Raw genomic sequence first — 54825 nt, 5'->3', positions numbered from 1 at the left:
TGTGGTTCTCGCGCAAACGCGAGTACCGCGCCGACGACGCCGGCGCCCGCCTGGCCGGTACCGGTGCGATGATCAGCGCGCTGCAACGCCTGCGTTCGGAACAGGGCGTACCGGTACATATGCCGAGCACGCTGAACGCCTTCGGCATCAACGGCGGTCTCAAGCAGGGCCTGGCAGGCCTACTGATGAGCCACCCGCCGCTGGAAGAACGCATCGAAGCGCTGCGCCGTCGCGGCTAAGCTGTACCGCCCATGAAAAAGCCCGCTTCGGCGGGCTTTTTCATGCTTGAGAATCCGTGTCGCACTTTCGCTTGTCGTTCAGCCCCGCAGGGTGTAGGCCCGCTCCACCAGACTCTCGACGCCGGCCTGCACGAACTTCCAGCTCTCGTCGAGGATGTCCTGCTGCGCTTCCTCGCTCACCTGCCAGCGCTGCCCGAACAGCGCCCGCACCTCGTCATCCGCCACCGAGAACGGCGGACCATCCAGTTGCGCCTGGTCATAGTCCATGGTCACCAGCACGCCCCGGCAACCTTGTGGCAGCAAGGCATTCAACTGCGCGGCATAGCGCTGGCGCATCGGCGGCGGCAGCGCGATCAGTGCGGCGCGGTCGTACAGCCCCACGCAATCGGCCAGGTCCTCGGCGCGCAACTGGAAGAAGTCACCACACCAGATGTCCACGCCCTCGCTGCGATAACAGGTGAACACACCCTGCTGGTAGCGCTCCGGCTGCAATTGCTGCTCGGCGAAGAAGTCCTCCACCGCCCGCTGCGACAACTCCACACCCAGCACCCGCAGGCCCTGCCCCGCCAGCCAGGCCAGGTCCAGGCTCTTGCCGCACAGCGGCACCAGCACCCGACTGCCGGGCTCGATGCGCAACGTCGGCCAGTACCTTGCCAGGTACGGGTTGACCTGATTCTGGTGGAAACCGATCTGGTTGCACTCCCAGCGCTTGAGCCAAAAATCCGCCTGCATGCCAACCTCGAAAATTTCGATCAAATACTGCGAAAACTTATATTGGAATTAGATCAATGATCTGCCTGAAGATGGTGGCCATCATAACCTTCAGGACTTCCAAGATGCTCCCCAGCCTGTTCATTTCCCATGGATCACCGATGCTGGCCCTGGAACCGGGCGCAAGCGGTCCGGCCCTGGCCCGCCTGGCGGCCAGCCTGCCGCGGCCGAAGGCGATCGTCGTGGTTTCGGCGCACTGGGAAAGCCATGACCTGTGGGTGGCCAGCGCACCACGCCCGGCCACCTGGCACGACTTCGGCGGCTTCCCCCCGGCGCTGTTCGCCGTGCAGTACCCGGCGCCCGGTGAACCGGCGCTGGCCGAGCGGGTGGCCAGCCTGCTCGAGGATGCCGGAATGCGCGCCGGCCTGGACCCGAAACGACCCTTCGACCACGGTGCCTGGGTGCCGCTGTCGCTGATGTATCCACAGGCCGATATCCCGGTGGTGCAGGTCTCCCTGCCGAGCCTGCCTGGCCCGGCGTTCCAGGAGCGGGTGGGGCGTGCGCTGGCGCCGCTGCGCGGGGAAGACATCCTGTTGATCGGCTCGGGCAGCATCACCCACAACCTCGGTGAGCTGGACTGGCGCGCCACGGGCGATGACGCCGCACCCTGGGCCCTGGCCTTCCGTGACTGGGTGGTGGAAAAGCTCGCCGCCAACGATAGCACCGCACTGCTCGACTATCGCCGCCAGGCACCGTTCGCGGTGCGCAACCATCCGAGTGATGAGCACTTGCTGCCGCTGTATTTCGCCCGAGGGGCGGGGGAGCGATTCGGGATCGAGCACCAGGGGTTTACCCTGGGGGCTTTGGGAATGGATATCTACCGCTTCGATTGAGGGTGTTACCCGAACAGGCAAAAAAAATCCCCGAACCAGTCGGGGATTTTTTCATCGCTCGCGGATCAATCTTCGCGGTAGCGGCGCAGCTTCAGCTGCTTGCCGGCAACGCGGGTGTCCTTGAGCTTGGCCAGCAGACGGTCCAGACCTTCTTCCGGCAGCTCGACCAGGCTGAAGCTGTCACGCACCTGGATGCGGCCGATCGCTTCGCGGGCCAGGCCGCCTTCGTTGAGGATGGCACCCAGCAGGTTCTTCGCCGCGATACCGTCACGCGCGCCCAGCGCGGTACGGCAACGGGCCCGGCCTTCGCCCAGCGGCATTGGCGCACGACGCTCGCGCTCGCCACCGCTACGCTCGGAACGCTCACCGGTACGCTCGCGTGGGGTGTAGGTCGGCACCAGCGGCTGCTCTTTCTCCACGGCTTCCAGGGTCAGGGCCTGACCGTTGGTGGCCTTGCGCAGCAGAGCCGCGGCCAGGGCGCGCGGGCTGCAACCGATGTCGGCAGTCAGGCGATCCAGCAGGTCGCCATGGCTCGCTTCGGCATCGGCAACCAGCGGCGCGAGGCTGTTGGTCAGCTTCTTGATGCGCGCATCGAGAACGGCCTGAGCGTTCGGCAGACGAACTTCGGCAACCTTCTGCCCGGTAACGCGCTCGATCACCTGCAGCATGCGGCGCTCGCGCGGGGTGACCAGCAGCAGCGCACGGCCTTCACGACCAGCACGGCCGGTACGACCGATACGGTGTACGTAGGACTCCGGATCGTACGGCATGTCGACGTTGAACACATGGGTGATGCGCGGTACGTCCAGACCACGGGCAGCGACGTCAGTGGCGACGACGATGTCCAGGCGACCGTCCTTGAGCGAGTCGATCACGCGCTCACGCTGGTTCTGGGCGATGTCGCCGTTCAGCGCGGCAGCCTTGTAGCCCTTGGCTTCCAGGGCGCTGGCCAGGTCCAGGGTGGCCTGCTTGGTACGCACGAAGGCGATCAGCGCGTCGAATTCCTCGACTTCCAGCAGACGCAGGACGGCGGAAACCTTCTGGTCGGCGTGGACCATCAGGTGGGCCTGCTCGATGGCGGTCACGGTCTGGGTCTTGCTCTGGATCTTGACGTGCTTCGGCTCGCGCAGGTGGCGCTCGGCGATGGCACGGATGGAAGCAGGCAGGGTGGCCGAGAACAGCACGGTCTGACGGCTTTCCGGCATGGCCTTGAAGATCACTTCCAGGTCATCCATGAAGCCCAGCTTGAGCATTTCGTCGGCTTCGTCGAGCACCAGGTGGTTGACGGTAGCCAGGACTTTCTCGTCGCGACGCAGGTGGTCGCAGAGACGGCCAGGGGTCGCGACGACGATCTGCGCGCCGTTGCGGATGGCTTTCAGTTGTGGGCCCATCGGGGCACCACCGTATACGGCCACCACGGTCACGCCAGGCATCTGCTTGGCGTAGGTTTCGAATGCGGTAGCTACTTGCAACGCCAACTCACGGGTTGGCGCCAGGATCAGGGCTTGCGGCTCGCGCTTGCTCGGGTCGATGCGGTGCAGGATAGGCAGGGCGAACGCGGCAGTCTTGCCGGTACCGGTCTGCGCCTGACCGATCATGTCATGACCGGCGAGAATGATCGGGATCGATTGTTGCTGAATGGCGGACGGCTCTTCGTAGCCGGTAGCCAGAACGGCAGCAACAATACTTGGATGAAGATCGAGAGCGGCGAAGCCGGCGGTTTCCTGGGTCATGGGTCTGCCTCTAAGTGCATCCGCAAAGACCCATGCTCCAAAGCTGCGCATGCCTTGTAAGACCCGAGGGTCACCCTGGCAGCTTTGTCGGCGGGGATTTGCGAAAACGATTGAAGATAAAAAAGAACGTCAAGGAGAGTCCGCGATGCGGACGCGCAGCCGAAGCTGGCTTCGGGAAATTGCACTACCTAAACGAGGTCCGTTGAAAGACCGGCGCGCATCATACCTGAATTCGCCATTCCCGTGAGAGCTTTTTTTCGGAAAACGACGACCGCAAGCCTTGGAACGACACGCTTCGTCGATCTCCAAGGCCCCTGTGGTGCCGAAAACCGGGGCTGAATGGCTGAAACGATTTACTCAGGATGCCGGACGAATCACCTCGATCAGCGAGTTCAGGGAGTAGCCCAGGCGCGGCGCCAGGGCCTCGGCACGGGCGCGCAGCCCGGTTTCGTCGAGGCTCTGGTCGAGGTCGGCGGGCACCAGCAGGATCACGTTGCCCTCCTTCACCGGCAGCTCCCAGTAGTGTCGGGAATACAGGCCGCGCAACAGCGCCGCGCCCAGCGGCCGGCCATCGTCGCCGGCCCACTGGTTGATCACCAGCCAGCCACCGGGATTGAGGCGCTTCTGGCAGTTTTCCAGAAAGCCCCAGGCCAGGTGGCCGACACCGGGACCGTGGTCGGTGTACAGGTCGACGAAGATCAGGTCGGCGGGCTCTGCCGTCGGCAGCAGCTCCAGGGCGTCGCCAACGCGGATGTACAGGCGCGGATCGTCGTCCAGGCCGAGGTACTCGATGGCCAGGCGCGGCACGTCCGGACGCAGCTCGATGGCCTCGACATCGTCCAGGGGCAGGAACTTCAGGCAGGCCTGGGTCAAAGTGCCGGCGCCGAGGCCGAGAAACAGCGCGCTTTCCGGCTGCTCGTGGCACAGCGCGCCGACCAGCATGGCGCGGGTGTAGTCGTACTCCAGCCAGCTGGGATCGGCCGTGAACACGCAGCTCTGCTCGATCGCCTCGCCGAATTCGAGAAAGCGGTAGTCCTCGACCTCGTACACGCTGATGGTGCCGAACTGGTCGTGCACCTGCGCCAGCAGCCGCTCTTCCCGCTCTGTCATGCTGTCTCCCGGCAACCCTGTCTGCCCAAGCAAAAGCCGGCATTGTCCGTCAATGCGCGCAGTGCAACAAGGCGTGTGGCTGGTGATAGCATGGCGGGCATGCATTTCGCCTTTAGCCGATGACCAAAACAGAGCCTGTGATGAGCCAACCCTGGAGTCCCGATAGCTGGCGCGCCCTGCCGATCCAGCAACAACCCGTCTACCCCGACGCCGCGCACCTGCTGAAGGTCGAACAGACCCTGGCCAGTTATCCACCGCTGGTCTTCGCCGGGGAGGCCCGCGAGCTGCGCCGGCAATTCGCCGAAGTGACCCAGGGCCGCGCGTTCCTCCTGCAGGGCGGTGATTGCGCGGAAAGCTTCGCCGAGTTCTCCGCGGCGAAGATTCGCGACACCTTCAAAGTCCTGCTGCAGATGGCGATCGTCATGACCTTCGCCGCCGGCTGCCCGGTGGTGAAAGTCGGGCGCATGGCCGGGCAATTCGCCAAACCGCGCTCGGCCAATGACGAAACCATCGACGGCGTGACCCTGCCGGCCTACCGCGGCGATATCGTCAACGGCATCGGTTTCGACCCGCAGAGCCGCGTGCCGGACCCGGAACGCCTGCTGCAGTCCTACCACCAGGCCACCGCCACCCTCAACCTGCTGCGGGCGTTCGCCCAGGGCGGTTTCGCCGACCTGCACCAGGTGCACAAGTGGAACCTGGACTTCATCGCCAACTCGGCCCTGGCCGAGAAATACAGCCAGCTGGCCGATCGCATCGACGAAACCCTGGCGTTCATGCGCGCCTGTGGCCTCGACACCGCACCGCAACTGCGCGAGACCAGCTTCTTCACCGCCCACGAAGCGCTGCTGCTCAACTACGAAGAGGCGTTCGTGCGCAAGGACAGCCTGACGGGCGACTACTACGACTGCTCGGCGCACATGCTGTGGATCGGCGATCGCACGCGCCAGCTCGATGGCGCCCATGTCGAATTCCTGCGCGGGGTGAACAACCCGATCGGGGTCAAGGTCGGCCCGAGCATGAACACGGATGAGTTGATCCGCCTGATCGACATCCTCAACCCGTCCAACGACCCGGGCCGTCTCAACCTGATCGTGCGCATGGGCGCGGAGAAGGTCGGCGCGCACCTGCCCAACCTGATCCGCAGCGTCGAGCGCGAAGGTCGCCAGGTGCTGTGGAGCTCGGACCCGATGCACGGCAACACGATCAAGGCCAGCAGCGGCTACAAGACCCGCGACTTCGCGCAGATCCTCAGCGAGGTGAAGCAGTTCTTCCAGGTCCACCAGGCCGAAGGCACCCACGCCGGCGGCATCCACATCGAGATGACCGGGCAAAACGTCACCGAATGCATCGGCGGCGCCCGGCCGATCACCGAGGACGCCCTGTCCGACCGCTACCACACCCACTGCGACCCGCGGATGAACGCCGATCAGTCGCTGGAGCTGGCCTTCCTCATCGCCGAAACCCTCAAGCAGGTTCGCCGCTGATTGCCAGCCGGGCCAGCGCCTCGCGCAAGCGCGGGGTGCCGGCCCGTCGGCAATTGACCTGTACCGCCTGCAGCCCCAGCCACCCGGCCAGTCGCCCCAGACTGGCGGCCAGGGCCTGAATCCCCGCCTCGTCCAGCCCCGGCTCTTCCTCATGCAAGGCATGCACCGCCAGGCATTGCCGCGCGCGCTCGGCACGCAGGTCGACCCGTGCGGCGATCCGCCCATGGTGCAGGAACGGCAGAACGTAGTAGCCGTAGACGCGCTTGTGCGCGGGCGTGTAGATCTCCAGGCGATAGCGGAAATCGAACAGGCGCTCGGTGCGCTCACGCTCCCAGACCAGCGAGTCGAAGGGCGACAGCAGTGCGCTGGCGATGGCCTTGCGCGGAATCCGCGGCGCCGCCAGGCAATAGGCGGGCACAGCCCAGCCCTGAACCTCGCAGCGCTGCAGCAAGCCCTCCTCCAGCAGCTCGGCGACACGGGCGCGGCTGTCCGCCGGGGTCAGGCGGAAGTAGTCGCGCAGATCCCTCTCGGTGGCGACCCCCAGGGCCGTTGCCGCATGCAGCACCAGCGCGCGCTGGGCATCGGCTTCAGCGGGCTCCGGCTGGGCCAGCAGGGCTGACGGCAGCACACGTTGCGGCAGATCGTAGAGCCGCTCGAAACCACGGCGCCCGGCCACCGCCACCTCGCCCGCGGCGAACAGCCATTCCAGCGCATGCTTTTCCGCGCTCCAGTCCCACCAGGGGCCGGCGCGCTCCTGGCGGGTCGACAGGCTGCCAGCGCCCAGCGCGCCCTGCTCGGTCACCGCGGCCAAGACCCGGGCGATGGTGGCCTGCTGCTCGCGGCCGAAGTCCGCCAGCTGTCGATAGATGCCCTGCCCCTGGCGCGCCCGGCGCATGCGCCAGCTCAGCAATGGATACAACTCCAGCGGCAGCAGCGAGGCTTCATGTCCCCAGTACTCGAAGAGCTTGCGCTGACGACCGCGGCCCCAGGCCAACTGGTCGAGCAGTTCAGGCGCGTAATGACCAAGACGGGAAAACAGCGGCAGGTAATGGGAGCGCACCAGGGCGTTGACCGAATCGATCTGCACCACGCCAAGCCGGCGCAGCATTCGCGCCAGTTGCGGGGTGCCGACGCTGCCCTCGCCAGCGAGCGCGGCAAAGCCCTGGGCAGCCAGGGCCAGGCGACGCGCCTGGGCCGGTGAAAACGATTGAGTGGTCATGGCGAACTCCCTGCACGCAAGACCCACTACAGTAGCCCCGCCGACGCGGGGCCGCGACTGCTTTCAAACCTTGAACGCCAGCATCAGCGCACAGACCACCAGGAACGCGCAGAACAGCGAGCGCAATGCCTTTTCCGGCATGGCATGGGCCAGCTTCACGCCCCAGCTGATACTGAGCAGGCCACCCACGGCCAGGGGAATGCCCATCATCCAGTCGACGTGCTGGTGCGCGGCGTAGGTCAGCAGGGTCACCGAGGTACTCGGCAACGCCAGCGCCAGCGACAGCCCCTGGGCCACCACCTGGGTGGTACCGAACACGCTGGTCAGCACCGGCGTGGCAACCACCGCGCCACCGACACCGAACAGCCCGCCCATGACCCCGGCGAAGCTGCCCAGCACGCCCAGCCACGGCCAGGGATGCCGCAGTTCGCTGGACGGCGGCGTACTGCGCAGGAACATGCGCAGCAGGTTCCACGCCGCCAGAGCGACCAGGAACGCGACGAAGCCGATACGCATGCTGCGCGCATCCAGCCCCACCGCCCAGATCGAGCCGAGCCAGGCGAAGACGAAACTGGCCCCCGCCAGCGGTACCGCATAGCGCAGCTCGATCCGGTTGCGCTGGTGATAACGCCACAGCGCCAGCATCACGTTCGGCACCACCATCACCAGCGCGGTGCCCTGGGCCAGTTGCTGGTCCAGGCCGAACAACACGCCGAGCGCCGGAATCGCGATCAGGCCACCACCGATGCCGAACAAGCCCCCTACCGTGCCCAGGGCTGCGCCCAAGGCGATATACATCAACCACTCGATCATGCCGGCCTCGTCAATCAAATCATTGGCGGCATGCTACCGAGGCCGGGCTAGCGGGGAAACGCACAGCAACGCACAATGGCTTTGCCCATTTCGCATAAGCGAGCCCCTGATGAATCCCGATGCCCTGACCGAACAGCTCGGCCTGTTTCTCGATGTGCTGGAGACTGCCAGTTTTTCCGCCGCCTCCCGGCGCCACCCGCTGACGCCCTCGGCGGTGGCGCGGCGTATCGACAGCCTGGAAAGCGCTGTGGGCAGCCGGCTGTTCGTGCGCAGCACCCACGCGGTGCGCCCTACCCCGGCGGGTATCGCCTTCGCCGAACGGGCCCGGCGTATCGTCGAGGAACTGCGCCTGGCCCGTGCCGAAGCGGTGTCCCTGAGCAATGCGCCGGAGGGCCTGATCCGCATGGATGCGCCCGCGGCGTTCGGGCGTCGGCACCTGGCCCCGGCCATCGCCGACTTCCTTGTCGCCTACCCCGGCCTCGACGTGCAACTGCGCCTGATCGACAGCTTCGTCGACCTGCACGGTGCGCACCTTGGCGAGGTGGACCTGGTCTTGCGCGCCGGCCCGCTGGCCGATACCCGGCTGGTGGCGACGCCGCTGGCCTACATGGTGCGCATCGCCTGCGCCAGCCCGGCCTACCTGCGCCAGCGCGGTGTCCCGACCAGCCCCGCGCAACTGCCGGAACACGACGGCCTGGACTGGGACGGCCTCGCCCCACCGTTCGCCTGGCGCTTCGACATGGATGGGCAGATGCGGGTGTGGCGCCCTTCCCGCATGCGCATGACGGCCAACAATGCCGAGACCCTGCTGTTCGGCGCCCTGGCCGGCCTCGGCATCGCCCACCTGCCGACCTGGCTGATCAGCGAATACCTGCTGCGCGGTGAACTGCTACCGCTGTTCTGCGACAACGGCCTGCCACCCACGGAGTCCACGGGCATCTATGCACTGCGCCTGGAACATGAAACGAACTCTCGGAGTCGTTTGCTGCTCGAATTCCTCAAGAGCCGGTTCAGTCCGGTGCCGCCCTGGGACCTGGCACTGCAGAGCGAACTGAGCTGGCGATAGCGCTAAATACTTGCGTGCTAAAATTCAAAGATCCAACCAAGAAAAGGATTGGCATGAACGCTGACACCGAAGCTCCCGACCGCTGCGACGAGTTGCTGCTCGACAACCAGGTGTGCTTTGCCCTGCATTCCACCTCGCTGTTGATGACCAAGGTCTACAAACCGCTGCTGCAAGCGCTGGGCCTGACTTATCCACAGTACCTGGCGATGCTCGTGCTGTGGGAACAGGACGCGCTGACCGTCGGCGAGATCAGCCAGCGCCTGCTCACCGATCCGGGCTCGCTCACGCCGCTGCTCAAGCGCCTGGAGGCCGAAGGACTGCTCAAGCGCACCCGCAGCCGCGAGGACGAGCGGGTGGTGATCGTCGAGCTCACCGATGCCGGCCGCCAGTTGCAGCAGAAAGCGCGCACAGTGCCCCACTGCATTCTCGGCGCCAGCGGGCAGTCGGTTGAGCGCCTGCAGCAACTGCAAGCGCAATTGCTGGAGCTGCGCGAGCAATTGCAGAAAAGCCTGTAACCGCTCTGCCACGGGGTTTGAGGCACGACAGCCAGCCCCGTCGCAGTACCGTTTGGCGGACAGCTCGAAAATTTATCTTGCGCACTAAATAATTGAACGCTAATTTTATCCCCGTACCCAGACAGCGCCACCGGCGCACAACGTTCACCAGACAACGTTCACAAGGTTCGAGGAACTCCCCATGAAAACGCTCTACACCGCAACCGTAACCTCCACTGGTGGCCGCGATGGCCGTGCCGTTTCCAGCGACGGCATCCTCGACGTGAAACTGGCCACGCCGAAGGAACTCGGCGGCGCCGGTGGTGCGGCGACCAACCCCGAGCAACTGTTCGCCGCCGGCTACTCGGCCTGCTTCATCGGCGCCCTGAAGTTCGTCGCCGGCCAGGGCAAGCGCCAACTGCCCGCCGAGACCTCGATCACCGCCGAAGTCGGGATCGGCCAGATCGAAGGCGGCTTCGGCCTGGACATCGACCTGCGCATCAGCCTGCCGGGTCTCGAGCAGGGCGACGCCCAGGCGCTGGTAGACGCGGCGCACAATGTCTGCCCGTACTCCAACGCCACCCGCGGCAACGTCGACGTGCGCCTGCACGTCAGCGTCTGAGTTTTCCACAGGCACAAAAAAACCCGGCCAAGGCCGGGTTTTTCGTGGACGCCAGGAAGATTACTTCTTGGAGCGGCCCTTGAAGCTGTTGTCGCGAGTGTCGATGTCGATCCACTCGTCGATCTGGATGAAGTCGGCAACCTGGATCTCGGTACCGTTCTTCAGCTTGGCAGGCTTCATGACCTTGCCGGAGGTGTCGCCACGGGCAGCGTTCTCGGTGTAGACGACCTGACGGCTGATGGTGGTCGGCAGTTCCACGGAGACCAGGCGGCCTTCGAAGAAGACGGCTTCGCAGATGTCTTCCATGCCTTCTTCGATGTACGGCAGAACGGCGTCGATGTCTTCGGCGTTCAGTTCGTACATGGTGTAGTCGGAAGTGTCCATGAAGGTGTACGAGTCACCGCTGATGAACGACAGGGTCGCTTCTTTGCGATCCAGGATCACGTCGTCCAGCTTGTCGTCCGCACCGTAGACGGTTTCGGTCTTGTAGCCGGTCAGCAGGTTCTTCAGCTTGGTCTTCATGATCGCGCTGTTACGGCCCGATTTGGTGAACTCAGCTTTCTGAACCAGCCACGGGTCGTTGTCGATCCGCAGTACGGTACCGGGTTTCAGCTCTTTACCAGTTTTCATTACGAAGTATCCGAATCTGGATGGATTTATAAAAATCGAGGCCGCGTATCATATCCAATTTCGGTAAAACTGCACCAGCGCCGTGGCAAGGTCCGGCCGAGCGGCCTGTTCCGCGCACCACTGGCGCGCGTGAGCGGCCAGCTCATCCCAGTGCGGCAACAACTGTTTCCATGCCGCGCCCATGTCGCGATCCATGTTCCAGGCCCGCCACAGTTCCACCAGGGCCGCCGCGGTGACGGGCGACAGGCCCTGGGTGTAACGGTCGAGAAAGGCTTCGAGCTTTTCCCAGTGGGCATACTCCTCCTGCACATAGATGTGCCAGAGCAGCGGCTTGCCCGCCCACTGCGCGCGCACGAAGGAATCCTCGCCGCGCACCGCGTTGAAATCGCAGCTCCACAGCAGCCGGTCGTAGTCGTCCTGGCGCACGAACGGCAGGATCTGCACGGTCAGCGCGCCCCGGCGATGCACTGCACCGACGCCCATCCCCTCCTCGCCCAGCCAGGCCTGTACATCGCCGAGAATGCGCCCTTCCGGCACCAGCAGGTGACTGGGCCGGGCATCCTCGGCCAGGGCATCGAGCCAGCTGGCCAGCCCGGAATTCTCGTAGGCGAACAGCGACAGCAGGCGGCTGCCGGGCTGTAACTCCACGCCCAGGGTGCGCAGGAAGGCATCGCGGTCGAAGGCATCGCGCTGCGCCAGCAGCCCGCTTTCACGCAGCAGACCGCCCGTGCCCGGGGTGAAGCCCGGGAAGAAAAACACCTTGCGCAAGCCATTGGCCTGGGGCGACGGCAGGCCGTGGCAGCCTTCGACCCAGTCCTCGGCGCTGAGGTATTCGAGGTTCAGCCACAGGGCCGGCGCCGGGCGCCGGGTCATGGCCTCGATGTACTGCGCGGGAATCTGGCAACCGAAGGCACCGATCACCACATCGGCCACCGCCACCGGCGTCCAGTCGCCCCCCCAGTGCCTGACCTCGACGCCCGCCTGCAGCTGGTGCGGCGCCTGCGCATCGGCCTCCGGGCAGATCCGCGCGAACGCCTGCAGTTCGTCGACCCACAGGCGCACCGCCAGGTCGTGCTCGGCCACCAGTTGCCGGGCCAGCCGCCAGGTCACCCCGATATCGCCGTAGTTGTCGACCACGCGGCAGAAGATATCCCAGGTCGGTTTCATAACAGGCACCTCTTGCGCCGCAGACAAATGTTCGCCAATTGTCCGGATTATCGCGTGCCGACAAAAGTGCTGCCTGCGATCGCTCGTGCGACAATCCCGGCCCTGTCCTGACCAGGAGGTCGCCATGTCCTACCGAGCCCGTCGTCGCGAACTGAAGGTTTCCCCGAAAATGCTGCCGCTGATCGTCGCTGTCGCCCTGGGCCTGTGGCTCGGCTTCGTCGCCATCGGCCTGACCCTCTGGGGCGCCTGGCAACTGCTGCCCTCGCTGCACGAGCCGGTGACCGCGGCGCTCAACCAGCCGCTCGCCCCGCCCCCCGCGCAGCAGCCGCCAGCAGCACGGCAACCGGGCGCGGCGCAGCAGTCGCCGGAGCAGAACCGCATGTTCGAGCAGTACCAGCAGGCACTGCAGACCCGGCAGATCGAGGATGCGCAAAACCGCGCCGAGGAAAACCCGCGCAACCTGTCCAACCCCAAGTGCCAGTTCTGGCTGCAACAGAACCGCACCGCCCCGACCGAGAAGAGCCGGGCCAATGTCCTTGAGTTCTGCCACTGAGATGAACAAGACCGAACTGCTGCAAGCCATCATCGAACGCCTGGGCGTCGACCTGGACATCCTTCAGCGCGCCGCGCAGACCGCCTACGAGACGGCGACCGCGGAGGAGAACATCGCCGAGAACAAGTACGACACCCTCAGCCTGGAAGCGTCCTACCTGGCGACCGGCCAGGCCCGGCGCATGGAGGAGATTCGTCAGGCGCGGGCGGCTTACCTGCAGCTCAGCCTGCGGGATTTCGACCCGGGGCTGGGGATCCAGGTGAGCAATCTGGTGTTGCTGGAGGATGAGGCGGGGAATCGGCAGCGGGTGTTCATCGGCCCGGAAGCCGCCGGGCTGAAGATTGGCGAGGGGACGGGACTGGTGACAGTGATCACTCCGCGTTCGCCACTGGGGCAGCAGTTGCTGGGCAAGGCCGAGGGGGATGAGGTGGACCTGGGTGGGGGGCGGCAGGTGCTTGAGGTGATATCCATCGAATGAGTGGTTGTGCCTCCGGGCCTCATCGCGGGCAACGCCCGCTCCTACAAGGTCCGTGGCGCACGTGGTCTCTGTGGGATCAGGCCCTGAAGAGCCCCCCGGCAGTCAGGCCAGAGCATCGAATTGCCTGTCCAGCCCCTGCTCCCTGAACTGCTCCAGCACGAAATCGACGAACGCCCGGGTCTTCCCCGGCAGCAGCTTGTGCTGTGCGTAGTACAGCGAAATGTTCCCGTCCTCCACATACCAGTCCGGCAACACCCGCAGCAGACTGCCCTTGCGCAGATACGGCACGGCGAACGGCATGCTCACCAGCGCCACGCCCAGCCCCTGCTCCGCCGCCGCGCAGGCGGCCTCGGAATCGGTCATGGTCATGCGCTGGCGCAGGTTCAGCGGGCTCTGCTCACCGGCGCGACTGGTCAGTGGCCAGGAGCGCACACGTCCGGTCTGCGGGGATCGGATCAGGATCCCGTCCGCCTCGGCCAGATCCTCCGGCTGGCGCAGCGGCCCGCAGCCGTCCAGGTACTGCGCGGACGCCACCAGAATCCGGTGCGCCGGCGTCAGCTTGCGCGCCACCACCCCGGGCGGCAGGTCGAAACCACCGCCAATGGCCGCATCGAAACCCTGGGCAATCAGATCGACCTGACGGTTATCGAAGTGCCAATCCGGCGTGATCGCCGGAAAACGCCGCAGGAACTCGCCCAGCAGGGGCAGGATGTACAACCGCCCGAACACCGTGCCCATGCTGACCTTCAACGTGCCCGCCGGCTGGCCCTCGATGCTGGCGATATTGGCCACGGCATGCTGGATCGTCTGGAAGCTGTCACGCACTTCGCCGAGAAAGCACTGCCCCGCCTCGGTCAGGGTCAGGCTGCGGGTACTGCGCTGGAACAGGCGCACGCCGAGGCGCGCTTCCAGGCCGGCGACATTCTTGCCCACCGCCGCCGGGGTCAGGCTCAGGCGCCGGGCGGCCTCGGCGAAGCTGCCCACTTCGGCGCTGCGCAGAAAGCACTCTATGCTGCTGAAGGTTTCCATCAGGAGATTCCAAACCAGGGGTTTATTCAGACTATAGCGATTAGTGGATTATCAGTAGTCAATCTCCCCCCGATACTGGGCCCATCCACAAGGCACCCAGCCTTGTCTTTTCAGGAGCACCCGCAATGTCGATTCAACAGAACCTCAGCGGCAAAGTGGCACTGGTCCAGGGCGGCTCGCGCGGTATCGGCGCGGCCATCGTCAAACGCCTGGCCGAACAGGGCGCCGCCGTCGCCTTCACCTACGTCAGCTCGCAAGCCGGCGCCGAGCAGTTGCAGAACGAAATTCGCCAGGACGGCGGCAAGGCCCTGGCGCTGAAGGCTGACAGCGCCGACGCCGCGGCGGTGCAACAGGCCGTCGAGCTGACCGTCGAACACTTCGGCGGCCTCGATATCCTGGTGAACAACGCCGGTGTGCTGGCGATCGGCGATATCGCCGAGTTCAGCCTGGAGGACTTCGACCGCACGGTGGCGGTCAACGTGCGCAGCGTGTTCGTCGCGACCCAGGCCGCCGTGCGGCATATGGGCCAGGGTGGCCGCATCATCAATATCGGCAGTACCAATGCCGAACGCATGCCCTTCGCCGGCGGCGCCACCTACGCCATGAGCAAATCGGCGCTGGTCGGCCTGACCCGTGGCCTGGCCCGCGACCTCGGCCCGCGCGGGATCACCATCAACAACGTGCAGCCCGGCCCGGTGGACACCGACATGAACCCGGCCCATGGCGAATTCGCCGACAGCCTGATCGGCTTGATGGCGGTAGGTCGCTACGGACATGTCGAGGAAATCGCCAGTTTCGTCGCCTACCTGGCCGGTCCCGAAGCCGCCTATATCACCGGTGCCAGCCTGACCATCGACGGTGGCTTCGCCGCCTGATGGCCTAGCGCGCCGCCAGATGCCCTTCCAGCAACTGGATAAAGGCACTGGCGGCCGGGGTCGGTGTTTTCGACCAGATGGCGTACAGATGCCGCACCGGCGCATCGCTCACCGGCAGCACCGCGACCCGCTCGAAGCCGGTGGCGATCCGCTCCGCCACCAGGCCGAGGGCCAGACCGCGCTGAACGAACTTCTCGATCAGGCCAGTGGTGCCCACTTCGAATTGCACCCGGTGACGCAAGCCGGCGGCGGCGAACGCCTCGTCGGTCTGGCGCCGGGCCCCGGTGCCGGCCTGGAAGTCCACCAGCGGCTGGTCCTCCAGGTCCGCCAGGGCCAGGCGCTTGTGGATAACCAGCGGATGCTCCGGCGGCAGCACCGCCACCAGTTCCTCCTTGGCCAGCAGGCGCCATTCGACCCCGTCCAGCGACTCGCCCGGCCACACGCCGATGAACGCCACGTCCAGGCGACGCTCGCGGACATCGCCGATCATCACTTCGCTCTTGCCCATCAGCCAGCGGATATCCACACGCGGATACTGGTGATGAAAACCCGCCAGCAGGTCGACCAGGTCCAGCTCGGTGAGCGAACTGATCTCGCCGATGGACAGGCGCCCGCGCACCTCACCACAGGCCGCGGCCACTTCGTCGGCGATACGCCGCGCCGCCTCCAGCGCGGTGCGCGCGCTGGGCACGAAGGCCTCGCCCGCCGCGGTCAGGCGCACCCAGCGCGAACTGCGTTCGAACAACGCTACGCCAAGCTGCTCTTCAAGACGAGCGACCTGGTGGCTGAGCGCCGACTGCACCACATGGCAGCGCTCGGCGGCACGGGTGAAACTGCCGGTCTCGGCGACCGCCAGGGCGTATTCGATCTGTTTCAGGTTCATTCATTCATCTTCTTTCGAGATTGATTCAATGAAAACGATGCATTGGCGTCATCCTAGCTCATTTCACATACTGCCCTCCTCATCCCTCGAATGGAGACGGCCATGACCGCCACGCCGCCGCTAAGCCGCGCCCTGATCCTGCTGATGGCCACCGCCGTGGGTCTCGCGGTGGCCAGCAACTATTACGCGCAACCGCTGCTGCACAGCATCGCCGAGCATTTCGGCCTGAGTACCGCCAGCGCTGGCGGCATCGTCATCGCCGCGCAGCTGAGCTATGGCGCCGGCCTGCTGTTGCTGGCCCCGCTGGGCGACCTGTTCGAACAGCGCCGGCTGATCGTCAGCATGATCGCCATCGCCACCATCGGCCTGTTGATAAGTGCCCTCGCCCCAAGCCTGCCGTGGCTTTTGCTGGGCACCACGCTGACCGGTCTGTTCTCCGTGGTGGCCCAGGTGCTGGTGCCCATGGCCGCCGGCCTCAGCGATCCCGCCGAACGCGGGCGCGTGGTCGGCACCCTCATGGGCGGACTGCTGCTGGGCATCCTGCTGGCGCGCACCGCCGCCGGCTTCATGGCCAACCTCGGCGACTGGCGCAGCATCTATCTGCTCGCCGCCGGGCTCATGGCCCTCAGCGCCGTTGCGCTGTTCCGCGCGCTGCCGCAGCGCCGGCAACATGCCGGACTGGCCTATCCGGCGCTGATCGGTTCGGTATTCCGTCTGTTCGCCGAGGAGCCGCTGCTGCGCCTGCGCTCGCTGCTCGGGGCATTTTCCTTCTGCCTGTTCGCGCTGTTCTGGACGCCCCTGGCGTTTCTGCTGAAGGCCGAGCCCTACGACTATTCAGACGGAACGATCGGCCTGTTCGGCCTGGCCGGTGCCGCCGGAGCGCTGGCGGCGAACTGGGGCGGACGCTTGGCCGACCGTGGCAAGGGCGCCCAGGGCACCACCTTCGGCCTGCTCGCACAGATGCTCGCCTGGGTGCCACTGGCCTTCGCCCCGACCTCACTGGCGGCTTTGCTGATCGGCGTGCTGCTGCTCGACCTGGCGGTGCAACTGGTCCACGTCAGCAACCAGAACGCGGTCATCGCCCTGCGCCCGGAAGCGCGCAACCGCCTCAACGCCGGCTATATCACCTGCTACTTCATCGGCGGCGCGACCGGCTCGCTGCTGGGTACCCAGTTGTTCCAGCACTGGGGCTGGGAGGCGATCGTCCTCGCCGGCCTGGTCCTGGGCGCACTGGCGCTGGTGATCTGGCGGCTGGCCGGAAGAAAGGTGATGGAAGTCAGAACTGTCTGACAGACGTCATACCCTCCGTCGCCTGACGATTGACTTGGGGGTATCCGGAGCGCTCAGTAGGGATTGGTCAAAAAGCCCTCTCAACCTGGATTACCCCTATGACAAGACTCACCGTTCAGTCCGGCGATTTCTTGCAAGGTGAAGGCGAGTACCGCAATGGATCGCTCACACTCAAGACCGCTACGAGCCCCTCACCGGGCGAAAAGATCGCACTCTCCCGCATCAAGGACATGAAAGTCGCCAACCAGGAAACCAGTCGCAACCTCAGCAGTGCCCTCGGCTGGGGCGTGGCCGGCTGCCTGATGGCCGGTCCGCTGGGCTTGCTCGCCGGGCTCTGGCTCGGCAGCAAGGACGAGGAAATCACCTTCCTCGCCACCTTCAAGGATGGCCGCAAGCTGCTGGCGGTCACTGACGGCAAGACCTGGTCGAAACTGGACGGCAACTGGCGCCGCCGTACCCAGCAGCAGCCAGCGAAAACCTGAATTCCAGCGTCACCCGCTCGTTCCTGCAGATACGAATGCATTGCAATTGGGGCACCGCAACGCGGTCGCCCCTGTTAAGATTGCGCCCGCGCTGCGGCGCCACTGGCGCAATGCCAGTAGCCTTTCGCACTTGCGCGCCCTTTTTGCGCCTTCCTGTCGCCGTACCGGGCTTTCAGCTTCGGGGTAGCTGCCGACTCATAACGGCGCGCCCGCTGCGGGCCCTCAAGGAGTTTTGCCGCATGTCCCTGCAATGCCCTCGCCTGCCCCTCAGCCTGCTCACGGTCGGCCTGGCCCTGAGCGCCCCGCACGCTTTCGCCGACGGCAGCGTCACCCTGGCCCCGGTCACGGTTTCCGATAGCTGGAGCGATGGCTACCAGCCGCGCCAGGCCCAGGTCGCCGGCTTCACCTCGGCGCCGCTGCTGGACACCCCGGCCTCGGTCTCGGTGTTCACCGAACAGCTGCTGCAGGACCGCCAGGTGCGCCTGCTCAGCGAAGTGCTGCAGAGCGATGCCTCGGTGGGCGAGTCCTACGCGCCGATCGGCTACTACGAGAATTTCAACGTGCGCGGCTTCAGCCTCGACGCGGCGCACAGCTACAAGATCAACGGCCAGACCATCACCGGCGAACAGAACGTGGCGCTGGAGAACAAGCAGCAGGTGGAGTTGCTCAAGGGCTTGTCCGGCCTGCAGAGCGGTGTGTCCGAGCCCGGCGGGATGATCAACTACGTGACCAAGCGCCCGGAGGACGTGCGTTCGCTGACCGTTTCCGGCAGCGCCGAGGGCGAACGCTATATCGCCACCGACCTCGGCGGCTGGTTCGGCAGCGAGCGCCAGTTCGGCCTGCGCGCCAACCTGGCCCATGAGGACATCCGCAGCTACGTCGATCATGCCGACGGCAAGCGCGACTTCGCCTCCCTGGCCTTCGACTGGCAGATGAACCCGGATGCCCTGCTGCAGCTGGATGTCGAGTACCAGAGCCGCGAGCAGTATTCGGTGCCGGGTTACCAGTTGCTCGGCGGCAGCAGCCTGCCCCATGGCATCGATCCCAAGGATCGCCTGGCCTGGCAGGACTGGGCCAGGCCGGTGAAATCCGACTCGCTGAATCTGGGCGGGCGTTTCGAGTACCGCTTCAACGAGGCCTGGACCGGGGCGCTGAGCGCGTCGCGCAGTCGGGTGGTGATCGATGATTACAGTTCGTTTGCCTGGGGCTGCTATTACACGAGCGCTTGCCCAGGCCTGGGCAACAGCTTCAGTCCCAACGGCGATTACGACATCTATGACTTCCGCAGCCCGGACGACACCCGGCGCACCGATGAGGCGCAGGCAACGCTGAGCGGGCGCTTCGATGCGCTGGGCGTGAGTCACGAACTGACCGTCGGGACCAGTGCGCAACGACGCACTGTCGATCAGCGTTCCCTGTTCAACGAACATGCCGAACCGATCGCCGGGCAACCGAACATCTATCAGGACACGCCAGCGGTCACGCCGTCCGACAAAACCCTCGGCCACACCGAACGCCGCCTCGACAGTCGCCAGTACGGCCTGTTCTTCAGCGACCGGATCAGCTTCACCGAGCAATGGCAAAGCGTGATCGGCGCCCGCGTGGTACGCCTGGACGAGGAAGCGTTCAACCAGGACGGCGATTCACTGCGTCACACCCACCAGTACGAACTGCTGCCCAATGCCGCGCTGATGTACAAGCCACGGCCGGACATCTCCGTGTACACCAGCTACAGCAAGGGCCTCTCTTCCGGCGGCGTGGCACCCTGGTTCGTCCTCAACAACCAGGACATCCTCGCCCCGACCACCTCGCACCAGATCGAACTGGGCATCAAGCGCGACTGGCAGCGCATGAGCTTCAGCGCCGCGCTGTTCCAGCTGCGCCAGGCCTACCAGTACGCGCAGCCGGACGGTGCCGGCAACTTCACCTATATGCAGCAAGGCCAGCAGAAGAACATCGGCCTGGAGCTGGGCGTCAGCGGCTGGCTGACCTCGGACCTGCAGATCAACGCCAGCGCCGCGGCGATCCGTGCCCGGGTCGAAGACAGCGGCACCGATGCCTACGACGACCATCAGGCCCTCAATGTCCCGCGCCTGCGCGCGGCGTTGCAGGCCGACTACAGCATCCCCGGCGTTCCCGGCCTGGCCCTGCTCGGCGGCCTGCGCTACAGCGCCAGCAAGTACGCCAACCAGGAAGGCACGGTGGCGGTCGGCGGCTACAGCGTCTTCGACGTGGGCAGTCGCTACCGCACGCGAATCGCCAGGCACGACACAGTGCTGCGCCTGACGGTGGACAACATCTTCGACAAGCGCTACTGGAAGGATGTGGGCGACTACCTGGGCGACAACTACCTGTTCCAGGGCGCGCCGCGCACGGCGCGGGTGTCGGCTTCGGTCAGTTTCTGAAACGTCGACCCAATGCAAAACACACACAGCTCCAGACAGGTGGTACTGCTGCTGGAGCTGTCGAAGCCGATAACCTGCCCATCATTGTCGATATGACTCCGACACCCACGAAAAAGCGGTATGCCGAAGGCATTAAATACCTACGCCTCGCCTGGGATTACCTGTCTTGAGCGGCTCAGGGGGGGACAGCCGCCTAGAACCTGTCGGAATAATTGTGTAATATCTGCGGACCACATAGGTCCGCGTAAGTTTCAATGCGACCCTGGATATACGCCAATATTTAGACGAAAGGCATCCGCAGATGTTTGTAAACTTCTGGAAGCATGGAAGTCCGGCATTGACAAAGACAATTACAACATCAATGCCTACGGCTGTTTATTTAATTTCCTATGCAATCACCACACTATTGGCAGCAACCATCTATTTGTTGCCAGGTGGCGCCGAATATATCACCAACCGCGGCACCGCGTTGGCAGGCAAAGCCTTTGAAATGATAGGCTCGCCGACCTATCTGGCCCTCCTCTACCTGCCGGTCGTGATCGTTCCACTGGCCGCCTGGCTGACGGTGAAACTGCTGAAACGCCCGGCCAAAGTGCTGAACAAAGTCGCGGCTGCCGAACTGCAGATACTGACGCCGGTACTCTGGGTGATCGCACTGATCAGCATTGTCTACTGCACAATGACCCTGCATGCCGCCGGTGCGCTGGACACCGGCCTGCTGTCGGGCGGCGACTATATTTCGAAAACGACGCGCCGGCTGAATCTTCTGGAGAACCTGGGCTTCACGTTCTTCGCCTTTGCCTATGGCATCAACCTGATCATTCCTATCCTGGCATTCATCGCTTATGTCATGCAGGGCGGAAAAATCAGCGATCTGATCCTGTTTATCGTGTCCTTTGTGTTCTTCCTGTTCACCATCACCGCCACTTATTCCAAGGCGCAGATTCTCATCTATCTGATCATGATGGGCGCAGCGTTCGTATTGACCAGAGCCAAGATCAAGTACGTTGCAATCGTCAGCGCTGTTTCGGTATCAGCGTTCATTCTGACCGGCTATGCCATGACCGCACCGCCTGCTGCGCAGGACACCGAAACGACACAGGAAACTGCCACTGCGGCCACGGAAACCACGGAAATAAAGATCACCACCAAGCCGGCGATTCCCTCGATAACACCTGCCGCCTCCGAAACAACGAATCACGCAAAGGGCACTCACCCGAAAGATTCCCACGCGAAGGACGCTCACTCCAAGGACACCGCCGCCAAAAACTCCGTCTCGGCGACGACCACCGCCCCAACCATCACAGCCCCCGTGCCGGTTCCACAGCTCGAGGCAAGTGTTGAGGTCAGCGAACCCAAGCCTGAGACGACCCTGGTGAAGCTGGACGGTGGCCTGATCATGTCCTACATAAAACGGCTTTCAGGGGACGCCTTGCACCGAATGGCGGCAGCAATGCCGTTCTACGTTGCAATGTTCGAAGACGAGTCGGAGCGCTGCGGCATTCAGGGCAATCTGGTACGCAAAGTCTTCGGCATGCCGGAACCGCAGTGCGTACTGCCAATCAAGGTATTCAATGCCATGTATCCGGAAGTCGACTGGGCCCAAGGACAACAACCGGCACCCGCCACCCTGTCCGCTTATGGTGAAATCGGTCTGCCCTGGGCGATTTGCGTGATGATCCTTTGCGGGGTCTTCCTCGGCATCCTCGGGACTATCGGCAGTGCCAGCGCCAGCCCGCTGTTCATCGGTTTCACCGTGGCAGCCTGCTCGTTTGCCTACTACCTGACCCAGGTCTCCATTGTCGCAAGCTTCACTTACCCGCACGGCATCTTCGCTTTCATGATCCCCATCGCAGCCCTTCTCGTCGCTGCGCTGAAAAAACCACGGGCAAGGATACAAAGCGCTGTGGCCTGATCGATAGATCGCTGAGCCCCCATGCCAGTCAGTCACCCTGACTGGCATTTTTGTTTGCGAAGACCCCGCTGCGCGTTCCGATACCCGAAAAACACGAACAAAACAAAAAGCCCCCGGAAACTCATCGTTTCCAGGGGCTTTTCGGTATTGCGAAAGTGGCGGTGAAGAAGGGATTCGAACCCTTGATACAGTTTCCTGTATACACACTTTCCAGGCGTGCTCCTTCAACCGCTCGGACACTTCACCGGATCTCTTCAAGCAGTTCAGCCTGTCGAGGCGCGCTAATTTAGTCGAAAGCCTTTCACTTGGCAAAGGTTTTTTTCAGAATTTTCAAATATTTATGCCGAGGCCCGAAAAAGCGCGGCGAGCCAAGGCATTTTGGCCAATCCATGGTGCGCTTTGCCGTTCCTTTCCCCCCTGCTCCCGCCAGACAAGGGCACAGGGGGAAACAGTGACCAGCCAGTCAGTCATCGTGCTTTACCTGACCCCGGCGGCTGGGTAACGTCTTGCCACTTTTCTCGCCACTTCTCCCGCAAGGACTTCCGTCATGAGTGAGCTGATTACCTACCACCTCGAAGATGGCATCGCGACCCTGACCCTGAACAACGGCAAGGTCAACGCCATTTCCCCCGACGTCATCGCCGCCTTCAACGCGGCACTGGACCGCGCCAGCGAGGACCGTGCCGTGGTCATCGTCACCGGCCAGCCGGGCATCCTTTCCGGCGGCTACGACCTCAAAGTGATGACCTCCAGCCCGCAAGCCGCGGTAGCGCTGGTCACCGCCGGCTCGACCCTGGCCCGCCGCCTGCTCTCCCACCCCTTCCCGGTGATCGTCGCCTGCCCCGGCCATGCCGTGGCCAAGGGTGCCTTCCTGCTGCTCTCGGCGGATTACCGCATCGGCGTCGAGGGTCCGTTCAGCATCGGCCTGAACGAGGTGCAGATCGGCATGACCATGCACCACGCCGGCATCGAGCTGGCCCGCGATCGCCTGCGCCGTTCGGCGTTCCACCGTTCGGTGATCAACGGTGAGATGTTCGACCCGGTCAGCGCCGTGGATGCCGGCTTCCTCGACAAGGTGGTGCCTGCCGAACAGCTGCTGGAAACCGCCCTGGCCGCGGCCCGCCAACTGAAGAAGATCAACATGAACGCGCACCGCAACACCAAGCTGAAAGTGCGCAAGGCGCTGCTCGAGATCCTCGACGACGCGATCATCCGCGATCAGGAACACCTGGCCTGATCGTCCGCCCCGGGCCATCCGACGCCTGGCCCGGGGCGCACATTTCGACAAACAGGAGGTTTGCCGCCGTCGGTGCACATCCGTACACTCCCTCGCGTTTTGTCGAACGAGTCGCACAATGCTCTTCCTTCCTCGCATGCTCCTGCTGGGCGCGCATTTCATCCTGGTGGGCCTGATCGGCCTGTTCATCGGCCTGTGCCGTCCGTTCAACCCCGACAACAGCCGCCTCTATGCGCGCCTGTACGCCTGGCCCTCGAGCTGGCTGCTGCGGCTCAAGGTCGACACCGAGGTCGGCCCGCTGTTCGACCAGCCGCCAGGCTGCGTGATCATCGCCAACCACCAGTCCAACTACGATCTGTTCGTGCTTGGCCACGTCGTGCCACCGCGCACCGTGTGCATCGGCAAGAAAAGCCTCGGCTGGATTCCGCTGTTCGGCCAGTTGTTCTGGCTCGGCGGCAATGTCCTGATCGATCGCGGCAATGCCTACCAGGCGCGCCGCGCGCTGCAGACCACCACCCGTACGCTGCGGGAAAACGACACCTCGATCTGGATCTTCCCGGAAGGCACGCGCAACCCCGGCGAGACGTTGCTGGCGTTCAAGAAAGGCGCTTTCCACATGGCCATCGACGCCGGCGTGCCGATCGTCCCGGTCTGCGTCAGCCGCTACGCCAGGCGCCTCAACCTCAACGGCTGGCGCAAGGAGCGGGTGCTGATCCGTTCGCTGCCGCCCATTGCCACCGCGGGCATGACCCAGCAGGACATCCCGGCGCTGATCGAACAATGTCGCACGCAGATGCAGGCCTGCATCGACCTGATGGAACGTGAACGCCAGCGCGGCTGAGCAGTTGCCGTTTCACCGGGGTCAGACCAAGCTGTCTGTCACGTCAACGCGGAGATACGCACAACCATGGGTCGAGTCGTAGCAGCGGCGGTGTACAGCGCCGGCAGGAAGGTCACCAACATCAGCCTCGACGAGGGCGCCGAATGGGCGAAGAAGCCCGGGCATTTCGTCTGGATCGGCCTGGAAGAACCCAACGCCCAGGAACTGGCCAATCTGCAACGCCAGTTCAACCTGCACGAACTGGCCATCGAAGACGCCCTGGAAAAGCACAGCCGGCCGAAGCTGGAAACCTTCGGCGACGCACTGTTCATCGTCACCTACTCGCCGGTGCGCCAGGACGGCAAGCTGGAATTCATCGAAACCCATATCTTCGCCGGCAACGGCTACATCATCACCTGCCGCAACGGGCACTCGAAATCCTACGCCCTGGTCCGTCAGCGCTGCGAAGCACGCCCGCTGTTGCTGGAACATGGCGAGGATTTCGTCCTGTACGCCCTGCTCGACTTCGTCACCGAGAACTACCAGCCCGTCAGCGAAGCCATTCACGGCGAGATCGAGGAGCTGGAGCAGAGCGTGCTCAGCGCCTCGCTGGTGGAGGACGACATCCGCCGCATCCACAACCTGCGCCGCGACATCCTGCGGCTGCGCCGCTATGTCGCGCCGATGGTGGAAATCAGCGAGGAACTGCAGCGCCTGACCTTCCCCTTCATCGACAAGAACATGCGCCCGTACTTTCGCGACGTGCAGATCCACGTGACGCGGCAGATGGAAGACCTGGCGGGGATCCGCGACCTGGCCAGCCAGACCATCGAGATCGGCATGCTGCTGGAGTCGTCACGGCAAAGCATCGTGCAACGCAAGTTCGCCGCCTGGGCGGCGATCCTGGCGTTTCCCACCGCGGTGGCGGGAATCTACGGCATGAACTTCCAGAACATGCCGGAGCTGAGCTGGCACTACGGCTACTTCGCCGTGCTGGGCGGCATCGTGCTGGGTTGCACCGCGCTGTACGGCAGCTTCAAGCGTTCGGGGTGGCTTTAGGCTGGGCGACGAAACGCATCATCCATTCGGCGACAGTCTGCCCGTGGTGCTCCACGCCGAGGCTGTCGATGCCCTTGCGGTAGACCTCGGCACCGAGGTTCTCCTGGCGCAGGTCGAGCAGCGCGCGGGAATAGTCGTGGATGAACTCCGGGTGGCCCTGGAAGCACAGCACCTGATCGCCGATGTGATACGCCGCATACGGGCAGAAATCGCTGGACGCGATCACGGTGGCGTTTTCCGGTAGCGCGGTGACCTGATCCTGGTGACTGATCAGCAGGGTCAGTTCTTCCACCTGCGGGCTCATCCACGGCGCGCGCGCAGCCATCACGTAGCGGTGGGTGCCGACACCCCAGCCCTGGCTGGCACGCTCGGTCCTGCCGCCCAGTAGCAGGGCCAGCAACTGATGACCGAAACACACGCCCAGCAGCTTGTCGCCGCGCTGGTAGCGATCCAGCAGGAACGCCTTGAGCGTGCCGATCCACGGATCGTCACCGAACGAATCGGCCTTGCTGCCGGTCACCAGATAAGCATCGAAGACCGCATCATCGGGCGGATAGTGGCCGTTCATCACGTTGTACACGGTGAATTCGGCAGCGATCGGTTGCTGGGAGAACAGTTGCTCGAACATCCGTCCATAGCCCTGATACTGCTCGACCAGCTCGGGTCGCAGGACGTCGGTTTCCAGGATGCAGATGCGTAACGACATAGACTTGGCCCTGAACGACAGTGGTGAAAAAACACCGGTGAAGCCTGCCGCGAATATCGGCAGCAGGCAAGCATTCCCTCGGACGAACGGTCATTTCCGTGCAGCCCGTGTGTGTATCCCGTGCATGTGTCTAGTCAGGCATGTCGTGCACGGATGGCATATAGCCTCATGAAAAAAAGGTCTTTCGCGACCAAAGTACAGACGAAAGCGTTCTAAAACAGCGGTAACGTTACGGCAATCCAGGTTGTATACCCATTAACAGCAGGTCCGAAAACAGTGTCCGCAGAGACACCGCCGGACCCGGGACAAGGATGCCAACCGGCTCTCAGGAATAACAACAAAAAGGCAGACAGCCATGCTCAAACAACACAAGGTACGTCAGGCGGGACTCATTCTGTTCGCCACCACACTGCTGCTGATCCTGCCGAACATGACTCGTCTGTTCGGCTGAGCGATCGTCTTTCAGTGTCATTTCAGCGCTGGTGTATGCTGCCGACCTTCACTGGCTGGAGACTCGCCCATGCGCCGCTGCCTCATCCTCCTGCTCGCCCTGCTGGGCCTGCCGTCGTACGCCGCACAGTTGACCCTGGAGCTTGGCGCCACTAGCCGCCAGTGGGACAGCGACGCCCTGCTCAAGCATCCGCAGGCGCGGGACATCCGCATTGACCAGGACGTTTCCTACAAAAAGACCATGCACTACCGCGCCGTGCCGCTGGCCGCGCTGCTGACCGGTATCAAGCCGGACGATCACCTGCAGGCCGTGGCCCTCGATGGCTTCGCCGCGGAAATGCCGGCCGGCCCCCTGCTCCAGTCCGCCCCCGCGCAAGCCTGGCTGGCGGTGGAGGACCCGAAGCAGCCCTGGCCCCCACTGGGCCAGGACAAACCCAGCGCCGGTCCCTTCTACCTGGTCTGGACCAATCCGCGGGCCGGGGGTATCAGCCCGGAACAATGGCCTTACCAGGTCGCCAGCATCCGCCGCCTGCAGCCGGTCGCCGAGCGCTTTCCCGCCCTGCTTCCGGCAGCCGGACTGCGCGCCGACGACCCGATCAGCCGCGGCTTCGCCCTGTTCCAGAAAAACTGCCTGGCCTGTCATCGCCTCAACGGCGCTGGCGATGCCCAGTTCGGTCCGGACCTGAACCTGCCGCACAACCCTACGGAATATTTTCGCCCGGAATTCCTGCGCCGTTATATCCGCAATCCGCAGGATCTGCGCCAGTGGCCACAGGCGCGCATGCCCGGCTTCAGCCCCGATGTGCTGCCGGACGCCGACCTCGACGCCCTGCTCGCTTACCTGAGCCACATGGCCAAGCGCAAATCCTGAGACCTACTGGTTGAACCCGGAGCTCACCAGCACATTGGCGTGCATCTGCTCGTACCCACCACCGCGACGCATGCCGCGCACCGGGCAGGCATCCAGGTAATCCAGGCCCACCGCCAGCTTCAGGTGGCGTTCCGGCACGGCCAGCTGGTTGGTCACGTCGAAGCTGTACCAGGCGTCGTCCAGCCAGGCCTCGGCCCAGGCGTGGCTGGCCATGTGCTGGTTGGCGTTATCGAACAGGTAGCCCGAAACGTAGCGCGCCGGCACCTGGAGACTACGGGCGCAGGCGATGAAGGCATGGGCGTGGTCCTGGCACACCCCGGCGCCACCGGCGAAGGCCTGCGCGGCACTGGTGTCGACCGCGGTGGCACCGGGGCGGTAGGCCATGTGCTCATGCAAGGCGCCCATCAGACCGATCAGCGCGGCACGGTCGCGGTGCTCGCCACAGTGCCGGCCGGCAAACGCACGCAGGGCCTGGTCGGCCTCGGTCAGGCGGGTGAAACGCAGGAATGGCAGGGGCGACTGGCTGTCCTGTTCCGCCTCCAGGTGCGGGTCGATCTCGACTTCTCCGTGCGCGGCGATCAGCAGGTCGGCATGGGGTTCCTCGAGGCTCAGGACGTGCAGGATGTTGCCGAACGGATCACGCCGGGCCTGAACCGGGCGCGGCAGCTCCAGGTGCCATTGCAGCACCTGCTGGCGCTGGTTGTCCGGCGGTGTCAGGCGCAGGTACTGGATGCTGGTGCGCACCTGGTCTTCGTAGTGGTAGGCGGTTTCGTGGCTGATGGTCAGTCTCATACGAGCTCCAGATAAGCGCTGTGAATGGCATTGCCCAGTTCGCGCACCAGCGGAATGTACTGGTTCAACCAGGGATGCAGCCCATGGGCGAGGACTTCGTCGATGCCGGTGTAGCGCAGGCGCGCATCCACCTCCGCCGCCAGCCGCTGCGCCGGTCGGCCATTGCTGCCGGGCAGGCTGGCGAGGATCTGGTCGATTTCCTCGGTGCAGGCGCGCAGGGAACGGGGCACATCGGCACGCAGGAGCAGCAGTTCGGCCACCTGCTGCGCGGTGGGGGCGTCGCGGTAGATCTCGGTATACGCCTCGAACGAGGACAGGGCGCGGAGCAATGCACTCCACTGGTAATAACCGCGGGCGGAACTGTCGCTGACGGTCTCCGCCGCCTCGCCGAACATCTCGTAGCGCGCATCGAGCAGGCGCAGGGTGTTGTCGGCCCGTTCGATGAAGATGCCCAGGCGGATGAAGCGGAACGCATCGTTGCGCATGATGGTGCCGTAGGTGGCGCCGCGAAACAGGTGCGAACGCTCCTTGATCCATTCGCAGAAGCGGCTCATGCCATAGCGACCGAGGCCCTGCTCGGCGATGCCGCGGATCTCCAGCCAGGTGGCGTTGATGTTCTCCCACATGTCGGCGGTGATCTTGCCGCGCACCGCATGGGCACAGGCCCGCGCCGCGCCGAGGCAACTGTAGATGCTCGCCGGGTTGTCCGGGTCGAGCGCGAAGAAGTGCAGCAGGCGCTCGGCATGCAACTGGCCATGACGGGCCAGGTAGTCGTCCAGGGTGCCGGTGATGCGCAGGGCCAGGGTCATCTCGTCGAGGCCATCGCCCTGCCCGTCCTGGGGCATCAGCGACAGCGAATAGCTGACGTCGAGCATCCGCGCGAGGTTTTCCGCGCGCTCCAGATAGCGCGACATCCAGTACAGGTCGGAAGCGGTTCTGCTGAGCATGGTTCAGTCCTCCACCACCCAGGTGTCCTTGGTACCGCCCCCCTGGGACGAGTTCACCACCAGCGAGCCCTCGCGCAGCGCCACCCGGGTCAGGCCGCCAGGCACCACGCGGGTTTCGCGACCGGAAAGGACGAACGGGCGCAAGTCGATATGCCGCGGCGCAATGCCGTTCTCGACGAAGGTCGGGCAGGTCGACAGCGACAGCGTCGGCTGGGCGATATAGGCCGCCGGACGGGCCTTGATGCGCTCGGCGAAGGCGGCGATCTCGGCCTGGGTCGAAGCGGGTCCGACCAGCATGCCGTAGCCACCGGAGCCCTGGGTTTCCTTGACCACCAGCTGCGGCAGGTTGGCCAGCACATGGGACAGTTCGGCGGGATTGCGGCATTGCCAGGTCGGCACGTTCTTCAGGATCGGCTCCTCGTCGAGGTAGAAGCGGATCATGTCGGTGACATAGGGATAGACCGACTTGTCATCGGCCACGCCGGTGCCGATGGCGTTGGCCAGCACCACGTTGCCGCAGCGGTAGGCGGACAGCAGGCCCGGCACGCCCAGCATGGATTCCGGGTTGAACGCCAACGGATCGAGGTAGGCGTCGTCGAGGCGGCGGTAGATCACGTCCACCGGCTTCGGTCCGCCGGTGGTGCGCATGAACACCCGTTCGTCGCGCACGAACAGGTCGGCGCCTTCCACCAGTTCCACGCCCATCTCCCGGGCGAGGAAGGCATGTTCGAAGAAGGCGCTGTTGAAACGTCCCGGCGTCAGCACCACGACACTGGGATCGTCCAGCGGACTGGCGCTCTTCAGGGTGTCGAGGAGCAGGTTCGGGTAGTGATCGATGGGCGCGATGCGCTGCGCGGCGAACAGCTCCGGGAACAGGCGCATCATCATCTTGCGGTCTTCGAGCATGTAGCTGACACCGCTGGGGGTGCGCAGGTTGTCTTCGAGGACGTAGTAGGTACCGTCGCCATCGCGCACCAGATCGACGCCGGAAATGTGTGCATAGAGATCGCGGTGCAGGCTCAGGCCCTGCATCGCCAGCTGGTACTGGTCATTGGCCAGGACCTGCTCGGCGGGAATGATCCCGGCGCGGATGATCCGCTGGTCGTGATACAGGTCGGCGAGAAACAGATTCAGGGCCTTGACCCGCTGGATACAGCCGCGCTCCACCACCCGCCACTCGCTGGCGGGAATGGCCCGGGGAATGGTGTCGAAGGGAATCAGGCGCTCGGTGCCCTGTTCGTCGCCGTACAGGGTGAAGGTGATACCGGCGCGGTGGAACAGCAGGTCGGCCTCGCGGCGGCGCTGCGCCAGCAGTTCGGGCGGCGTCTGCGCCAGCCAGCGGGCGAATTCCCGGTAATGCGGACGGAGCTGACCGTCGGCGGCGTACATCTCATCATAGAATCTGCGAATCATGCCGAACTCCTTGTCACCCGTGCCCAGGCAGCGTCGCAAAGCCCGTGCCAGCGGCATAAAACCTTTTCAATCAAGGAGTTGGAATAGTCTTGGAAAGATGCCGCACCAGAGTTGTGCAGCCACGCCCCTCGCCTTGGAGCACACGCTTCATTGCGAAGCGCCGATGGGCCCGGGGCGGCGTCGGCCGCAACCCCGGACAATGGTTCAGGCCAGGGGACGCTCCTGCTTGACTCCCCAGCCCTGGGCCTCGCCCCCCAATGGTCGGATGACCGCTTCGAAATCCTGTTCGAATTCACCGATCCCGCCATGGGTGGCGTACATGATCTTGCTCAGTTCCAGTTGCCAGCCTTCGTCGCTTTCATGCACCAGGGCGCACAGCGACTCGCCACGAAACTTGCCCGCAGCCCTGCGCGCCCGCTCCTCGTCCGGGAATACCGCGTAAAACTCGATGGGGTGGATTTGCGTGAAGTCGAAGCCGCCTTCTTTCATGCGGCGCAGTACGGTGCTGCTGATGTCTTCGTACAGGTTGCTCATGAATCGTCCTCCTCATGCGATGGATAGACTTTCGGTGCATTCGCACCAACCCCTTGCGCCGTTGGCGGGCGGGGTTCTCGAGCGGGTGTAACGACGGCAAAGGCCGGCGCCGAAAAGCGCGACCCTGTTTGCAGCGTAGCGTCAGGCTTGGCACATCGCCAGCTGAGACGATTCAGGTTCGTTCGGTGATCGCGGTGATTTCCACACCGCTCTGCTCCTTCAGCCACTTGGCGGTGGGGCAGTCGGCGCGGTCCTGGAAGTCATTGAGGTCGAGTTCATCCATGACCGGGAACAGGTGACCGCGTACTCGCCGCGCGGCCTCTTCGATGCTCGGGCGGTTGGCACAGGCGAAGAACAGCGAGGTGCGCTCGCCTTTCTGGTCCACGAAGGTGATTTCCCACTCTTTCATCTGGCGTAGTCCTCGAACGGAAATACGGGGTATGTCCAGCCTACTTCCCGTTGACCCCTGGCAGAGGACATCGTTCCAGCCGCATGGACGGCGCCGCGGGAAAAAAAGACCCCGGCAAGCCGGGGTCCGAGGGGTCTGCAACAGCGTCAGCCGGTCACTCCGGAATGCCGTGGACCACACCGGCGGTGTTGTCCATCAGGCTCTTGGTCGCGGTCTGGATGAACGACTCGAGTTTCTTCACCATCAGCGCCTTCTCGGCGTCATCGACGCGCTCGGCGCTGAACTCGCGACCGAGTTTGTAGCGATACACGATCGGCGCGGCTTCCTTGGACTCGATGAGAATGTGGTCGCCCTGGATCAGGAACACGTTCTGGTCGCTGCCCGACGGCTTGACCATGCCGATGCCCTGGTCGCCTTCCGGCAGGTTGAGCAGGTCGCGGCCCCAGCACTGGTGACGGGTTTCACCGCCCAGGCGGCCCATGATGGTCGGCACGATGTCGATCTGGGTACCGACGACATCGCTGCGCTTGCCGAATTTCTCCTGGATGCCCGGAGCGATCAGCAGCATCGGCACGTTGAAACGGCCGAGGTCCATCTCGGTGACCTGCTGGTTGTTGCCGAAACCGTGGTCGCCGACGATGACGAACAGGGTTTCCTTGAAGTACGGCTCCTTGCGCGCCTTCTCGAAGAACTGGCCCAGGGCCCAGTCGGAGTAGCGCATCGCGGTCAGGTGCTCGTCCAGACGACCGTGGCCGGTCACCGGCTCCACCGGCAGGTTCTTCGGCAATGCGTATGGCGTGTGGTTGGACAGGGTCTGCAGCAGGGCATAGAACGGTTTCTTGCCGTAATTGTGCGCCAGCTCCTGGGCACCGCGGTCGAACATGTCCTGGTCGGACACGCCCCAGGTCGGGTCGGAGAACACCGGATTGACGAAGTCGTTGCGGCCGATGAAGGTGGTCATGCCCTGGTTGCCGAAGAAGCCGGACTGGTTGTCCCAGGCGAAATCACCGTTGTAGACGTAGACGTCGTCATAGTCGCGGGCACTGAGCAGCGCCGGCAGGCCGGACAGCTTGTGACCGCCTTCCGGGGTCTGCATCAGGTATTCGAAGCCCGGCAGGTTGGGGAAGCAGGCCATGGTGGCGAACATGCCCTGGTGGGTATGGGTGCCGTTGGAGAAGAAGCGCTCGAACAGCAGGCCTTCTTCGGCCAGCTTGTCGAAGTACGGGGTGATGTTGCCCTCGGCACCCAGCGCGCCCACGGAGTGGCCAGCGAAGCTTTCCATGAGGATCACCACCACGTTCTTGATCGGCAGGGTGTTCTGCGCCGGCGGGTTGAAGTCACGGCGCACGGCGGCGCTGTCGGCATCGACCAGCGTGTCGTGCGGGGTCAGCAGCATGTCGCGCACGGTCTGCTGCGCCACCTGCGGATCGAGGGTCGACTTCCAGATATTGTCGCGGTCCTCGGACATGCGGCTCTTGGCGGCGTCGATCAGGGTCAGGGTGCCGTTCAGGCCGAGCTGGTTGACGAAGTTGGAATCGGTGGTGAAGGCATCCCCCCAGCGCATCGGCGGGCCCTGGCGCAGGGTGCCGCGGGCGGCGACCACGGCCACCAGCAGGATCATGAAGAACACCACGCCACGCACATACCACGGCGCCACGCTGCGCACGCCAGCCAGGTTGCTCTGGTACTGGCTGCGAGGGCGGGTGAGACGATCGATACCCTTGAAGGCCAGGCTCATGACCACGGTGCCGATGGCCCAGGCCAGCAGGTAGCGGACCACCGGGAAGCCGTACCAGATCATGCTCGAGACGGTCTTCGGATCTTCCTTGATGTACTGGAAGACCAAGCCGTTGAGGCGCTGGTGGAACTCGCGATAGAAGTCCATTTCCACCAGGCCGAGGAACAGCACGACACTGGAGGCCACGCTCAGCCACAGGCGGAACAGCCCGCGCGCGGCCATGGCCCGGGCGCTGAGGATCGCCAGCAGCAGCGGAATGCTCAGGTACACCACCACGCGCAGGTCGAAGCGCAAGCCGTTGAGGAAGCCTTCGGCGACGGTCGAGTACGGCGTCTCGCCGATCATTTCGCTGTTGTAGACCAGCAGCGCGAAGCGCACCAGGCTGAGCATCAGCATGATCACCAGGCCGCACAGCAGGGTGTAGAGCAGGTGTGATTTGACCGTCGGTTGCAGGCGCGAGGCGTCCGTTTTAGCCATGAAGTGGAAGATCCCTGAAAATCTGGTTATGGGAGGCACATTGACGCGAAGCGGCGGCACCCGGGTGGATTTCCCGAGCGGCCGAACCATTAGGCGAATGGATAATTGCGCGCGCGATTGTCTTCAATCGATTGTGAAAATTTCGTTGAGGCGCGGACGAGACCTATAAACGCACATTTCCGCGTGGTCCGGCAATGGCCCAGATGATCAGGCCGAGTACCGGCAGGAGGATGATCAGGAGAATCCACAGGACCTTGGCGCCGCCCCCCGCGCTGCTTTTGATCACATTGAGGATGGCCCAGATATCCAGGGCGAGAATGACCAGACCGGCGAGGCCGTTGAACGTCGAACCCATTTTGTTGCTCCCAATTCAAGCGCTTCCGAGAGGATAGCTGGCTATTGGCCCTATAGACGTCCTTGCCTGGAGGTCGTTCCGGCCCCCCGCCTAAACTTGTTTCATCGTTTTTCCGGAGAGATGCCCATGCCCCCAGCCCAGACCCACAGCCCCTCCGCGCCCACGCCGATGCTCAATGCCTGGCTGCAGCAGGTGCAATCGACCCCCTGGCTCAGTGCCGGCCTTGGTTTGAGCCTGCTCGCGGTGCTCTGGCTGATGGGCGCCAGCGCCTGGAACGCGGTTCACGGCGATCACCAGGAAAACCTGCACATGGCCATGCTCGGCGGCCTCGCCGGCTTCGCCGCCACGGCGCTGGGCGCTGTGCTTGCCGTGGTCCTGCGCGAAGTCAGCGCGCGCACCCAGGACGTCATGCTCGGCTTCGCGGCCGGGATGATGCTCGCCGCCAGTTCCTTTTCCCTGATCCTGCCAGGCCTCGACGCCGCCCGCGAAATCACCGGCAACGGCCCGTTCGCCGCGCTGACCGTGGTGGTCGGCATGGGCCTGGGGGTACTGCTGATGCTCGGCCTCGACCGTTTCACCCCACACGAACACGAAAGCACTGGCCCCTGCGGCCCGCAGGCCGAACGGATCAACCGGGTGTGGCTGTTCGTCCTGGCGATCACCCTGCACAACCTGCCGGAGGGCATGGCCATCGGTGTGAGCTTCACCACCGGCGACCTGAATGTCGGCCTGCCGCTGACCAGCGCCATCGCCATCCAGGACATCCCCGAAGGCCTGGCAGTGGCCCTGGCCCTGCGCGCCACCGGCCTGTCGAACCTGAAGGCCGCCTTGGTGGCGATCGGCTCGGGCCTGATGGAACCGCTGGGCGCGGTGATCGGCCTGGGGATTTCCAGCGGTTTCGCCCTCGCCTACCCGATCAGCATGGGCCTGGCGGCCGGCGCGATGATTTTCGTGGTGTCCCACGAAGTGATCCCGGAAACCCACCGCAACGGCCACCAGACCTCGGCAACCCTCGGCCTGATGGGCGGCTTCGCCGTGATGATGTTCCTCGATACCGCCCTCGGTTAAACGTGGACCGCGACCCGCAGCGCCTCCAGCGCAGGCGCCGCGGCGATGTTCAGTTCGGCGCACAGCTGCAGAACCCGCGGCAGGTCGTTGCCACACACCAGGACCATCTGCAGCTCGTCATCGAGCAACTGACTGAAGTTCATCAACACGTAGCCGCCGGCTTCCTTGTTCATGCTGCCCATCTGGATCTGGATGCGGTTGAGCGCGGTGAGTGGCTCGACCTTGGCCAGTTGCTTGGGCTTGATGTTGAACGGCACGCTCTTGTCGAACGAATCGCTGATCTGCGCGAGCAGGTCCGGATAGGTGTCCGCCTGGAACAGCACGGTGTCCGGCAGGCTGCCGACCACCACCCACTCGCCCAGCGGGATCGGGAAGCTGTCGTCGTAGTTGATGTCGGGGTTGGCGGCGAGGAAGCCCTCGGGGTCGGCATAGGCCTGCGCCGCTTCGTCGGCGATCCGCTCGATATCCTGCTCGGCCAGGCAGCCGGAGCTGATTTTGCCGATGAGTTCGACCAGTTGGTTTTTCATGGGGAGGCCCTGTGCCGCTGGAAAAAAGGCGCCAAGGATAGCCGCAAACGCCTGCCGGGGGTTAGCCGGCCAGCGCCCGCAGGCGCGCGGCGGTGTCGGCCGCGCCCATGGCCTGGGCCGAAGCCAGGGCATCGGCGCCGCGCACATCGCGACGGTGGGGATCAGCGCCCTGCTCAAGCAGGTAGTCGACGATGGCGACGCGGTTGAACATCGCCGCCATCATCAGCGCGGTACGCCCGTCGCCCGCGCTGGCATCCGGGTCGCCGCCGCCCTCCAGCAGCAGGCGGACCATCGGAAGGTCGCCCTTGAACGCCGCGCCGGCCAGGGGCATCTGCTGGTTGTCGTTGGCGATCGCGGGATCCGCGCCGTGCTCCAGCAGCACCCGCGCGGCATCGAGGTGGCCGTGGTAGCTGGCCAGCATCAGCAGGGTATCGCCCTTGTGGTTGCGCAGATTGGCCGGCACCCCGCTGTCCAGCAAGCGCGCGAGCATGGCGGCATCACCCTGGCGGGCGCGCTCGAAAACCTCGGCGGCGAAGGCGGCAGCCTCCTCGGCAGTCATGGTCACCGGCTCACGTCGATCGGACACAAGGAACCTCCGCGGCATGACAAAGCCCAATGCCTTGTCAGCGCCTTGTCTGTGGATATGTGGATAAGTCCCTTGCAGCGGGCGAAAAGTTCGATCGGCCAGAAGCATTGCAAATTGCACTGTGCAAATTGCACGACCATGCAGTCTGCACGAAAGCTGTTTTGACGAAACAGATTAAACTATTGATTTAAAAAGGTTTTTTAATAAATAAAAGCTGGCACGCTCACTGCACCCTTCAGTTCATGTCTGTCACCCACAGCCAGGAGCTGATATGGACCTCATTCAGGAAAAATTCGCCTCGGTGTTCTCCGCCTACCAGGTCACCACTCAAGCGCGCCCGGACGGCGGCATCCTGCTGACCCTGCGCGCCGCTGACGGCAAGCAGACCCGGCGTTCGATTTCCTATGCCCAGTTGCACAGTGCCGAGCAGCTGTCCTGGGCGATCAGCGCGATTCGCCGCGACCTGGCCGAGCAGGCCAGTGAATTGCCGGTGATTTCGATGCTGCAGAGTCAGCAGCGGTTCGCGCTGCCGACCTATCGTTGAGCACTGCACGAGCTGGCTTGCCGCGGTCCTTCGCTGGCAAGCCAGCGCCTGCGAGGATCGGCGAACCTAGAAGGTCTCGTCCAACCCCGGAAATGCCCGCGAACGCTCGTCCCCGGTCAACTCGACCTTGCGTCCCGCCTCGCTCTCGAACTCCCGCACCAGCAGCAGATTCGGCTGCTCGCCGATATCGAACCACTGCGCCGTCCCCGCCGGCAGGCTGATCACATCGCCCCGCTCGCCCACCAGGGCATAGACATACTCGCCGACACGCAGATTCAGCAGTCCGCGCCCGCTGACGAAGAACCGCAGGTCCTTGCCGGCGTGACGACGCTCGTCGATCAGGCCTGCGCGAATTTCATCCTTCTGCGCATGTTCCGGGTGCACGCTCAACACCTCCAGCACCCCGCTACCCAGCTCTTCGAGCTGGCCGCGCAAGGCCGCGATCACTTCATCGGCGCCGGTGCCCGGACGAATCCGCGCGGCCGGCTCGCGCTGCTCGAAGTGCACGCCCTGCTCCGCCAGGGTCGCGGCGATGTCGTCAGCGTGGGTGAGGACCTTGTTCGGCGTGTCGGGGGTGGACTGGTGATAAACGCTGAGGATGCTCAAGGGGCAACTCCTGATCTTTCGAAAACGTGATGAGGACGCTACGCGGCGTCCTCTTTCAAGCGGGTCGCAATGATAACGGCTGCGGCCAGCGCCGCGACGCTGGCAATACTAAAGGTGATGCCCGGGCCCAGGGTCTTCCAGCTGTACCCCGCGTACAACGCGCCCAGCGCACCGCCGGTACCGGACAACGCAGCGTAGAACGCCTGGCCCTGGCCCTGCTGGCGCGCGCCGAAACTGCGCTGGACGAAGGCGATGCAGGACGCATGGAAGGCACCGAAGGTCGCCGCGTGCAGCAACTGGGCGAGCAGCAGCACGCCAAGGTGCTCGGCAAAGCTGCCCAGCAGCACCCAGCGCAACGCCGCCAGCAGGAAGCTCGCCAGCAGCACCCGGCGCAGGGAAACCCGCGCCAGGATTGCGCTCATCACCACGAACAACAGCACTTCCGCCAGCACGCCCAGGGCCCAGAGCATGCCGATGGTGCCGCGGGCGTAGCCGAGTTGCTCCAGGTGCAGGGTCAGAAAGGTGTAGTACGGCCCATGGCTGAGCTGCATCAGCGCCACACAGATATAGAACGCCAGCACCCCGGGGCGGCTCAGTTGGCGCAGAAAGCCGCCGCTCGCCGCTCGCTCGGCCTGCTCCACCGGCTGCGCATTGGGCACCCACAGGCTGGCCAGGACGATCCCGGCCATGATGCACACCAGCGCCACCGGGTAGATATCCAGGCTCAGCCATTCGAACAGACGGCCCAGGCCGACCACGGTGAGGATGAAACCGATGGAGCCCCACAGGCGGATCTGGCTGTAGCGTCCGGTCTGGCCCTGCAGATGGGCCAGGGTGATGACTTCGAACTGCGGCAGCACCGCATGCCAGAAAAACGCATGCAGGGCCATGACCAGCGCCAGCCAGGCATAGCTCTTGTCGACGAAGATCAGGGCAAAACTGGCCAGCGTACACAGCGCGCCAAGGCGCACGATGAGCAGGCGCCGGCCGCTGCGATCGCCGAGCCAGCCCCACAGGTTGGGGGCGACGCAGCGCATCAGCATGGGGATCGCCACCAGTTCGCCGATGCGCGCGCTGGAAAAGCCCAGGTGATCGAAATACAGCGCCAGAAACGGCGCGGTGGAACCGAGCAGGGCGAAATAGAAGAGGTAGAAACTGGACAGCCGCCAGTAGGGAAGCGCCACGACTCAGCGAGCCGTGGCGCGACGGGCGATGCCGGGCATCAGCGCTGGCCCAGTACCGGGGTGTTGACCCGCACGTCGGCGTTCTGCCCGCGATGACGCAGCAGGTGATCCATCAGCACGATGGCCATCATGGCCTCGGCGATCGGCGTGGCGCGAATGCCTACGCACGGATCGTGACGGCCCTTGGTGATGACCTCCACCGGGTTGCCCTCCTTGTCGATGGAACGACCCGGGGTAGTGATACTGGAGGTCGGCTTCAGCGCGAGGTGGGCGACGATCGGCTGGCCCGAGGAAATCCCGCCGAGGATGCCGCCGGCGTTGTTGCTGAGGAAGCCTTCCGGGGTCAGTTCGTCGCGGTGCTCGGTGCCACGCTGGGCGACACTGGCGAAACCGGCGCCGATTTCCACGCCCTTGACCGCGTTGATGCTCATCAGCGCGTGGGCCAGTTCGGCGTCCAGGCGGTCGAAGATCGGCTCGCCGAGACCCGGCAGCACCCCTTCGGCGACCACGGTGATCTTCGCCCCGACCGAATCCTGGTCACGGCGCAGCTGGTCCATGTAGGCCTCCAGCTCGGCGACCTTGTCCGGATCCGGGCTGAAGAAGGCGTTCTGCTCCACCGAGTCCCAGGTCTTGAACGGGATCTCGATCGGGCCCAGCTGGCTCATGTAGCCGCGAATGCGGATGCCCTGGGTCGCCAGGTACTTCTTGGCGATGGCGCCGGCAGCCACGCGCATGGCGGTCTCCCGCGCCGAACTGCGGCCGCCGCCGCGGTAGTCGCGCTCACCGTACTTGTGGTGGTAGGTGTAGTCGGCGTGGGCCGGGCGGAACAGGTCCTTGATCGCCGAGTAGTCCTTGGACTTCTGGTCGGTGTTGCGGATCAGCAGGCCGATGGCGCAACCGGTGGTACGACCCTCGAACACGCCGGAGAGGATCTCGACTTCGTCGGCCTCCTGGCGCTGGGTGGTATGGCGGCTGGTGCCGGGCTTGCGCCGGTCCAGGTCGCGCTGCAGGTCCTCCAGGGAAATCTCCAGGCCCGGTGGGCAGCCATCGACAATGGCGACCAACGCCGGACCATGGCTTTCGCCTGCGGTGGTGACAGTGAACAGCTTGCCGTAGGTATTGCCGGACATGCAGGACGCTCCGCGAATTCAGCCTGATTTGGACGAAGCCGCCAGTATACGCAGACGAACCATTCAGTTCATCCCTGATGGCGAACCTTCCGCCGACGCCCGGGTCAAAGCACTGTCTCCCCGCACGTAGCCTGAAGATGTCGCGCCTCGCCGCCCTGCTCCTGCTCCTCGTCTCCTGTTTCGCCCAGGCAGCCTCCCCCAGCGTCCTGCAACGCCCGATCAGCCTCGATACCGGCCAGGGCGTGCTGCATGGCAGCCTGCTGCTGCCGCGCAGCGCGACGCCACCACCGGTGGTGCTGATCATCGCCGGCTCCGGGCCCACCGACCGCGACGGCAACAACCCGGCGGTCGGGCGCATCGACATTCTCAAGCGCCTGGCCCTGCAACTGGCCGCCCAGGGCATCGCCAGCGTGCGCTATGACAAGCGCGGCGTGGCCGCGAGCCTGGCGGCGACCCCGGACGAACGCAATCTCAGCGTCGAGCGCTACGTCGCCGACGCGGTCGCCTGGGGCCGCAAGCTCGACGCCGATCCACGCTTTGGTCCGCTGATTCTGCTCGGTCACAGCGAAGGCGCGCTGATCGCCAGCCTGGCCGCCGAACCGGCGGGCGCCAGCGCAGTGATCGCCCTGGCCGGCAGTGGCCGTCCGGTCGACCAGGTGCTGCGCGAGCAACTCGCCGAGCGCCTGCCGCCCGCCCAGATGGCCCACGCGCAAGTCGCCCTGGACCAGCTCAAGGCCGGTCGCCCGGTCAGCCAGGTGCCGGCCGCCCTCAAGGACATCCTGCGTCCCACTGTGCAGCCCTACCTGATTTCCCTGTTCCGGCAGGACCCGGCGGCGGCCTTCGGCAAATTGCGCATGCCGGCGCTGATCATCCAGGGCCGCAACGACATCCAGGTCAGCCCGGCCGACGCCCAGGCCCTGCATGCGGCGCGGCCCGAGGCGCAGCTGGCGCTGATCGACGGCATGAATCACATGCTGCGCATCAGCCCCGCCGCCCCGGGCAAACAGCGCGACGCCTACACCAACCCGCAACTGCCTCTGGCCAGCGAGCTGGGTGAACGGATCGTCGCTTTTGTGCGCCAGTTGACACCTGCCTGAGCAAATCCCCCCTCCAGTCCTCGCCAGCGCGGCCGATAAACCGATGCAGGCAACGCCATTGCAGGTAGCCTGACGCGCATGAAGAGGACACCCGTGATGACTGATGCACCCTCCCAGGACGCTGCCGAAGCGACCGACGAACCGGTTGCGCCGGAAGCCGCCCCGCTGCCCTGGGCGGACCTGGCCCCGGAACATTTCCAGCTGCTGCGCCTGGCGCCGCTGCCCACCGACCGCAACAGCGGCGCGCGGCCGCTGCGCTTCGTCCAGTACGGCTATGCCGAGCGCCACAGCAAGGAACACAGCCTGCTGCGCATGGACATCCGCCTGCCCGGGCAGAAAACCCGCAAAGAACAGAACACCCTGGATATCCGCGTCGACCACGACAAGCGTCTGGTCAGCATTCATCCGGACAGCGGCCTGCAGATCGAACCGCTGAACCGCGGCATCGGCCGCTTCCTGCTGGCCCAGGCAGTGCTCTGGGCGCAGCGGCGCTGGTCGCACTACCGCCTGGAGGGCGGCGCCCTGGCGAACAAGGACGCCCTTAACGAAGACACCCGCCTGCGTCGCGATCATGTGTTGCGCAGCCATGGCGTGGAAGTGGAGTACGCCGACGCCCAGCACTTGAAGGGGCGCTGGGTGGAAACCCAGGTGGGGCAGCTCAAGGGTGGCTGGAACACCGACAAGCTGCAGCGGGTCGACATCATCGATGCGGCCAACATGCTCCAGCAGGCGGAAACCAAGCTGCACGAGAAAGAAGCGCAACTGCGCGAACGCGACGAGCGGGTCGCCAAGTACAAGCGTGAAGACGGCGGCCTGCGCTTCACCATCACCTGTCTGGTGGCCTTCGCGGTGTTCCAGGCGGGGTTGCTGATCTGGATCGCGACGCACCGCTAAAAAGCCGGGGCTGCTTCGCAGCCCTTCGCGAGCAAGCTCGCTCCCACCGAATTCGCGTAACCCTGTAGGAGCGAGCTTGCTCGCGAAAGGGCTGCAAGGCAGCCCCGACTGCATTCAGACCCGCGAAGCAAACAGCGCCTGATGCTGGCGGCACTGCTCGGCAGTCAGCATGAACACCCCGTGACCGCCACGCTCGAACTCCAGCCAGGCGAAATCCACTTCCGGGTACAGCTGCTCGACATGCACCTGGCTGTTGCCCACCTCGACGATCAGCAGACCTTTCTCGGTCAGGTGATCCGCCGCCTCGGCCAGCATGCGCCGGACCAGGTCCAGGCCATCGTTGCCACAGGCCAGCCCCAGCTCCGGCTCGTGATGGTACTCGGCCGGCATGTCGGCGAAATCCTCGGCATCGACATACGGCGGATTGGACAGGATCAGGTCGAAGCGCTGACCCGGCAACCCCTCGAAACCATCGCCCTGGACGCTGTAGACGCGCTCTTCCAGACCGTGCCGCTCGATATTCTGGTTGGCCACTTCCAGCGCCTCGAACGACAGGTCGGCCAGCACCACTTCCGCCTCGGGGAAGACTTCGGCGCTGACGATACCGATGCAGCCGGAACCGGTGCAGAGATCGAGGATCCGCGCCGGCTCGGCGCCCAGCCAGGGTTCGAAGCGCTTTTCGATCAGTTCGCCGATGGGCGAACGCGGCACCAGCACACGCTCGTCGACGATGAACGACATGCCGCAGAACCACGCCTCGCCCAGCAGGTAGGCGGTGGGCACGCGGTCTTCGATGCGGCGCTTGAGCAGGCGCTGCAGCTTGACCAGTTCGTCGTCTTCCAGGCGGCAGTCGAGGTAGCTGTCGGCCACTTCCCAGGGCAGGTGCACCGCGCCCAGCACCAGCAGGCGGGCCTCGTCCCAGGCGTTGTCGGCGCCATGTCCGAAGAACAGCTCGTGCTCATGGAAACGGCTGACAGCCCAGCGGATATGGTCGCGCAACGTGCGCAGGCGGGAAGTGATCACGGCAGACTCCTAGAAAGACGACCGGCGATTCTACCAGCCCCACGCCGCGAAGGCCGCAACGGTGAATATGAGCGATGCACCATCATGGCTGAAAGCCACTAACTACGCCGCTTGTACGCTAAGCGATTCACATAAGTGTCCAAGCAGGGGAGAATAGGTAAAAAGCCCTACCCGAAGGAGCCCTTGATGTCTGTTCCAACGACGATGTTCCATCTCAGCGGCCGCGGCTATCCGCCCGCGAAACTGAGCAACGCCAGCCTGGTGATTATCGATGCGCAGAAGGAGTACCTGAGCGGTCCCCTGGCGCTGTCGGGCATGGACGAAGCGGTGGCGAACATCGGCAAACTGCTCGACGCGGCACGCAAGGCCGGTCGACCGATCATCCATGTGCGTCACCTCGGCACCGTCGGCGGCCTGTTCGATCCACAGGGTTCGCGCGGCCAGTTCATCCCGGGCCTGGAACCGCAAGGCGACGAGATCATCGTCGAGAAGCGCATGCCCAACGCCTTCAAGAACACCAAGCTGCATGAAACCCTGCAGGAGCTCGGTCATCTCGACCTGATCGTCTGCGGCTTCATGAGCCACTCCAGCGTCAGCACCACCGTGCGCCGCGCCAAGGACTACGGTTATCGCTGCACCCTGGTGGAAGATGCCTGCGCCACCCGCGACCTGCCGTTCAAGGATGGCGTGATTGCCGCCGCGCAGATCCAGCAGAGCGAAATGGCGATCATGGCCGACAACTTCGCCTGCGTGACCCCGACCAACAGCCTGGTCTGAACCGGCGGCGGTCGGAACCACCTCGACGATTTCCGGTCCAATCCCGGATCTGTACAGAGGAGATCGGCATGAAGATATCCGACGGTTTCGACGCCAAACGCCTGCGCCCGCGTCAGCCGGGCGCCTGGGGTGCACGCCTGGCGGCGGTGTTCTCCGCCCTGCTGGCGACCGTCGGCGTGCTGCTGGCCATGGCCGGCGCGGCCAGCCTGCTGGGTCGTCCGGCAGCACTGGGCGAACTCAACGACAATCCCGCCGCAGCCAGCCTGGTCCTGGCTGGCGGATTGCTCGTTCTCTACCTGGGAATCTGGATCTGGCGCCGTCGTCGTCTGCGCCTGCGCCGCAGCCGCGAGCTGAATCTGTCCCCGCATCTGATGAAAAAACACGACTGACTGCGTAGACTCTGCGCGGTTCTGGCGGAGGCTTTACATGCAAGACGACGATTTTTCCCTGTTCCAAAGCGAGATGCGCGGCGTCAAGCCGATCAAGCATGATCGCGCCGACACCGGCAAGGCCAAGGCCGACCGCAAGCAACTGGCCAGCCTGCGCCAGAACGCGACGGTACGCACCGATGAAACCGTGGTCGATGGTCTCTCCGACCAGTTCGTCATCGACGTCGGCCCCGAGGACGACCTGCACTGGGCCCGCGACGGCGTCCAGGAAAGCCAGATGCGCAAGCTCAAGCTCGGCCAGATCGGCTTCGAAGGCAGCCTCGACCTGCACGGCATGACCGTCGAGAAAGCCCGGGAAACCCTGTGGGACTTCCTCGCCGAGGCGACCCGTTTCGAAGTGCGCTGCGTGCGCGTGACCCACGGCAAGGCCGTGCGCCTGGACGGCAAGCGGCCGATGATCAAGAGCCACGTCAACACCTGGCTGCGCCAGCACCCGCAGGTGCTCGGCTTCACCTCCTGCCAGGCCCGTCACGGGGGCACCGGCGCGGTCTATGTGATGCTGCGCCGGACCATGCTCGAAGGCCGCGACGAGTAACGCCGCACTTGCGGTGCCGTCACAGCCGCCGTACCCTTCGCGTTTGCGAAATACACCACAGGTAGATCCATGTCCCTGGAACAGCATTACACCGCGATCCTTGGCCAACTCGGCGAGGATGTCTCCCGCGAAGGCCTGCTCGACACGCCGAAACGGGCCGCGAAGGCCATGCAGTACCTTTGCCGCGGTTACAACCAAACCCTGGAAGAAGTCACCAACGGCGCACTGTTCAGCTCCGACAACAGCGAAATGGTCCTGGTCAGGGACATCGAGCTGTATTCGCTGTGCGAACACCACCTGCTGCCGTTCATCGGCAAGGCGCATGTCGCCTATATCCCGAGTGGCAAGGTGCTGGGCCTGTCCAAAGTGGCACGGATCGTCGACATGTATGCCCGTCGCCTGCAGATCCAGGAAAACCTCAGCCGCGAAATCGCCGAGGCGGTACAGCAGGTCACCGGCGCCGTGGGCGTGGCGGTGGTCATCGAGGCCAAGCACATGTGCATGATGATGCGCGGCGTGGAGAAGCAGAACTCGTCCATGATCACCTCGGTGATGCTTGGCGAATTCCGCGAGAACGCGGCGACCCGCAGCGAGTTTCTCAGCCTGATCAAGTGATCGGGCGTGTCATCCGGGCCGACCTTTGCAGGTCGGCCTTTTCTTTTGAGGAGTTGCCATGATCGTCAAAGCCCTGCGCGTCGGCCTCGGCCAGTTGATCGTCTTTCTCGACTGGGTCAGCCGTCCGGCCAAGCTCAAACGTGATCCCGCCGCCCAGGCCGCTGTCGAGCAGCAGGCCCGCGGACTGAGCCTGTACCAGTTCCACGCCTGCCCGTTCTGCGTCAAGACGCGCCGCGCCCTGCACCGCCTGAACGTGCCGGTAGCCCTGCGCGATGCGAAGAACAACGAACAGGATCGCCAGACCCTGCTCAACGAAGGCGGCAGGATCAAGGTGCCGTGCCTGCGTATCGAAGAAAACGGCAAGACCACCTGGATGTACGAGTCCAAGGCGATCATCGCCTACCTGGACCAGCGCTTCTCGGCGGTGTGATCCACGGGCCTGCTTTGCAGGCAAGCCAGGCGCCAATCGTAGGCGCGTGGCCTGCCCGCGAAGGACCGCAAAGCGGTCCTAATCCCCCTCAATCCACCATCGCCACATGCCGCGGATGCTGCGCCACCCGTGCCAGCCACTCGCGCACCTTCGGATACCCACTCAGATCGAAACCGCCCTCATGGGCCACATGGGTGTAGGCATACAGCGCCACATCGGCGATCGAATAGCGCTCCCCCACCAGATACGGCGTCACTTCCAACTGCCGTTCCATGACCTTGAGTGCCTTGTTCCCGCCCTTGTGCAGCTTGCGGTATTCGTCCATGCGCTGCTCCGGCAAACCCAGGTAGAACTGGATGAAACGCGCCACCGCGATATACGGCTCATGGCTGTACTGCTCGAAGAACTGCCACTGCAGAACCTGGGTGCGCAAGCGCGGCTCGCTGGGCAGAAACTCGCTGCCCTCGGCGAGGAAGTTGAGGATCGCATTCGACTCCCAAAGGCAGGAGCCATCCTCCAGTTGCAGCACCGGCACCTTGCCGTTGGGGTTCATCGCCAGGAACTCCGGCGTCTCCGTCTCGCCCTTGAGAATGTCCACCGGCTGCCAGTCATAGGGCAGATCGAGCAGATGCAGCATCAGCTTGATCTTGTAACAGTTTCCCGACTGGTAATCCCCATAGACCTTGTACATCGACCCCTCCCCATTTGCGCAAAACCCACGCGATGACTGTACGGTTAAATGCAACGATTGCTGTACCGCACCCGCTACCCCATCGCACGGTAGTCTGAAAAAACTGCTTACATCGAACAATAAGGAAATATCCATGCCCGACGCCACCTCCGCGCACTTGCGGCCGCTGGCCGACACCTCTCCCTCGGCGGTGGTCGCCGGCTTCATTGCCATGCTCACCGGATACACCAGCTCCCTGGTCCTTATGTTCCAGGCCGGCCAGGCGGCGGGGCTGAGCAACGCGCAGATTTCCTCGTGGATCTGGGCCCTCTCCATCGGCATGGCAGTGTGCAGCATCGGTCTGTCGTTGCGCTACCGCACCCCGGTGACCGTGGCCTGGTCGACCCCCGGCGCGGCCCTGCTGATCACCAGCCTCGGCGGAGTGACCTATGGCGAGGCCATCGGTGCCTATATCACCTGCGCCATGCTGGTGGTGATCTGCGGCCTGACCGGCAGCTTCGAACGCCTGGTACGACGCATCCCGGCATCCCTGGCCTCGGCCCTGCTGGCGGGGATTCTGTTCAAGATCGGCAGCGAAATCTTCGTTGCCGCGCAGCACCGCACCACCCTGGTCCTGGGCATGTTCTTCAGCTATCTGCTGATCAAGCGGGTGTCGCCGCGCTACTCGGTGCTGGCAGCGCTGGTAGTGGGTACGGCGCTGTCCGCCGTCCTCGGCCTGCTGGATTTCAGCGGCTTCAAGCTGGAAGTGGCGACCCCGGTGTGGACCACGCCGAGCTTCTCCCTGGCCGCGACCATCAGCATCGGCATCCCGCTGTTCGTGGTCGCGATGACCTCGCAGAACATGCCGGGCGTTGCCGTCCTGCGCGCCGACGGCTACCAGGTGCCGGCCTCGCCGCTGATCTCGGTGACCGGCATCGCCTCGCTGCTGCTGGCCCCCTTCGGCTCCCACGGGATCAACCTGGCAGCGATCAGCGCGGCGATCTGCACCGGCCCGCATGCCCACGAAGACCCCAGCAAGCGCTACACCGCGGCGGTCTGGTGCGGGATCTTCTACGGTATCGCCGGCACGTTCGGCGCGACCCTGGCGGCGCTGTTCGCCGCACTGCCGAAGGAACTGGTGCTGTCCATCGCCGCCCTGGCCCTGTTCGGTTCGATCATGAACGGCCTCAGCGTGGCGATGAACGAAGCCAGGGAGCGCGAGGCGGCGCTGATCACCTTCATGGTCACCGCCTCCGGCTTCACTCTGTTCTCCATCGGCTCGGCTTTCTGGGGCATCGTCGCCGGGGTCCTGACCCTGCTCATCCTGAACTGGCGCAAGACCGCCTGACAGGCATTTCCGGACTCAGATCCGGAAATGCCCGACCATCCCCTTCAACTCCGCCCCCAGCTGCGCCAGCTCGATACTCGAGCTGGCGTTGCCGCGCATGGCCATCGCCGACTGATCGGCACTGCTGCGGATCTGCGTGACGCTGCGACTGATCTCTTCCGCCACGGAACTCTGCTGCTCCGCTGCCGCGGCGATCTGCTGGTTCATCTGCTGGATCAGCGACACCGCGCTGGCGATGCTGCCCAGGGCGCTTTCGGTCTGCAGGGCATCGGCCACCGCCAGCTTGACCAGTTCGCCGCTGTCCTGGATCTGCGCCACCGAGGCCTGGGCATTGCTGCGCAGGCTGCTGACCAGGCGCTCGATCTCGCCGGTGGACTGCTGGGTACGCTGGGCCAGCGCGCGCACTTCGTCCGCCACCACGGCGAAGCCACGGCCCTGCTCCCCGGCGCGGGCAGCTTCGATGGCCGCGTTGAGGGCCAGCAGATTGGTCTGCTCGGCAACGCTCTTGATCACTTCCAGCACCGAACCGATGTGCTGGATCTCGGCGCTGAGGCTCTCGATGCTGTGACTGGCGGAGTCCGCGGCGCTGGCCAGGCGCTCGATGCGCTGCATGCTCTGGCGCACTACCTGCTGGCCGCTTTCCACCTTGTCGTCCGCCGATTGCGCAGCCTGCGCCGCCTCCTCGGCATCGCGGGCGACACTGTGCACCGTGGCGGTCATCTGCTGCATGGCGGTGGCGACCTGGTCGGTTTCGTCCTTCTGGCTGCTGACCTCGCGGTTGGTCTGCTCGGTCACCGCCGACAGGGTGTGGGCGCTACTGGCCAGCTTGTCGATACCCGACTGCAGGCCACTGACGATACCGCTCAGGCCGCTGCCCATCTGCTGCATCGCCAGCAGCAACTGGCCAACTTCGTCGCCGCGGTCCACGGCGATCTCGCCGCGCAGGTCGCCGGCGGCGATTTCCTGGGCACGGACGATAACCCGGCGCAGCGGCAGGACAATCGCCCGGGTGATCAGCACCGCCGCCACCACACCTACCAGCAATGCCGCCAGTGACGAGACCAGGATCAACAGCGCATTGCGCTGGAGTTCGGCCTGCATCTGCGCATCGATTTGCGCGTTGATCTGCTCGACCCGCGCCGTCACCTGCTCGGCACGCTCCTGCAATTGCTTGCGCAACTGCTCTTCGCGGGCCAGCAGATCGGTATATTCGCCGAGTTTTTCGCCGAAACTGGCGATGTGCGTGACCACTTCACCCAACACGCTCTGATAACCGGGGTCCTGCACCGTGCCCTTGAGCTGGTCGGCCAGCTGCGCCGCCTGCTCGGCCTGCTCGATACGGCCCTGGCGCACGTCCTCGGCGCCCTTGCGGTTCTGCTCCAGGCGCACCCGCGCTTCATCCATGGCCTGCAGCATCAGCCGCGCGACCTGGGCCACCTGGCCGGCCTGCTCGACGAACTCGGCGCCCTTCTGGCCCTGGGAGTCCTTCAGGGTCCAGGTCCCGTCGTCGGCCAGCCCGGCCTGCAGGACGTCGAGGTTGTTGGCAACGCTGGACACCGACCAGCTGGCCATGTCCAGCGCCAGCTCCTTGGCCTGGGTCAGTTCGACGAATTGATCGAAGGCCTGGCGATAGGCACCCAGTGCGCTGCCGACGTCACTAGCGCCAAGCTCCGGCAACTCCGCGGCCCGACTGGCGAGCGCCTCGACACCCTTGCGCAGCGCCTCGGCCTCCTTGGGATCGGAGCGCTGGGCGTAGCGCTGCTCGTGCAGACGCAGCGCCAGCACGCCATTGTTGAATTCGGTGATCTGCTTGAGCCCGTCGAACCGCTGGCCCAGCGCGTTCAGCGCGGCAATCCCGATCGCCGCCACCACTGCCGTCAGCAGCAGTACCAGTGTGAATCCCAGCCCCAGCTTGCGGGCCATGCCCAGGTTGGCGAAACCGCCATTCGCGCCCGACTTCATTGTTCGCCGCCCTCTCGTGCTGCCCTTGGAAAACGTGCCGCATATCCAAGGTTGCAGAGTGGCAACCGCGCTGGTGAGTGCACAAGACACCCGTGTCGCAATAATGGCAAAAAGCTAGGAAGCCGTCGTTTTCAGGATGCTGGAGGTCGCCGCAACGTTATCTGCCCGACCGCCTGGAAAAACGCCTGGGCACGCACGTCCCTGGCGTAGGCAACGTTGATGCGCAGCCAGTCGCTGTCCCGTCCCTGCGGGTCGAACGCCGAGCCCGGGGAAAGGAGTACACCCTCGGCCTGGGCGATCTGCTGCAGACAGGAAAAATCCGCGCCCGGATAACGGGTCCAGACGAACATGCCGCCGTAGGGTTCGGCGAACACCTCCCAGCCATTGGCTTCGAGCAGGCGCAAGGCACTGGCCATGTGCTCGGCCAGACGCAGGCGCAGGCGCTGCACGCTCTTGCGGTACACCCCGCTGCCGAGCAACTGCGCCACCACCTGCTCGGCGAAACGCGAGGCACCGATGCCCGTGACCATCTTCACCTCGGCCAGACGCGCGATCAGTGCGGCATCCGCCACCAGGTAGCCGACCCGCAGGGAACTGCTCAGGGTCTTGGAGAAACTCGCCAGATAGATCACCCGCTGCTGGCTGTCCAGCGTGGTCAGGCGGGTGGCAGGGCCTTCCTGGAAGTCGGCGTAGATATCGTCCTCGATGATCCGCAGGTCGAATTCGCCGGCGAGCTCCAGCAAGCGCTGGGCACTGCGCGGGCTCAGGCTGGTGCCGGTGGGGTTCTGGTACAGGCTGTTGACGAACAGGTAGCGCGGTCGGTGTTCGACCAGCAGCGCATGGAGGATGTCGAGGTCCGGGCCGTCCACCGTGCGCGGCACTTCGAGCATCTGCACGCCGTGCAGGCGTAGCAGATTGTAGAGGTTGTAATAGCCGGGGCTCTCCACCAGCACCTTGTCACCGGGCTTGAGCAAGGTACGCACCAGCAGGTCGAGGGCATGACTGGCGCCCTGGGTAGCGAGAATCTGTTCCGGCTGGACCGGGATGCCGAGCAAGGCCAGACGCTTGCGTACCTGTTGGCGCAATACCGTCAGCCCCAGTGGCGGGCCGTAGCCGAAAAGATCCTGCTCGGCACCGCGACTGATCTGACGAATCGCCAGGGCAATTTCCTCGCTCTGCCGCCAGTTGCCCGGCAACCAGCCGCAACCGAGGCGCAGCAGGTCTTCCTGGTCATCACTGAACAGCCGCCAGCGACCTTCGGCGCCCTCGCCCCAGGCCGGTTCCTCGGCGAACGGCGCCTGCCCCTTGCGTTCAGCGACGAAAAAACCGACACCATGACGCGCCTCCAGCCAGCCCAGCGAGACCAGCCGATCATAGGCTTCGATCACGCAGGACTGACTGACGCCCTGTTCGCGCACCAGATCGCGGATCGACGGCAAGCGGGTACCGGGACGCAGGCGCTGGGTGGCGATCCAGTCGCGCAGACGCTCGGTCAGTTGTTGCACCAGGGGCGTGGCCAGTTGTCGATCGAGGTTGAGTTTCATGGCGAAGTGTTTGCTCATTTTGGCCAAACAGTTAATCACAAATGCCCGTGGGCTGTGCCTTTTCCGTGCCCCACCCCCTCGGGACAATCGCCTGGTCATTCAAGGAGAGTCTCATGATCAGCCGCCATGCCCCCACCACACTGGCCTTTGCCCTGTGCCTGGTGACCTTCGCCGTCAACCTCCAGGCGCCGCTCTATACCGCCTACGCGGCACTCTCCGGCCAGGGCGCGGCGGCGACGGCGGTGGCCTTTTCCGGCTATGTGCTCGGGGTGCTGCCGGTGTTGCTGCTGCTGGGCGGGCTGGCCGACCGGGTCGGACACAAGCGCCTGATCCTCGCCGCGCTGTGCCTGTCGATGGCGGCGACCGTGCTGATGCTGCTCGCTCCGGGACTGACCAGCCTCGCCTTCGCCCGAACGCTGCTGGGCATCGGCACGGCACTGGCTTCCGCCACCGGCACTGCGTACATGAGCGTGTTGATGCACGAGGGTGACAGTCGTGCCGCGGCAAACCGGGTCACCGCCAGTACGTCGCTGGGCTTCGGCCTGGGCGCCGCGATCACCAGCCTGTTCCTGCTCTGGGGACCGAGCCTGGTGCCAGGCAGCTTCCCCCTGCATCTGGCGCTGGCCTTCGTCGCCCTGCTGGCGGTGCTGCGCCTGCCCGATCCAGCACCGCGCCGGGCCACGCCGCTGCTGCGCCTGCCCTGCTATCCGCAAGGCAGCCTGCCCTACGGCCTGGCGATCCTGCTGGCCTGGGCCTGCGTCGGCCTGGTGATCGCCTTGATGCCGTCGATCCTGGCCCAGCATCACCTGGCGAACTGGTCGGGGCTGTCGACCTTCTGTGTGATCAGTTGCGGACTGCTGTTCCAGCCTCTGGCACGGCGCATGGCATCGGCGCGCTCGACCCTGCTGGGCCTGCTGGTATTGCCGTGCAGTTACGCCCTGCTGGCCTGGGGCGCGCACAGCGGGGTGCTGGCAGCCGTGCTGCTGGGCGCGATCGGCGCCAGCAGCGCTTGCTACGGATTCATTTACCTGGGCGGGTTGTCAGCGGTGAATACCTTGGCCGGCGCGGAAAAGACCCGCGCCAGCGCCGGATTCTTCCTGCTGGCGTATCTGGGCTTCAGCCTGCCGGTGATCTTCACCGGCCTGCTCGCCGACCGTTTCGGCACGGGCACCGCCCTGGCCCTGTTCGGTGCCCTGCTGCTGCTCGGCTGCCTGGCAGTCGCCGGCGCGTTGCTGCGCTCCAGCCGCAACGCCGCGATCCAGGCCCTGCTCGACCTCAGATAGCGGTAGCGCCACCGTCGACGGCCAAGGCCTGGCCAGTGGTGAACGCTGCGCCATCGCTGCACAGGTAGAGCACGGCGGCGGCGATTTCCTCGACCTTGCCGATGCGCCCCACCGGGTGCATCGCCGCGGCGAATTCGGCCTTGCGCGGATCGGCCTCGTAGGCCCGGCGGAACATGTCGGTGTCGATCACCGCCGGGCAGACAGCGTTGACCCGGATCTGTTTCTTCGCGTACTCGATGGCGGCCGACTTGGTCAGACCGATCACCGCATGCTTGGAAGCCGCGTAGATACTCATCTTCGGCGCCGCGCCCAGACCGGCCACCGAAGCGGTGCTGACGATCGCCCCGCCGCCCTGGGCCAGCATCAGCGGCAACTGGTACTTCATGCACAGCCACACGCCCTTGACGTTGACACCCATGATCGCGTCGAACTCGCTTTCGCTGCCTTCGGCCAGACGACCCTGTTCGATCTCGATACCGGCATTGTTGAAGGCGTAATCCAGGCGTCCGTAGGCTTCGACGGTGCGTGCCATCAACTGCTGCACGTCCGCATCCCGGGTCACGTTGCAGGGCACGAAGATCGCCTCGCCGCCCGCCGCACGGATCGACTCCACCGTGGCTTCGCCACCGGCAACATCGAGGTCGGCCACCACCACTTTCAAGCCTTCTGCGGCGAACGCCTCGGCCGTGGCCCGACCAATACCCGCGGCGGCACCGGTGACCAGGGCAACCTGGCCGCTGAATTTCATGCTCATCGATAACTCCTGCAACAAGGGGAGGACAGTGGCGAGAGTCTAGTCAGGCGGTGCGGCGTCTGGGCAGCATCATCAGGAGGCCGGTTGGCGCATTATGCGAAGTGATGATTATCCCCACGACGCTTCATAACCCGGCCGCATGCCTGGATATTCGCCGTGACCGCCGAGCTTGCCGAGGACGCCATCAGGGTCTATCACATTGCTTTTGCCCAACCTTTGCGAGGCTCCCATGACTGCCCAGACCAATCGCCGCTTCCTGCTCGCCAAACGCCCGGTGGGCGCTGTGACCCGGGACGACTTCCGTTTCGAACAGTCGCCGTTGGGCGAACCCGCTGACGGCCAGGTGCTGGTGAAGAACCTGTACCTGTCCCTCGACCCGGCGATGCGTGGCTGGATGAATGAGGGCAAGTCGTACATTCCCCCCGTCGGCCTGGGCGAAGTGATGCGTGCCCTGGGGGTCGGTGAGGTAGTCGCCTCGCGCAATCCGAAGTTCGCCGTCGGCGACCACGTCAATGGCGCCCTCGGCGTGCAGGACTACTTCCTTGGTGAGCCCCAGGGCTTCTACAAGGTCGATCCACGGCTGGTGCCGCTGCCTCGCTATCTCTCGGCGCTGGGCATGACCGGCATGACCGCCTATTTCGCCCTGCTCGACGTCGGCCAGCCGAAAGCTGGCGACACCGTGGTGATTTCCGGGGCCGCCGGCGCGGTGGGCAGCATCGCCGGGCAGATTGCCAGGATCAAAGGTTGCCGCGTGGTGGGTATCGCCGGCGGCACGGAGAAATGCCAGTACCTGAAGGACGAACTGGGCTTCGACGGCACCATCGACTACAAGGCCGAGGACGTCCTGGAAGGTCTCAAGCGCGAATGCCCGAAAGGCGTGGACGTGTATTTCGACAACGTCGGCGGCGACATCCTCGATGCCGTGCTCAGCCGCCTCAACTTCAAGGCTCGCGTGGTCATCTGTGGCGCCATCAGCCAGTACAACAACAAGCAGGCGGTGAAAGGCCCGGCCAACTACCTGGCACTGCTGGTCAATCGTGCGCGGATGGAGGGTTTCGTGGTCATGGACTACGTCTCGCAATACGCCGCGGCAGGCCAGGAAATCGCCGGCTGGCTGGCCAGCGGCCAGTTGAAGAGCAAGGAAGACGTGGTCGAAGGCCTGGAGACCTTCCCCGAGACGCTGTTGAAGCTGTTCAGCGGGGAGAACTTCGGCAAGCTGGTGCTGAAGGTATGAAGGTTTGCGACAGCCCACGGTCGCCGGAGAGTGAAGCTCCCGGCACGCCCTGATGTATGTAATCCGCACTGACAACAGAAGACTCGACAATCAGCAACATTGGGCTATCATTCCGGCTCCCTGGCGGGGCCGGTCTCGGCTCGCCCACTAATAATGATTGACCGCCAATAGGTGGATAACCGAGATTTTCATGAGCGACAGGATCATATTCGCAAATACTTTGCGTGGCTTTGCTGCCGTCTCTGTACTCCTGTCGCACTTCGCCGGCATTTTCTGGGTGATGAACCCGGTGATATGCGACCTGCTGGGCGTCCGCAAACTGACGCAACTGCCAGAGATACCCGCTATCCTGCAATTCTTCGCCGATCACTGCATCATTCTCGGCCAATTTGGTGTCGGTATTTTCTTCATCGTCAGCGGTCTGGTGATCCCGTTCTCCCTGAAGAACAGCAGCAAGAAGAGCTTTCTCTACCGGCGCGCTTTCCGGATATATCCGGTTTATATCGCCGGCTTCTCCTTTGCCATGATCATGTTGTACGCCCTGGCCACCTACAAGCAAAGCAACTGGCAGTTTTCCTTGTTTGACATCCTCGCCCACTTTGGCGTCATTACTCGCGCCCCTCTCGGGGTATCCCGAATCGACGGCATCAGCTGGACCCTGGA

Annotated in this window: 56 protein-coding genes, 1 tRNA gene and 2 pseudogenes (2 of these 59 cut by a window edge); 30 read left to right on the top strand and 29 right to left on the bottom strand. The window is 64.6% G+C overall.

The window, feature by feature from the left end; genetic code table 11:
- On the top strand, window positions 1-239 hold the 3' end of the coding sequence (gene htpX, locus RTI28_RS09815; RefSeq protein ID WP_316920265.1) for a protease HtpX. 649 nt of this gene lie to the left of the window's left edge; the window shows 239 of its 888 coding nt (coding positions 650-888); its start codon lies off the left edge, out of view; the stop codon is at window positions 237-239.
- Between the two features lie 78 nt (window positions 240-317).
- Here htpX and RTI28_RS09810 read toward each other — a convergent pair whose 3' ends face one another.
- Window positions 318-971 (bottom strand): thiopurine S-methyltransferase, encoded by a 654-nt coding sequence (locus RTI28_RS09810; RefSeq protein ID WP_316920264.1) that lies wholly within the window; start codon window positions 969-971, stop codon window positions 318-320.
- Window positions 972-1075: 104 nt separating this feature from the next.
- On the opposite strand from RTI28_RS09810, the gene RTI28_RS09805 reads away from it, so the two are divergent.
- Window positions 1076-1843 (top strand): class III extradiol ring-cleavage dioxygenase, encoded by a 768-nt coding sequence (locus RTI28_RS09805; RefSeq protein ID WP_316920263.1) that lies wholly within the window; start codon window positions 1076-1078, stop codon window positions 1841-1843.
- A 65-nt stretch (window positions 1844-1908) separates the two neighbouring features.
- On the opposite strand, the pseudogene RTI28_RS09800 reads toward RTI28_RS09805, so the two are convergent.
- Window positions 1909-3610, bottom strand: a pseudogene (locus RTI28_RS09800) (DEAD/DEAH box helicase).
- Between the two features lie 323 nt (window positions 3611-3933).
- Window positions 3934-4686 carry a spermidine synthase gene (locus tag RTI28_RS09795; protein WP_316920262.1) on the bottom strand — a complete coding sequence of 251 codons (753 nt, stop codon included), beginning with the start codon at window positions 4684-4686 and terminating at the stop codon, window positions 3934-3936.
- 140 nt (window positions 4687-4826) lie between these two features.
- Here RTI28_RS09795 and RTI28_RS09790 point away from each other — a divergent pair, with 140 nt between their 5' ends.
- Complete coding sequence (locus RTI28_RS09790) at window positions 4827-6173, top strand: class II 3-deoxy-7-phosphoheptulonate synthase (RefSeq protein WP_316920261.1); 1347 nt, start codon at window positions 4827-4829, stop codon at window positions 6171-6173.
- Here RTI28_RS09790 and RTI28_RS09785 read toward each other — a convergent pair.
- Window positions 6154-7392 carry a winged helix-turn-helix domain-containing protein gene (locus RTI28_RS09785; RefSeq protein ID WP_316920260.1) on the bottom strand — a complete coding sequence of 413 codons (1239 nt, stop codon included), beginning with the start codon at window positions 7390-7392 and terminating at the stop codon, window positions 6154-6156. The genes RTI28_RS09790 and RTI28_RS09785 overlap by 20 nt on opposite strands.
- Window positions 7393-7455: 63 nt before the next feature.
- Window positions 7456-8205 carry a sulfite exporter TauE/SafE family protein gene (locus RTI28_RS09780; protein WP_316920259.1) on the bottom strand — a complete coding sequence of 250 codons (750 nt, stop codon included), beginning with the start codon at window positions 8203-8205 and terminating at the stop codon, window positions 7456-7458.
- Between the two features lie 109 nt (window positions 8206-8314).
- On the opposite strand from RTI28_RS09780, the gene RTI28_RS09775 reads away from it, so the two are divergent.
- The 3 genes from RTI28_RS09775 (at window position 8315) to RTI28_RS09765 (ending at window position 10387) form a co-directional block, all read left to right on the top strand.
- Entirely contained in the window at window positions 8315-9271 is a 957-nt protein-coding gene (locus RTI28_RS09775) for a LysR family transcriptional regulator (protein ID WP_042122359.1), read from the top strand.
- A gap of 53 nt (window positions 9272-9324) precedes the next feature.
- A complete protein-coding gene (locus tag RTI28_RS09770) occupies window positions 9325-9786 on the top strand; it encodes a MarR family transcriptional regulator (protein ID WP_316920258.1) in 462 nt (153 codons plus the stop codon).
- A 181-nt stretch (window positions 9787-9967) separates the two neighbouring features.
- The gene (locus RTI28_RS09765; protein WP_316920257.1) at window positions 9968-10387 is read left to right on the top strand and encodes an organic hydroperoxide resistance protein; all 420 of its coding nucleotides are present in this window, start codon (window positions 9968-9970) and stop codon (window positions 10385-10387) included.
- 60 nt (window positions 10388-10447) lie between these two features.
- Here RTI28_RS09765 and efp read toward each other — a convergent pair whose 3' ends face one another.
- Window positions 10448-11017 carry an elongation factor P gene (gene efp / locus RTI28_RS09760; RefSeq protein WP_008092676.1) on the bottom strand — a complete coding sequence of 190 codons (570 nt, stop codon included), beginning with the start codon at window positions 11015-11017 and terminating at the stop codon, window positions 10448-10450.
- A 48-nt stretch (window positions 11018-11065) separates the two neighbouring features.
- Window positions 11066-12184 carry an elongation factor P maturation arginine rhamnosyltransferase EarP gene (gene earP / locus RTI28_RS09755; RefSeq protein ID WP_316920256.1) on the bottom strand — a complete coding sequence of 373 codons (1119 nt, stop codon included), beginning with the start codon at window positions 12182-12184 and terminating at the stop codon, window positions 11066-11068.
- A 124-nt stretch (window positions 12185-12308) separates the two neighbouring features.
- On the opposite strand from earP, the gene RTI28_RS09750 reads away from it, so the two are divergent.
- Both RTI28_RS09750 and RTI28_RS09745 read left to right on the top strand, forming a co-directional pair.
- Entirely contained in the window at window positions 12309-12737 is a 429-nt protein-coding gene (locus tag RTI28_RS09750) for a hypothetical protein (protein WP_316920255.1), read from the top strand.
- Between the two features lies 1 nt (window position 12738).
- Window positions 12739-13215, top strand: a complete 477-nt coding sequence (locus RTI28_RS09745) for a GreA/GreB family elongation factor (RefSeq protein ID WP_316920278.1) — start codon at window positions 12739-12741, stop codon at window positions 13213-13215.
- Between the two features lie 102 nt (window positions 13216-13317).
- On the opposite strand, the gene RTI28_RS09740 is transcribed toward RTI28_RS09745, so the two are convergent.
- On the bottom strand, window positions 13318-14244 hold the full coding sequence (locus RTI28_RS09740) for a LysR family transcriptional regulator (RefSeq protein ID WP_316920254.1): 927 nt from the start codon (window positions 14242-14244) through the stop codon (window positions 13318-13320).
- Window positions 14245-14369: 125 nt separating this feature from the next.
- Between RTI28_RS09740 and RTI28_RS09735 the strand changes: the two genes are divergently transcribed.
- Window positions 14370-15119, top strand: a complete 750-nt coding sequence (locus tag RTI28_RS09735) for a 3-oxoacyl-ACP reductase family protein (RefSeq protein ID WP_316920253.1) — start codon at window positions 14370-14372, stop codon at window positions 15117-15119.
- Window positions 15120-15123: 4 nt separating this feature from the next.
- On the opposite strand, the gene RTI28_RS09730 is transcribed toward RTI28_RS09735, so the two are convergent.
- The gene (locus RTI28_RS09730) at window positions 15124-16002 is read right to left on the bottom strand and encodes a LysR family transcriptional regulator (RefSeq protein ID WP_316920252.1); all 879 of its coding nucleotides are present in this window, start codon (window positions 16000-16002) and stop codon (window positions 15124-15126) included.
- A 102-nt stretch (window positions 16003-16104) separates the two neighbouring features.
- On the opposite strand from RTI28_RS09730, the gene RTI28_RS09725 reads away from it, so the two are divergent.
- From RTI28_RS09725 to RTI28_RS09710, 4 genes are all read left to right on the top strand, one after another.
- Window positions 16105-17292, top strand: a complete 1188-nt coding sequence (locus RTI28_RS09725) for an MFS transporter (RefSeq protein ID WP_316920251.1) — start codon at window positions 16105-16107, stop codon at window positions 17290-17292.
- A gap of 98 nt (window positions 17293-17390) precedes the next feature.
- Window positions 17391-17774 (top strand): hypothetical protein, encoded by a 384-nt coding sequence (locus RTI28_RS09720; RefSeq protein ID WP_042122374.1) that lies wholly within the window; start codon window positions 17391-17393, stop codon window positions 17772-17774.
- Window positions 17775-18013: 239 nt separating this feature from the next.
- Window positions 18014-20179 (top strand): TonB-dependent siderophore receptor, encoded by a 2166-nt coding sequence (locus RTI28_RS09715; protein WP_316920250.1) that lies wholly within the window; start codon window positions 18014-18016, stop codon window positions 20177-20179.
- A 301-nt stretch (window positions 20180-20480) separates the two neighbouring features.
- Window positions 20481-22094 (top strand): hypothetical protein, encoded by a 1614-nt coding sequence (locus tag RTI28_RS09710; RefSeq protein WP_316920249.1) that lies wholly within the window; start codon window positions 20481-20483, stop codon window positions 22092-22094.
- A 156-nt stretch (window positions 22095-22250) separates the two neighbouring features.
- On the opposite strand, the gene RTI28_RS09705 is transcribed toward RTI28_RS09710, so the two are convergent.
- Window positions 22251-22340, bottom strand: a tRNA-Ser gene (locus RTI28_RS09705).
- Between the two features lie 301 nt (window positions 22341-22641).
- Between RTI28_RS09705 and RTI28_RS09700 the strand changes: the two genes are divergently transcribed.
- The 3 genes from RTI28_RS09700 to RTI28_RS09690 all read left to right on the top strand — a co-directional run bounded on the left by RTI28_RS09700 (window position 22642) and on the right by RTI28_RS09690 (window position 25210).
- The gene (locus RTI28_RS09700) at window positions 22642-23331 is read left to right on the top strand and encodes a crotonase/enoyl-CoA hydratase family protein (protein ID WP_316920248.1); all 690 of its coding nucleotides are present in this window, start codon (window positions 22642-22644) and stop codon (window positions 23329-23331) included.
- A gap of 118 nt (window positions 23332-23449) precedes the next feature.
- A complete protein-coding gene (locus RTI28_RS09695; protein ID WP_316920247.1) occupies window positions 23450-24172 on the top strand; it encodes a 1-acylglycerol-3-phosphate O-acyltransferase in 723 nt (240 codons plus the stop codon).
- 66 nt (window positions 24173-24238) lie between these two features.
- Window positions 24239-25210, top strand: coding sequence for a magnesium and cobalt transport protein CorA (locus RTI28_RS09690; RefSeq protein ID WP_316920246.1), 972 nt, complete (start codon window positions 24239-24241; stop codon window positions 25208-25210).
- Here RTI28_RS09690 and RTI28_RS09685 read toward each other — a convergent pair.
- Window positions 25188-25916: an amidotransferase gene (locus RTI28_RS09685; RefSeq protein WP_316920245.1), complete on the bottom strand. Its 729-nt coding sequence runs from the start codon at window positions 25914-25916 to the stop codon at window positions 25188-25190. The two genes, RTI28_RS09690 and RTI28_RS09685, sit on opposite strands and share 23 nt — an antisense overlap.
- A 520-nt stretch (window positions 25917-26436) precedes the next feature.
- Between RTI28_RS09685 and RTI28_RS09680 the strand changes: the two genes are divergently transcribed.
- On the top strand, window positions 26437-27237 hold the full coding sequence (locus RTI28_RS09680; protein WP_316920244.1) for a cytochrome c: 801 nt from the start codon (window positions 26437-26439) through the stop codon (window positions 27235-27237).
- Window positions 27238-27240: 3 nt separating this feature from the next.
- Here RTI28_RS09680 and RTI28_RS09675 read toward each other — a convergent pair whose 3' ends face one another.
- The 7 genes from RTI28_RS09675 to RTI28_RS09645 all read right to left on the bottom strand — a co-directional run bounded on the left by RTI28_RS09675 (window position 27241) and on the right by RTI28_RS09645 (window position 33902).
- Window positions 27241-28029 carry a transglutaminase family protein gene (locus RTI28_RS09675; protein WP_316920243.1) on the bottom strand — a complete coding sequence of 263 codons (789 nt, stop codon included), beginning with the start codon at window positions 28027-28029 and terminating at the stop codon, window positions 27241-27243.
- The gene (locus tag RTI28_RS09670) at window positions 28026-28976 is read right to left on the bottom strand and encodes an alpha-E domain-containing protein (RefSeq protein ID WP_042122418.1); all 951 of its coding nucleotides are present in this window, start codon (window positions 28974-28976) and stop codon (window positions 28026-28028) included. Before RTI28_RS09670 ends, RTI28_RS09675 begins: the two co-directional genes overlap by 4 nt.
- 3 nt (window positions 28977-28979) lie before the next feature.
- Window positions 28980-30389 (bottom strand): circularly permuted type 2 ATP-grasp protein, encoded by a 1410-nt coding sequence (locus tag RTI28_RS09665; RefSeq protein ID WP_316920242.1) that lies wholly within the window; start codon window positions 30387-30389, stop codon window positions 28980-28982.
- Window positions 30390-30593: 204 nt separating this feature from the next.
- The gene (locus RTI28_RS09660; protein ID WP_042122420.1) at window positions 30594-30923 is read right to left on the bottom strand and encodes a ribonuclease E inhibitor RraB; all 330 of its coding nucleotides are present in this window, start codon (window positions 30921-30923) and stop codon (window positions 30594-30596) included.
- 172 nt (window positions 30924-31095) lie between these two features.
- The gene (locus RTI28_RS09655; protein WP_316920241.1) at window positions 31096-31332 is read right to left on the bottom strand and encodes a hypothetical protein; all 237 of its coding nucleotides are present in this window, start codon (window positions 31330-31332) and stop codon (window positions 31096-31098) included.
- A 154-nt stretch (window positions 31333-31486) separates the two neighbouring features.
- Window positions 31487-33547 (bottom strand): LTA synthase family protein, encoded by a 2061-nt coding sequence (locus tag RTI28_RS09650; protein WP_316920240.1) that lies wholly within the window; start codon window positions 33545-33547, stop codon window positions 31487-31489.
- A 163-nt stretch (window positions 33548-33710) separates the two neighbouring features.
- Window positions 33711-33902 carry a PLDc N-terminal domain-containing protein gene (locus tag RTI28_RS09645; RefSeq protein WP_316920239.1) on the bottom strand — a complete coding sequence of 64 codons (192 nt, stop codon included), beginning with the start codon at window positions 33900-33902 and terminating at the stop codon, window positions 33711-33713.
- A gap of 126 nt (window positions 33903-34028) precedes the next feature.
- Between RTI28_RS09645 and RTI28_RS09640 the strand changes: the two genes are divergently transcribed.
- A complete protein-coding gene (locus RTI28_RS09640; RefSeq protein WP_316920238.1) occupies window positions 34029-34970 on the top strand; it encodes a ZIP family metal transporter in 942 nt (313 codons plus the stop codon).
- Here RTI28_RS09640 and RTI28_RS09635 read toward each other — a convergent pair.
- Window positions 34967-35497, bottom strand: a complete 531-nt coding sequence (locus tag RTI28_RS09635; RefSeq protein ID WP_316920237.1) for a hypothetical protein — start codon at window positions 35495-35497, stop codon at window positions 34967-34969. The genes RTI28_RS09640 and RTI28_RS09635 overlap by 4 nt on opposite strands.
- Before the next feature lie 61 nt (window positions 35498-35558).
- Entirely contained in the window at window positions 35559-36101 is a 543-nt protein-coding gene (locus RTI28_RS09630; RefSeq protein ID WP_410478973.1) for an ankyrin repeat domain-containing protein, read from the bottom strand.
- A gap of 253 nt (window positions 36102-36354) precedes the next feature.
- On the opposite strand from RTI28_RS09630, the gene RTI28_RS09625 reads away from it, so the two are divergent.
- Window positions 36355-36627 (top strand): DUF3509 domain-containing protein, encoded by a 273-nt coding sequence (locus tag RTI28_RS09625; RefSeq protein WP_316920235.1) that lies wholly within the window; start codon window positions 36355-36357, stop codon window positions 36625-36627.
- Between the two features lie 66 nt (window positions 36628-36693).
- Here RTI28_RS09625 and RTI28_RS09620 read toward each other — a convergent pair whose 3' ends face one another.
- Genes RTI28_RS09620 through aroC form a run of 3 tightly spaced genes read right to left on the bottom strand, consistent with a single transcriptional unit; the run spans window position 36694 to window position 39547 of the window.
- Complete coding sequence (locus tag RTI28_RS09620; protein ID WP_316920234.1) at window positions 36694-37233, bottom strand: acireductone dioxygenase; 540 nt, start codon at window positions 37231-37233, stop codon at window positions 36694-36696.
- 38 nt (window positions 37234-37271) lie between these two features.
- On the bottom strand, window positions 37272-38417 hold the full coding sequence (locus RTI28_RS09615) for an MFS transporter (protein ID WP_316920233.1): 1146 nt from the start codon (window positions 38415-38417) through the stop codon (window positions 37272-37274).
- A 38-nt stretch (window positions 38418-38455) separates the two neighbouring features.
- On the bottom strand, window positions 38456-39547 hold the full coding sequence (gene aroC / locus RTI28_RS09610) for a chorismate synthase (RefSeq protein WP_316920232.1): 1092 nt from the start codon (window positions 39545-39547) through the stop codon (window positions 38456-38458).
- Between the two features lie 137 nt (window positions 39548-39684).
- Here aroC and RTI28_RS09605 point away from each other — a divergent pair, with 137 nt between their 5' ends.
- Together RTI28_RS09605 and RTI28_RS09600 are read left to right on the top strand one after the other, a co-directional pair.
- Window positions 39685-40644: an alpha/beta hydrolase gene (locus RTI28_RS09605; RefSeq protein WP_316920231.1), complete on the top strand. Its 960-nt coding sequence runs from the start codon at window positions 39685-39687 to the stop codon at window positions 40642-40644.
- A 96-nt stretch (window positions 40645-40740) separates the two neighbouring features.
- Window positions 40741-41538 (top strand): hypothetical protein, encoded by a 798-nt coding sequence (locus RTI28_RS09600; RefSeq protein WP_316920230.1) that lies wholly within the window; start codon window positions 40741-40743, stop codon window positions 41536-41538.
- A 114-nt stretch (window positions 41539-41652) separates the two neighbouring features.
- On the opposite strand, the gene prmB is transcribed toward RTI28_RS09600, so the two are convergent.
- A complete protein-coding gene (prmB, locus tag RTI28_RS09595; RefSeq protein WP_316920229.1) occupies window positions 41653-42561 on the bottom strand; it encodes a 50S ribosomal protein L3 N(5)-glutamine methyltransferase in 909 nt (302 codons plus the stop codon).
- 186 nt (window positions 42562-42747) lie between these two features.
- On the opposite strand from prmB, the gene RTI28_RS09590 reads away from it, so the two are divergent.
- From RTI28_RS09590 to RTI28_RS09570, 5 genes are all read left to right on the top strand, one after another.
- Window positions 42748-43338, top strand: a complete 591-nt coding sequence (locus RTI28_RS09590; RefSeq protein WP_042122438.1) for a cysteine hydrolase family protein — start codon at window positions 42748-42750, stop codon at window positions 43336-43338.
- A 68-nt stretch (window positions 43339-43406) separates the two neighbouring features.
- On the top strand, window positions 43407-43727 hold the full coding sequence (locus RTI28_RS09585; RefSeq protein WP_316920228.1) for a hypothetical protein: 321 nt from the start codon (window positions 43407-43409) through the stop codon (window positions 43725-43727).
- A 37-nt stretch (window positions 43728-43764) separates the two neighbouring features.
- Window positions 43765-44322, top strand: coding sequence for a Smr/MutS family protein (locus tag RTI28_RS09580; protein ID WP_316920227.1), 558 nt, complete (start codon window positions 43765-43767; stop codon window positions 44320-44322).
- A 69-nt stretch (window positions 44323-44391) separates the two neighbouring features.
- Window positions 44392-44937: a GTP cyclohydrolase I FolE gene (gene folE / locus RTI28_RS09575; protein ID WP_042122441.1), complete on the top strand. Its 546-nt coding sequence runs from the start codon at window positions 44392-44394 to the stop codon at window positions 44935-44937.
- Window positions 44938-44995: 58 nt separating this feature from the next.
- The gene (locus tag RTI28_RS09570) at window positions 44996-45367 is read left to right on the top strand and encodes a glutathione S-transferase N-terminal domain-containing protein (RefSeq protein WP_316920226.1); all 372 of its coding nucleotides are present in this window, start codon (window positions 44996-44998) and stop codon (window positions 45365-45367) included.
- A gap of 88 nt (window positions 45368-45455) precedes the next feature.
- On the opposite strand, the gene RTI28_RS09565 is transcribed toward RTI28_RS09570, so the two are convergent.
- The gene (locus RTI28_RS09565) at window positions 45456-46058 is read right to left on the bottom strand and encodes a glutathione S-transferase family protein (RefSeq protein ID WP_316920225.1); all 603 of its coding nucleotides are present in this window, start codon (window positions 46056-46058) and stop codon (window positions 45456-45458) included.
- A 133-nt stretch (window positions 46059-46191) separates the two neighbouring features.
- Between RTI28_RS09565 and RTI28_RS09560 the strand changes: the two genes are divergently transcribed.
- Window positions 46192-47385: a benzoate/H(+) symporter BenE family transporter gene (locus tag RTI28_RS09560; protein WP_316920224.1), complete on the top strand. Its 1194-nt coding sequence runs from the start codon at window positions 46192-46194 to the stop codon at window positions 47383-47385.
- 15 nt (window positions 47386-47400) lie between these two features.
- Here the strand turns inward: RTI28_RS09560 and RTI28_RS30305 are convergent, their stop codons facing one another.
- The 3 genes and pseudogenes from RTI28_RS30305 to RTI28_RS09550 form a co-directional block, all read right to left on the bottom strand.
- Window positions 47401-48105, bottom strand: a complete 705-nt coding sequence (locus RTI28_RS30305) for a methyl-accepting chemotaxis protein (RefSeq protein ID WP_401252230.1) — start codon at window positions 48103-48105, stop codon at window positions 47401-47403.
- Between the two features lie 207 nt (window positions 48106-48312).
- Window positions 48313-48486, bottom strand: a pseudogene (locus RTI28_RS30300) (methyl-accepting chemotaxis protein); the annotation flags it as partial.
- Between the two features lie 992 nt (window positions 48487-49478).
- A complete protein-coding gene (locus tag RTI28_RS09550) occupies window positions 49479-50891 on the bottom strand; it encodes a PLP-dependent aminotransferase family protein (RefSeq protein ID WP_316920277.1) in 1413 nt (470 codons plus the stop codon).
- 113 nt (window positions 50892-51004) lie between these two features.
- Here RTI28_RS09550 and RTI28_RS09545 point away from each other — a divergent pair, with 113 nt between their 5' ends.
- Window positions 51005-52174, top strand: a complete 1170-nt coding sequence (locus RTI28_RS09545) for an MFS transporter (RefSeq protein WP_316920222.1) — start codon at window positions 51005-51007, stop codon at window positions 52172-52174.
- Here the strand turns inward: RTI28_RS09545 and RTI28_RS09540 are convergent.
- Window positions 52167-52928 (bottom strand): SDR family oxidoreductase, encoded by a 762-nt coding sequence (locus RTI28_RS09540; RefSeq protein WP_316920221.1) that lies wholly within the window; start codon window positions 52926-52928, stop codon window positions 52167-52169. The genes RTI28_RS09545 and RTI28_RS09540 overlap by 8 nt on opposite strands.
- A 229-nt stretch (window positions 52929-53157) precedes the next feature.
- On the opposite strand from RTI28_RS09540, the gene RTI28_RS09535 reads away from it, so the two are divergent.
- Both RTI28_RS09535 and RTI28_RS09530 read left to right on the top strand, forming a co-directional pair.
- Window positions 53158-54162, top strand: a complete 1005-nt coding sequence (locus RTI28_RS09535) for an NADP-dependent oxidoreductase (RefSeq protein WP_316920220.1) — start codon at window positions 53158-53160, stop codon at window positions 54160-54162.
- Between the two features lie 190 nt (window positions 54163-54352).
- Window positions 54353-54825, top strand: the 5' end (the start) of a protein-coding gene (locus tag RTI28_RS09530; RefSeq protein ID WP_316920219.1) for an acyltransferase. 610 nt of this gene lie beyond the right edge of the window; only the first 473 of its 1083 coding nucleotides appear in the window; its start codon is at window positions 54353-54355; the stop codon falls past the right edge of the window.

The organism is Pseudomonas sp. zfem002, from assembly GCF_032621685.1.
GTDB classification, from domain to species: domain Bacteria; phylum Pseudomonadota; class Gammaproteobacteria; order Pseudomonadales; family Pseudomonadaceae; genus Aquipseudomonas; species Aquipseudomonas japonica.
This window is presented reverse-complemented; position numbering and strand designations above follow the sequence as displayed.

Bases quoted from the DNA above. Each gene is read 5' to 3' on its own strand.
- RTI28_RS09535 (WP_316920220.1), top strand. From the start codon at position 53,158: ATGACTGCCCAGACCAATCGCCGCTTCCTGCTCGCCAAACGCCCGGTG.
- RTI28_RS09665 (WP_316920242.1), bottom strand. From the start codon at position 30,389: ATGATTCGCAGATTCTATGATGAGATGTACGCCGCCGACGGTCAGCTC.
- RTI28_RS09590 (WP_042122438.1), top strand. From the start codon at position 42,748: ATGTCTGTTCCAACGACGATGTTCCATCTCAGCGGCCGCGGCTATCCG.
- RTI28_RS09715 (WP_316920250.1), top strand. From the start codon at position 18,014: ATGTCCCTGCAATGCCCTCGCCTGCCCCTCAGCCTGCTCACGGTCGGC.
- RTI28_RS09545 (WP_316920222.1), top strand. From the start codon at position 51,005: ATGATCAGCCGCCATGCCCCCACCACACTGGCCTTTGCCCTGTGCCTG.
- RTI28_RS09730 (WP_316920252.1), bottom strand. From the start codon at position 16,002: ATGAACCTGAAACAGATCGAATACGCCCTGGCGGTCGCCGAGACCGGC.
- RTI28_RS09565 (WP_316920225.1), bottom strand. From the start codon at position 46,058: ATGTACAAGGTCTATGGGGATTACCAGTCGGGAAACTGTTACAAGATC.
- RTI28_RS09655 (WP_316920241.1), bottom strand. From the start codon at position 31,332: ATGAAAGAGTGGGAAATCACCTTCGTGGACCAGAAAGGCGAGCGCACC.
- RTI28_RS09735 (WP_316920253.1), top strand. From the start codon at position 14,370: ATGTCGATTCAACAGAACCTCAGCGGCAAAGTGGCACTGGTCCAGGGC.
- RTI28_RS09765 (WP_316920257.1), top strand. From the start codon at position 9,968: ATGAAAACGCTCTACACCGCAACCGTAACCTCCACTGGTGGCCGCGAT.
- RTI28_RS09540 (WP_316920221.1), bottom strand. From the start codon at position 52,928: ATGAGCATGAAATTCAGCGGCCAGGTTGCCCTGGTCACCGGTGCCGCC.
- RTI28_RS09770 (WP_316920258.1), top strand. From the start codon at position 9,325: ATGAACGCTGACACCGAAGCTCCCGACCGCTGCGACGAGTTGCTGCTC.
- RTI28_RS09795 (WP_316920262.1), bottom strand. From the start codon at position 4,686: ATGACAGAGCGGGAAGAGCGGCTGCTGGCGCAGGTGCACGACCAGTTC.
- RTI28_RS09745 (WP_316920278.1), top strand. From the start codon at position 12,739: ATGAACAAGACCGAACTGCTGCAAGCCATCATCGAACGCCTGGGCGTC.
- RTI28_RS30305 (WP_401252230.1), bottom strand. From the start codon at position 48,105: ATGACCGCCACGGTGCACAGTGTCGCCCGCGATGCCGAGGAGGCGGCG.
- RTI28_RS09775 (WP_042122359.1), top strand. From the start codon at position 8,315: ATGAATCCCGATGCCCTGACCGAACAGCTCGGCCTGTTTCTCGATGTG.
- RTI28_RS09605 (WP_316920231.1), top strand. From the start codon at position 39,685: ATGTCGCGCCTCGCCGCCCTGCTCCTGCTCCTCGTCTCCTGTTTCGCC.
- RTI28_RS09785 (WP_316920260.1), bottom strand. From the start codon at position 7,392: ATGACCACTCAATCGTTTTCACCGGCCCAGGCGCGTCGCCTGGCCCTG.
- RTI28_RS09625 (WP_316920235.1), top strand. From the start codon at position 36,355: ATGGACCTCATTCAGGAAAAATTCGCCTCGGTGTTCTCCGCCTACCAG.
- RTI28_RS09695 (WP_316920247.1), top strand. From the start codon at position 23,450: ATGCTCTTCCTTCCTCGCATGCTCCTGCTGGGCGCGCATTTCATCCTG.
- RTI28_RS09685 (WP_316920245.1), bottom strand. From the start codon at position 25,916: ATGTCGTTACGCATCTGCATCCTGGAAACCGACGTCCTGCGACCCGAG.
- RTI28_RS09635 (WP_316920237.1), bottom strand. From the start codon at position 35,497: ATGAAAAACCAACTGGTCGAACTCATCGGCAAAATCAGCTCCGGCTGC.
- RTI28_RS09640 (WP_316920238.1), top strand. From the start codon at position 34,029: ATGCCCCCAGCCCAGACCCACAGCCCCTCCGCGCCCACGCCGATGCTC.
- RTI28_RS09720 (WP_042122374.1), top strand. From the start codon at position 17,391: ATGACAAGACTCACCGTTCAGTCCGGCGATTTCTTGCAAGGTGAAGGC.
- RTI28_RS09710 (WP_316920249.1), top strand. From the start codon at position 20,481: ATGTTTGTAAACTTCTGGAAGCATGGAAGTCCGGCATTGACAAAGACA.
- RTI28_RS09780 (WP_316920259.1), bottom strand. From the start codon at position 8,205: ATGATCGAGTGGTTGATGTATATCGCCTTGGGCGCAGCCCTGGGCACG.
- RTI28_RS09560 (WP_316920224.1), top strand. From the start codon at position 46,192: ATGCCCGACGCCACCTCCGCGCACTTGCGGCCGCTGGCCGACACCTCT.
- earP (WP_316920256.1), bottom strand. From the start codon at position 12,184: ATGAAACCGACCTGGGATATCTTCTGCCGCGTGGTCGACAACTACGGC.
- RTI28_RS09580 (WP_316920227.1), top strand. From the start codon at position 43,765: ATGCAAGACGACGATTTTTCCCTGTTCCAAAGCGAGATGCGCGGCGTC.
- RTI28_RS09810 (WP_316920264.1), bottom strand. From the start codon at position 971: ATGCAGGCGGATTTTTGGCTCAAGCGCTGGGAGTGCAACCAGATCGGT.
- RTI28_RS09645 (WP_316920239.1), bottom strand. From the start codon at position 33,902: ATGGGTTCGACGTTCAACGGCCTCGCCGGTCTGGTCATTCTCGCCCTG.
- RTI28_RS09670 (WP_042122418.1), bottom strand. From the start codon at position 28,976: ATGCTCAGCAGAACCGCTTCCGACCTGTACTGGATGTCGCGCTATCTG.
- RTI28_RS09675 (WP_316920243.1), bottom strand. From the start codon at position 28,029: ATGAGACTGACCATCAGCCACGAAACCGCCTACCACTACGAAGACCAG.
- RTI28_RS09680 (WP_316920244.1), top strand. From the start codon at position 26,437: ATGCGCCGCTGCCTCATCCTCCTGCTCGCCCTGCTGGGCCTGCCGTCG.
- RTI28_RS09725 (WP_316920251.1), top strand. From the start codon at position 16,105: ATGACCGCCACGCCGCCGCTAAGCCGCGCCCTGATCCTGCTGATGGCC.
- RTI28_RS09750 (WP_316920255.1), top strand. From the start codon at position 12,309: ATGTCCTACCGAGCCCGTCGTCGCGAACTGAAGGTTTCCCCGAAAATG.
- RTI28_RS09790 (WP_316920261.1), top strand. From the start codon at position 4,827: ATGAGCCAACCCTGGAGTCCCGATAGCTGGCGCGCCCTGCCGATCCAG.
- RTI28_RS09600 (WP_316920230.1), top strand. From the start codon at position 40,741: ATGACTGATGCACCCTCCCAGGACGCTGCCGAAGCGACCGACGAACCG.
- RTI28_RS09740 (WP_316920254.1), bottom strand. From the start codon at position 14,244: ATGGAAACCTTCAGCAGCATAGAGTGCTTTCTGCGCAGCGCCGAAGTG.
- efp (WP_008092676.1), bottom strand. From the start codon at position 11,017: ATGAAAACTGGTAAAGAGCTGAAACCCGGTACCGTACTGCGGATCGAC.
- RTI28_RS09700 (WP_316920248.1), top strand. From the start codon at position 22,642: ATGAGTGAGCTGATTACCTACCACCTCGAAGATGGCATCGCGACCCTG.
- RTI28_RS09630 (WP_410478973.1), bottom strand. From the start codon at position 36,101: ATGCCGCGGAGGTTCCTTGTGTCCGATCGACGTGAGCCGGTGACCATG.
- RTI28_RS09570 (WP_316920226.1), top strand. From the start codon at position 44,996: ATGATCGTCAAAGCCCTGCGCGTCGGCCTCGGCCAGTTGATCGTCTTT.
- folE (WP_042122441.1), top strand. From the start codon at position 44,392: ATGTCCCTGGAACAGCATTACACCGCGATCCTTGGCCAACTCGGCGAG.
- RTI28_RS09805 (WP_316920263.1), top strand. From the start codon at position 1,076: ATGCTCCCCAGCCTGTTCATTTCCCATGGATCACCGATGCTGGCCCTG.
- RTI28_RS09650 (WP_316920240.1), bottom strand. From the start codon at position 33,547: ATGGCTAAAACGGACGCCTCGCGCCTGCAACCGACGGTCAAATCACAC.
- aroC (WP_316920232.1), bottom strand. From the start codon at position 39,547: ATGTCCGGCAATACCTACGGCAAGCTGTTCACTGTCACCACCGCAGGC.
- RTI28_RS09690 (WP_316920246.1), top strand. From the start codon at position 24,239: ATGGGTCGAGTCGTAGCAGCGGCGGTGTACAGCGCCGGCAGGAAGGTC.
- RTI28_RS09660 (WP_042122420.1), bottom strand. From the start codon at position 30,923: ATGAGCAACCTGTACGAAGACATCAGCAGCACCGTACTGCGCCGCATG.
- RTI28_RS09585 (WP_316920228.1), top strand. From the start codon at position 43,407: ATGAAGATATCCGACGGTTTCGACGCCAAACGCCTGCGCCCGCGTCAG.
- RTI28_RS09550 (WP_316920277.1), bottom strand. From the start codon at position 50,891: ATGAAACTCAACCTCGATCGACAACTGGCCACGCCCCTGGTGCAACAA.